Here is a 57,671-nt window from a genome sequence, read left to right on the forward strand (position 1 = left end):
ACATCACTATTAGAACGAAAGCTTAATTAGGCATTACTTATATTTAATAATTGTTAAATATTATGTCTTTTCAAGAAAGCAAAAAAAATTACAGAAAAATTAACATGTGACTTTAATTCATATATGAGTCAGTTTATAGTCGATTACATTGTTGAGATAATTATAATAAAAATAAAACGTTGGCTATATGATCAAATTTGACCCTATAACAAATCGTATTTATAACGACGATCGTTCTATTAAGATTGGATACAGAGAGAGCCGTGTTTTAGAACTACTACTTAAACACGCACCTGATATTGTGAGTAAGGTGGACATTATTAACTACGCTTGGGGTAGCGAGTTCATAGGAGACACCTCTCTTGCGAAAAGTATCAGTTTGCTGCGCCAAAAGTTCGTCAAGTTAGGTACTAAAGACTCACCAATAGTGACAGTTCCAAAGGTAGGTTACCGCCTCATCGACCATTGCATTTGCATCGAATCGACTGGGGACGGTACGAGCATCACTGCGCCTGAAGATACCACTACAACGCAAGCTGACAACGAGCTTAAAACGCCCTCAGGCGAAGAGCACAGTGAAACGCAAATACTTCCCATCTATCGCAAAATTGCGTGTTATAAGAACTTCGCCTGCTATTCCATCGCTGCCGCCCTAGTCACAGCATCAATCGTGCTTGCATTCAGTAAATTTCACGACAAGAGCCTCCATGAAGTCAAAACTTCTGATCGTCTGACCGAATATTGGATAGGTCAACTACAGATATTTCAAGACCCTCAAATGACGCTAACCCCAGATTTGAAAAGGATTCTTAACAAGTATCAATGTGACTGTATTGCTTACATCAGCGAAGAACCTGGTTATTCTGAACTTGCGATACTCAATAAAGTGACTCGTAAATCAGTAAATATTTTTTACAACCCATCACAACTGGACAAAGCCAGTAAAGAGATTGAGCTATTCCTAGAAAAGGGGTCATTATGATGCCATTTATTGCCGTCTTCTCCGCACTAATCTTGTTTGCAAGCGTCTGGAGTATTCCGGATTCTCACAAACTTGAAGATCACAGTTACCAGCATAGTATGATCGATTTGCTCTCTGAAGATAACGTATTACGAAGCGATGGATTCACTAAAATTAGGGATAACAAAGTTCTGCATATCGTCTCCATTCAAGACGATAAAATACCAACCCCTATCGTTCTTCGCTTTCAAGGAAATGCGGGATACTCTACATCATTCAATTTTGTCATTGCTGGCACTTTAGACCTACTGTCGGTACAAAAAATAAACGAGGCAATGAACGACGATTTGTTATCACCATACCTTTTGTTGAACAATGATCCACTAACGTTGAATATTGATATTTTGAGCGCGAATGAAGCATTTGCCATTATTCGGAGTTGTAATACAGGTCGTACTCAGCTGTTAGCTAAACGCTAAATTACCTCCTTAACGAGTAATAAACTCCCTTCAAAGTTATATTATTTAAGATGGATTTCGACTCAATTCGAAATCCATCTCTTTCCTTTCATCAATTATTTATCTAAGTTTCATTCTCAAAACTAATGAGTCTCATAATTGAAACACCCTATCTCCCCTTATCTATTCCATATATCGTCACTTCATAATAAGAACTAACGAAACAATTGAAGTAAGATCTCATTCTTAGTTCCAAATAACCTCATAAGTACGAAGTAATACTATTCACAAGTGATTTTTTTGAAAATAATAATCGATTAAATAGAGCTTATCGTTAAATCTCAGATCCCAGCCAGACATTGCCAACAACAGTAATTACTTGGTTATCCACGCTAAACCAAAGAAGCATTTTCAACCTCAAATCCACATTGACGTAAGTCGAATCCTAAGAAATCTTCATTTTTCTAAATTCAGTTTGAAGTGAGCCGAAAAAATTTATATTCGTTGCATCAATTTTTCATCAATAGATAACATTAATAATTTAATCCATTGATTTTATTATTAAAAAATATTCAAGCATTTTCAGTATCGTTATTTTTGTCAGTATGAAAAAGTCAAATGGTCCTGCACAAGCAAGACATAAACAGCGTTACCAATATAAAAATGAAAATGAGGGGATTGTTTGTGATCAGTAAAAATAAAAGTATCTTGGCAGCAGCAGTGTTGTCTGTTCTATCAACCAGTGTAAACGCAAAGATTTACCCAGACCAAATAGTGTTTGACCAACTTGGTGAGGATGCATGTCGCTCTGGTTATCGCCCTATAGACCGTTATGAAGCCGAAGAACACAAAAGTGCTTTACTCGCTCGTATGGGCACTTGGCAGATTACGGGATTGAAAGGAAACTGGGTAATTATGGGATCGGGTTATCACGGTTTGATTAAACAGGATGTTCCGAACGGTAAAACCTTCTGCTACCCAAACAATGATCAATCTGAAATCCCGAACTACCCTGCTAAGTCAATCGCTGAGGGCAGTGAAATTGATGTTGAATATGGCCTCGTCACTGATCGCAAGGACTTTGTTCGCCCGCTAAGTTACTTAGCTCACTATCTGGGTTACGCCTGGGTTGGTGGTAATAATAGCCCTTATGTTGGCAAAGATATGACGATTAACCGTTCTGGCGACCGCTGGGTTATTCAAGGAAACAACAACGGTTCTTGTAGTGGTTACCGCTGTGGCGAAAAGACAAAAATAATCGTAGATAACTTTACCTACACTGTTAACGACGATAATTTCTGGCATGGTGATGTAACAGAGTCAGACCGCGAACTAGTAAAAACTGTATACGCAACGGCAAAGAATTACAGCAATGTTCCTCAGCAAGTGGTGGTTGATTTAAAAGTCGACGAATCAACAAACTGGTCAAAAACAAACAGCTATGGTTTTTCAGAAAGCGTTCAAACAGAGAATACGTTTAAGTGGCCTTTAGTTGGCGATACCAAGCTCACTATTAAGTTTGAAGCGAACCAAAGCTTCTCAAACTCTAACGGTGGCTCGACTAGCGAACAAGTTACGCTTCAAGCACGCCCTATGGTTCCAGCGAATTCAGAACTGCCAATTCGCGTAGAACTGTACCGTTCAAGCATCGCTTACCCATACCGATTCAACGCTGACATTAGTTACGATGTTGAATTCAAAGGATTCCTTCGTTGGAGTGGTAATGCATGGCACACTCACCCAGATAATCGCCCAACTAAGCCACACACCTTTACTATGGGCCGTACTAGCGATAAATCCGCTGATATTCGCTATCAATGGGATCACCGCTACATTCCTGGCGAATCAAAATGGTGGGACTGGGGTTGGGCTATTAAAGAAGCTGGCCTGTCAAACATGCAGTACGCAACAGGCGGAAGCTTACGTCCTTTCCACTCTTTCGTCTCTGGTGATTTTTACGCAGAATCACAATACGCAGGTACGATCGAAATTGGCCAAGCCAAACCATTAAATTCAGGCGGTCTACGTTCTCGTAGCGCTATTGAAGGCGAGAACCAAACCACTGAACAGATTGGTGATATTGATGTGACCACGAACTTTGATGCTCAAGAACTGAGTGACTTAGGCTTTGAAGGCGCTGAGTTCAATGTTCGTTTAGCTGACTAATATAGTCATCTACATTCACGGTAATAGGACACCAGCCGTGTATGAGGACAAAGCCCACGCTAAAATGGTAACAAGAACCTGGCGTGGGCTTTCTTTTTTGCATAAAGAGACAGAAACTAAGCTGGCTTTTCCATCAGAAGCTTAACGCCCAACCCAAACAATATCATACCGGTTACGCCTTCCATCCACTTCATGAAGCTTGCATTCTTTAGTAAATTTTTAGCTGAATTTAAAGCTCCAGCCAAACCGCACTGCCAAAGCATAGCGATGATAAAATGAACCGAAGCCATTAGCATAGACTGCAATAGCGGCGAGCCTTCAGGATTAACAAATTGAGGTAAAAATGCCAAATAGAAGACTGCAGTCTTGGGATTTAAAACGTTAGATAAAAAGCCCTCCCGTAGCGATCGTTTGGCACTATAGGCTTGTTGAGTTTGCTCGCCTACTTTCAACCCACCGCCTTTTTTCATCAATGCACGTAAGCTACTTAAACCAAGCCATATTAAGTAAACAGCACCCACTATTTTTACGGCTTGAAATAGCTCTGCCGATTGAGCAAGAATCGCAGAAATACCGACTGCAGAGAAAAAGGCGTGTACATATAACCCAGCACAGATACCGAGGCTCGTCATACAGCCGTCAGCTAAGCCAGAGCGACTGGTATTACGAATCACCAATGCTGTATCCAAGCCAGGCGTTAACGTTAAAATAGTGATGGCAATCAGAAATGCCTCAAAGTTCAAAATATCCATATCATTATCATCTTTGTTCAGCGATCTACCATCAATACCGCTTATCTGCGCACTTCGCAAGCAACAATTACCACCAGCTATACAAGTCACTGATTTTGTGCACAATGGTACAGTTTAATTTGTTAAAAAATAGTAAATTTGAGCCACCGTATCGCTTGATACTATTATTGCTATATCTTCGACTGAGAAGTACAGCATTAGTCAAAGCGAAGCCGTAATAAAGCACATGAGAAATGAACCTTATCGATCTTCCGTTTTAAGGACATTCAACGAAACCAAATTAAGAGTAGTCAAATGAGCGCATTCAAAAAACTAGTCGAACACTCTCAAAAATGTTCACGTTTTCAACATCTAGCTTCAATTTGTGGTTGGGACCAAGCGTCAATGATGCCAGCAGGTGGTAACAAAGCGCGTAGCGAAGCGATGGCAGAACTTTCCGTTCATATTCATGGATTAATGACTCAGCCACAGCTGGCCGATTGGATCTCTGACGCTGAAAACGAAGGCCTGAATAACGAACAACAATCATCGCTTCGTGAAATCAAACGTCAATGGCAGCAAGCTAACCTACTTCCTGAGAAACTGGTTGAAGCTAAGTCGCTAGCGGGTTCAAAATGTGAGCATGCATGGCGTAGTCAACGTGGAAACAACGACTGGGTTGATTTCGAAAAAAACTGGCGTGAAGTGGTAGAGTTATCTCGAGAAGAAGCTCAAATTCGTGCAGAAGCAGCTAACCTAACACCTTACGATGCAATGCTAGATATCTACGAACCAGGTACTAGCTCAGCATCATTAGACACCTTGTTTGCGGATGTTAAAACTTGGCTTCCAGGTCTCATTGATGAGGTCATTGAAAAGCAATCAAGCGAGCAATTTAGTGCTCCCAACGGCTTTTATGCCGCTGAAAAGCAAAAAGCACTAGGCTTAGAAGTCATGAAGTTACTTCAATTTGACTTCAATCACGGCCGATTAGATGAAAGTGTTCACCCATTCTGTGGTGGTGTGCCTTCAGATGTCCGTATCACAACTCGCTACGATGAAGCCGAATTCGTTCAAAGCTTAATGGGCATCGTCCATGAAACAGGACACGCGCGTTATGAGCAAGGCTTACCAAAACATCTAGCAGGCCAGCCTGCAGGTCAAGCTCGTTCTATGGGTATCCATGAATCTCAATCGCTGTTCTTTGAGATGCAAGTTGGACGTAGCGACCCATTCATCGGTCACTTGGCTTATCTAGCGGGACAACAATTCTCTGGCTCGGAATTTGAGAAAGATAACTTCCAGAAGATCTATACTCGCGTTAAGAAAGACTTCATTCGTGTCGATGCTGATGAGCTAACCTACCCTGCACACGTTATCTTGCGCTATGAAATTGAACGTGACCTGATCAACGGTAAAATCAAGCACACTGATGTGCCTGAGTTATGGAACAGCAAGATGCAGTCTTACCTGGGTTTAAGCACGGAAGGTAACTTCACCAATGGCTGTATGCAAGATATCCATTGGACAGATGGCGCATTCGGCTACTTTCCATCTTACACACTAGGTGCGATGTACGCGGCTCAGTTCATGGCTTCAATGAAAAAGACTATCGATGTGAACTCAGTAATTGAAAGCGGCGACCTATCCCCTATCTTCACTTGGTTAGAGTCGAATATTTGGAGCAAAGGCAGCCTACTCACCACCGATGATTTAGTAAAAGGTGCAACAGGTGAAACCTTGAATGCGCAATACTTCAAAGATCATTTGAGAAACCGATACCTTTAATTATCCCATCAACACAAGCTGTATATAACAATAAATGAAAAGGCTGATCAGGTTCCTGACTCAGCCTTTTTATAGAAAAATGGTTCTATAATATCCAATAAACACAGAGTTTTATTTATATTACTTACCTTTCAACATATCGAAAAAGATCTCTCTCGACACTGGTGTATTGTCTCTGTGCGTCTCGTACAAAACGTGTTCCTCAGCGTCTGCAGACTTCGATAACTTGATACTCCACAAGGCTTTTAGTTGGTTAGGTACGATCGAGTAACGAACATCAATAACCCGAAGCGCATCATTTGGATCTTGTGAGATAAAACCATTCGAAAACCAGCGGAAACGCTCAATATCTTTTGCTTGCTGTGAATTAGGGTCGAGCCATGGGAAATCTCTATTAACATTGAGTTTCGCAATAGACTCTCCTGGGTATGTCTTGACGGATGTACCTACTCGCACCGCATCCACGTGATAATGGCCTTCTGTCTCATACACGACTTTCCAAACCAAAATATTGGCAAAGCTTGGCTTAGCATCAAGCCGAATAGGGTCATGCTGCCTTTCTTGCGCTAGCTGCCACCCAATGGCTTCTGCTCTATCACGTTGTATCATCCCCAGGGTTGGAAAAATCAGTGCCCAAGCAAATGCAGTGCGGGCTAGCCATGGAGTTCGTTTCCATGTCGCCAACACCAACAATATTAAGATAGGAATAGTGTAGACAGGATCAATAATCGAAATAGTATTCCAAGCAAACCGCTCATTAGTCAGTGGCCAAAGTAGTTGAGTACCGTAGGTTGTGCAGGAATCTAGCAATGCATGTGTGCCATAGCCCAATGCGCAGTATAACCAGATTTGTTTAAAAGAGAGCCCGCACCTTTTTGCAAAGAGAGGATACAAAGCCAGAGCGCAAATCAAACTGCCCATGGGGATAAATAGGAGCGAATGGGTAAACTGTCGATGAAACTCCAAGGCCAACAATGGATCACTCTCTGAGCGAATAAGCGCATCCAAATCTGGCGCCATTCCAGAGAGCAAACCTAAAGCCCCCGCGGCCACCAAATGTTGCTTTTTACTCGCAGATTGCGACAAAGAAGCACCTAGCACACCCTGTGTTAACGGATCCATAAATCACTCACTTTTAGCAGTCCCTTAACCTGAATACGTACATTTAGCTATAGCAGCGAATCAGGTTAAACAACAAGATTTTATCAATATACTCATACACATAATCGTATAAATGCAGACTGGCAAACAAAAAGAGCAGCCTCAAGACTGCTCTTTGTTCGCCTACATAAACTCAGCAAGTATTCAACTTTGCAAACGGGTTAAGGCCATGAACTGTCTGACACTAACGAGTGACCATGCTAACCGCGATAATCACCAACAAGACAGAGAAGATCTTCTTAATCGTTGGAACGGGTAAAAGGTTTGTCGCCTTTGCTCCGAAAGGAGCGGTGAACCAAGACGTACACACGATACCCAACAAGGCAGGCAAATAGACAAAACCTGCAAAGCCATCACTTAGTGCAAAGTGGCTGCTGCCCGAGGTGATGTAACCGATAGAGCCGAATAGCGCGATGACAATGCCACATGCAGACGCACAGCCAATCGCCTTTTTCATATCAACTGAAAAGAAGGTTAGTAGTGGCACTAATAGCGCACCGCCACCAATGCCTATCATTGCAGACAAGCCGCCCGTAATGGTTGTCAGAACCGTTAATACGCCTTTATTCGGTAGCTTTCGCTCTGAAGGTGCGTCGCTTTTGCTGCTCAGGAACATCTTAACTGCGATAAGTACCACACTGACTGCAAACACAATACGAACAACTTTTTCCGGCAACAAAGCCGCCATAAAACCACTAATCAAGGCACCTAGTGCTACGCCGTACATAATCCAAGGCGCAATATTCCAGGGCACATTTCCATTCTTGTGGTGAGCAAGTGCAGAAGAGGTTGAAGTAAATAGAATCGAGGCCAAAGAAGTCGCAATTGCAGCAACAACCACTTGGTCAGACGGTAAAACATCTAGATACAGTAAAATGCTGCTTAGCACAGGCACAATGATCAGCCCCCCACCAATACCTAACAACCCGGCAAGAAAACCAACACCACTGCCTAACAACGCGCAGTAAAAAATCAACAACAGCAAATCACTCATTTCATCCCTCTTTTAATTGAATAAACCATCTTAAATAACTCGATATAATTGTGGTTATATTTCCATTAAGATAATTAATATAACTGACACCAGCTTTCATTTTCAAATAGATAGATCATGAATATTCCTCATGTTGATTGTGAAGTAATACCATTTTTAATCACAGCTCTGTCCAAGTATAAAAATACTAAGCGAATAACTTAGTACAAACTTTCAAACGAAATAGCCAACACTCTTGATACGATTACAAGCGAAAATAACGCAGTGATACAAAAGAACGAGAGTAAGTCAGACAACGGATTGGGAAGTCAGAATAGTATGAATAACGAATTTAATTTTACGATTAAGAGCATCAGCCTCGACGAAAACTACACACCCGCAGACAGTACGCGTATCACAACGAACTTTGCTAACTTGGCTCGCGGTGAAAGCCGCCAAGCGAACTTACGTAACGCTTTACAGATGATTGATAATAGCTTCAATGCCTTAGCTCATTGGGATAACCCTAACGGTGACCGTTACTCTGTTCAACTAGAAATCATTTCAGTTGACATGGACATCGAAAGCAACGGGGAAGCATTCCCTTCGATTGAAGTGCTTAAAACCAACATCCTTGACCGCCAAACTAACGAGCGTATTGAAGGTATCATTGGTAATAACTTCTCTTCTTATGTCCGAGATTATGATTTCAGCGTTTTACTTTTGGAGCATAATAAAGGCCAAGATAAATTCAGTATTCCAGCGGACTTTGGAGAATTGCATGGCAAACTTTTTAAATATTTCGTCAACTCACAAGCTTATAAACAGAACTTCAAAAAACCACCTGTTATTTGTTTAAGCGTATCAGATAATAAGATCTATCATCGTACCGAAAATCAACACCCAGTATTGGGTTTTGAATATCAGCCGAATGAGTCTTCTTTAACGGAGAAATATTTCAAGAAGATGGGATTAAAAGTTCGTTATTTCATGCCACCAAATAGCGTTGCTCCACTAGCATTCTATTTCTTTAGTGATTTACTCAATGATTACTCAAACTTGGAGTTGATAAGCACCATAAGCACCATGGGAACTTTCCAAAAGATCTACCGACCTGAAATTTACAACGCAAACGCTGTTGCAGGAAAACGCTACAAACCTAACTTGAAAAATTCGGACCACTCACTGACTCAAATTGTGTATGACCGCGAAGAGCGCAGTAAGCTGGCTATCGAACAAGGTAAATTCGCAGAAGAACATTTTATAAAGCCATACCAATCGGTTCTAGAGAGCTGGTCTGCCAATTACGCTCTGTAACGTGCTTTTGGGGACATTCAAACCGATTTGGACAGCAATTAAACGCTTCTAGCAACCTACGGACAGGCAGAATTATTTATGAAAACACTATTACCGACTTCAACTGCAGGCAGCTTGCCCAAACCATCTTGGCTAGCACAACCGGAAACACTCTGGTCTCCATGGAAACTGGAAGGCAACGTACTAACGGATGGCAAACAGGATGCATTGCGTGTATCGCTTCACGAACAACAACAAGCAGGCATTGATATTGTCAGCGATGGTGAGCAAACACGCCAGCACTTTGTAACGACCTTCATTGAACACCTTAACGGTGTTGACTTCGAAAAACGTGAAACAGTGAAAATACGCGATCGTTACGATGCCAGTGTCCCAACCGTCGTTGGCCCGGTTGCACGACAGAAACCGGTATTTGTTGAAGATGCGAAGTTTCTGCGCCAGCATACTGACCAACCTATCAAGTGGGCACTTCCGGGACCAATGACCATGATAGATACACTTTACGACGCGCATTACCAAAGCCGTGAGAAACTAGCGTGGGAGTTTGCCAAAATCCTAAACGAAGAAGCAAAAGAACTAGAGGCTGCCGGTGTAGACATTATTCAGTTCGATGAGCCAGCCTTTAACGTGTTTTTCGATGACGTTAATGATTGGGGTATCGCTTGCTTGGAAAGAGCCATTGAAGGGCTTAAGTGCGAAACCGCAGTCCACATTTGCTATGGCTACGGCATTAAAGCCAACACAGATTGGAAAAAGACATTAGGCACTGAGTGGCGCCAATATGAAGAAGTATTCCCTAAGCTTCAACAATCAAACATCGATATCATCTCGTTAGAGTGCCATAACTCTCACGTACCACTTGAACTGCTTGAGTTGATTCGTGGTAAGAAAGTGATGGTTGGCGCTATTGATGTTGCAACCGATTCCATCGAAACACCGGAAGAAGTGGCTAGTACTCTAAGAGAAACACTTAAGTATGTTGATGCAGACAAGCTCTACCCTTGCACTAACTGCGGTATGGCTCCCCTACCTCGCAACATTGCCTCAGCTAAGTTGAATGCACTCAGCGCTGGTGCAGAGATAGTGCGTAAAGAGCTTTCTGCGTAACGCTGATCAAAACGTATAAAAGCAAATCCTTCAAGCCTAAGTGTCACTCGATACTTAGGCTTGAAGGATTGGTAAATTGCCGATTGAAACTCATTTACCAAGTTTTATCCAAGTCATTTGCGTATAAAGAGATAGCCCGTTGGTACTTTTTAATAGCATCACTATTGGTTCTGGAAACCAATAACTCAATTAACAGAGATGTCGCTTCTTTATGTCGACCTAAATTGTACAGACACATCGCGTAAAACGGCTGAACTTCAAGGGATTCAGGATACTCTGCTATCGTCTGTTCGAAATAGCTTAAAGCCTCAGTATATTGACCTAGACTTCGGTAAGTGCATGCTAAGCCAAACAATGCGTCAAAGCGCTCTACCGAAGAAAGCTTCCCTTGCAGAGACAATACATAATGCTCAATCGCCTGCTGTTCCTTGCCTTGATTATCGTATGACCAGGCTATCTGTAGGTGTGCTTTGGCTTCAAAATTTTCATCACTTAATAGTGTTGCCAACAAGTCTCGCGACTCTTGATATTTCTGTTCTTTACGAAGCGCAATGGCTTGTGAGATAGTTGTTTCCATTCTTAATACCTGATTGCTCTACAGTTGGGATACACGAGCTTCCAATTTGAGTCCATTGAGTTGCCTAGACCGCAAAAAAAATAGTGCGTTAATTAAACGATGCTAGCACACAAGCAGAATTTGCAATATTGGTTTACGTACAACCTAGCCCCCAAAAAATACCAAGTTCGACACGCGAAAAGTGATTCGGCTCTTCTTAAGTTATGGACGCTTTTCTATATTTAGTTATCACAGTGCCACCGTCGCCTCAATCTCGATCCTTAAATCAGAGTGAATCAATTTAGAGACCTCGACTAGAGAGCAAGCCGGAAGATACTCTCCATAAAAGTCGAATAATAATTCTCGAATAATGCCTAGTTCAGACATATCACAGATAAAGATCGTCAGCTTAATAAGATCACTGACTGCTCGCTGTTCATGCTCTAGTATTTGCTTGATCTGACTAAGTATCTCGTTTGTCTGCTCACCAATTCCTTGATCCTGTGAACTTGTGTCGTAAGCAGTTAATCCAGAAACATAAAGTGTGCCGTTGTGCTTTGTCGCGTGAACATAAGGCCCTGCAATTGATGGCAAGCCATGATAATTAATTCGTTCAACCATTTCGTTTCTCTTATAGTCCAACTAGAGGTCGTTCCATTTCAACGAGCCCTTTCACTTCAGAAATCTTAATAAACCCTTTTGATTGATAAAGCTTAATAGCGGGGTTCTCACTGAACACGCGCAGCACTAACTGAGTCGATGCCTGACTGTTCGCATGTTCAATCACTAAATCTAAGCACCTAGAACCAAAGCCCCTGCCTTGGTGCTCGGTTAATATCTGTAAATCTCGAAGGAAGGTTGTCTCACTGGTGTAACTAAAGCGGACAACGCCAATACGATTATTACCTACATAAACTTCATAATTATCTAGCTCATCCCAACTGCGTAAAAACTGTTCATGACCCCAAACGATTCCACGCGAATCTTAGTAAGGCGCCATATTCGTTTTGGTTATTAGCTCTGCGAATTTTGGGTCTGAACCTTTGACCAATTCTACGTCCATATTGTGTCCTTTGTTTTCAAATTGCTTCCTAATACTCCATCCAAAAGTGCCATAAGTATTGAATCAAAGACATTAGGAAGATTTAAGAGGTATATCCTTATCTAAAGCCTTTTCCAACCACATTGAACTGATGTATTTGCCATTTTTCTTTGCATATTCATTGAACACACCAACTTCTCGAAAACCAAAATGCTTATGCAGTGCGATCGATGCCTCATTGGGTAATGCCACACCGGAAAGAACTCGATGAACACCGAAATCAATGATTGATGCGAACAGCTGAGAATACAACTTAGAGCCTATTCCTTTACCTTTTGCATCTTCAGCTAAATAAATTGTAACTTCAGCTGTATCTTCAAATGCTGATGTTGCCCTGTACGGTTGAGAACATGCAAAACCAAGTAGCGAGTCGTTTTCGGTTGCGACATAAAGTTGATATTTACTATCACTCGAGAATTGAGAGAACCATTGCTGCCGATTTTCCAACGTAAACTTGCCTTCTTCAAAGCGCGCGTTAGTGTGCTCAATATAGAAATTGAAGATGCAAGTAATAGCGGCTATATCGGACAACTCTGCAGTTCTGATTTTCATTTTATACCCTTTTGGTTCGCACTAATTTACGATTAAGACTTAGCATCGACCTTTTCTATAAACCAACTCCCTTGGCACGGGCCATTGGCTAAATGCCAACGACCATCAAATCGCTTGCCGCAGCCAGTTACTGAAAAGTGATAGTCCCACTGTCGATGTTTGGCATATAACCATAATGTACCGATTTCAGAAACCCAACCCTCTAATGCTGTTCCGTTGCAGGTAAGCCTCAAAGTCGCTTTACCTTCACGAATGATTCCTATGATAGCTGTTCGCTCACACATATTATTGCCATTGGTGTTAACTCGGTGACCTAGCCACTCACCGTCAAAGTCAGTAAATGGTACAAATTGGGGACTATCAGGAAGCTTAGGAAACGACTCGGAGTTACTAGAGCCTTCAACACACCAGAGATAAAGCGTGCAATCTCACTCATTTTAAAATCCTACCGATTCTATTTTGCATGCGGGTTTCCCCTAAATGCTGGGCGTTGTGGTTAAAATCTCAGAAGAGCCCACTGATGTTATTAGAGATTTATTCTGATTGATAACCAAATCGAACCAAGTAATGCCAGACCTTCTTTACGTCTTGTTGGTCATAACCTTGCTCTGTCACAGCTAGCCCCAGTATTCTCGCGTTGATCTTTCCGTTTACTGCTAACTTTTTTGCGAGTTCGATAAACGACTGGCCACGATAATCTGGGTAGCGACTCATCTCTTCTATGCTCAGCTCGAAGCCATTGTGCCACTTTATCGGAACGCCCAATTTAACCGCGCGTTCTTCAATAATCGTCGAGCGGTAGATAGGGTCTAATACAAGGCATTCAATATCGTCTTTCAGAGAGATAACACCATGAACATGCGCTTCAATATAATCATCAAGTAAGTCAACATCGGATGACAATGCTGTATCAACTAATGCCTGCACACGGCTATCAACAGCGAAATCCTCTGGCTCAAAGAAGCTGTCTGGATAGCAGAACGTAGTTCGTTCCGAGGTCTCTGCTTTCAGTTGGAAATAACAAGATCCGAAACGAGGTGCAGCGCCAGTCTCATAGTTACGGTAGTTCAGTGCCCCATATTTAGGCCTAAGCCCATTTGGGGCATCATCATACGCGCCGTCGAACACTCGCTTTTCCCATAACCAACGGTCACCACCTGGGTAAGCCGTCATACCACCGTTACTGGTACCTGTTTCAAATTGAGACTTCAAACATCCATCTTCAGCAATTACTTCGAGCAAAGGTTTATTGTCGAACGTATAACGATCAGGGTGGAAGTTGATCGTCACCGCGCAACTCGTTAAACAGTCCGTGCCTTGTGATTTCAATCGGATATTTTCGATTGCTTGCTCAACTGCGTTGTCAGCCATGAAATCTCCTGTGTTCAAAAAATTAAATCATTAAATTACAGCCAAAAAGTTCAATCTGACTATGATAAACATCTGTTGAGAAATAACTTATCTTACCTTATCTTGATCAAGCTTTTCTAAATTGGTGGGGATCCACATCGAATAAGGGAAATCGAGTGTATCAATAAGAACTAATCCCTTTGTAGTCTCTAACGCATAAGACGAAACCCACCGGTCTCCAACGTAATATACGTTATCGAACATTTGGAAAGGCTCCACATCGCCATTTTTAATTGATATTTCCTGAACATTTTTAGATGCGATTACACTGGTCGAAACCAGTAAAAATAAGCCAATAAATAGCTTTTTCATTTCCCTTCCTAGGTTGCTTACATTGCATAACTTAAGCTGCAACATAGTAATTAAATTCACTTTTCTAACAAACGACACTGATACTCTGCGACACATTTTAGCTCTGCTGCATGTTCAGGGAATCTTTCGCGAAGAAAACACAATGCATCCGCTAGGGTTATCTGATGTAAGTTGGATGTATACCCAAAAACCAATCGGTGGACATTGTCATAGAACTCATCTGAATTATCTGAGCTTTGACACTGCGCTAAGATAGCTTGATCAATCTCATCGTCTGGATCTTCCAATGGACTATTAGCCTGTCGATAGAGATTAAAAAGCATTGCGTCATAGTGCTCTTTCGACAGCTCTTCCTTGCAACGCAATATCCACGTAAGCGTAATGAGGTTGTGCCCAAAGAAACCAAACTGTTTTAAGCATGCAAGTACTACGCTCTTCAGTCCTACGACTTCACTAGTATCAATGCTTTGGTCGCCATCAGAACGGGTCGATGTGACAAATTCAGTGAAGCGGTTAAGGAATGCTGGAATTTGAGACGGCTCTAACTCACGGTAAACACGATGTAACGCCAATAAGATAGTCACATTGTGGGATAGGTATTCGCTTGTTCGAGAAGCCTGCGAAACGTAATGCGCGAAAATGTCTTGAAAACCCCGATTCTCATACCACTGCATTAAAGCAGCATACGCAGCTGGGTATACTCCACTTTTCAATATCCTATGAACACGAAAATCTGAGAACTTGGGTGCTTGCACTGTTACAGAATACTCGCCTAAAACTTCAATCTCAGTTTGGTTTATTAGCTTACTCGTTTTAAGCCAGACGTTCTCTGATTTCGTGAAATACCCATTTAGATAATTCGCAGACATATAAGCTTTTAGAGAATGAGGTTGATGGATGCTGGCACTGCTATAAAGTGCCTTTTCTAATAGCTGGTCACTTGTCATGTTTCCTCCATGAGACTGACATTCGGTGAGAGAATCATCAAGAGTGCTCCATACCAAACGTCCAAATACACATCATATGCTATATCGTAATCTACGGAAAAATACCATGCATTACGATTCAACCAAAAGAAATTTATATCGGCGACTTAATTCGTCAGCTTACCTGAGAGCAAATCGATTTTTACTTCATACGAGCAAATAGCCGATTAGAGGTCGTATTCAGGGGCTTCAGTTAACAGCGACTCGATACCGGTTCTAGCTGTGATCCAGAAATTAATCACTCGCTGCTATGCTCTTCCGTAAAAGGAGTCAGCTTTTCAATTAGAAAATGTTGCTTATTTTGAGCTTCTGCCATGCCAATTTGCACTCCAAGTTTTGCAAGCTCAGGCGACTGTTGAATAATTTTGAAAATCAGATCTTTATATTTTTGACAATAGCGTTTTAGCGCAAAGCACTAAAACGCACATTAGGATTGAATTATATATTGAAGAAACCTGATAGCACATCCGCTGCTAGCGTTATTGCCTTCAGTTTGTAGTAAATATTGGCTATCGTTTATGGCTTTGTGGTTAAACAGAGTACATCACTGTCGCTTCACCATCGACCGCGACTTCACCATTGGCGTTCAATACTTGGGTAGATATCACAGCGATAGGTTTGTCTTCACGCACACTGGTCACTTCCACCTTGGCTATGACAGTTTCGCCAACAAAAATAGGGCGAAGAAACTTCAAAGATTGCCCCAAGTAAATGCTGCCTGCCCCCGGCACTTTAGAAGCCAACAAGCCAGAAATAAGGCTCGATGCCAACATACCATGCACGATTGGACGCTCAAATTGCGTGGTTTTAGCGAAATCTTCATCTAAATGGATTGGGTTATAGTCTTCCGAGACGCTGGCAAAAGCTACCACCACTTGCTTATCTAACGTCTTTTCTATGGTGGCAGTCTGGCCGATTTCTGGCTTCATTATGCGGACTCCTTTTCCATTTCATTTTCTTGCGCGATGACATCTTGAATACGCTGCTTCACGTATTCACCTGGCGCATCCAGTTCCCCTTCTAGCTCGCGAGCTTCAGTCATTTCGGAGAAATTGCGCTCATCAACCCAGTCTTGCCAATGCGACCACCACGAGCCATGGTGCTTGTCGGCACTGGCAAGCCACTGAGACGGTGCATGAACGTTATCATCATTGGTCCAAAAACCATATTTATTGGAATCGGCATGGTTCATCGGCCCTGCAATATGACCGCTCTCAGTAAGTACAAATTTATTGTCTCCACCTAGCAGTTTTGTGCCTTCAAAGTTACCGTCCCATAGCGCGATATGATCATCAATAGCAGAGAGGAAATAAGCTGGCGACTTTACTTTACCTAAATCAATCGCCACACCATCGATCACCAATTTACCTTTAGCTAGTCGATTCTCAAGATAGCACTGACGTAGTAACTGGTTATGGGTCGCAGCAGTCACGTTGGTGTTGTCACAGTTCCAATAAAGGAGATCGAATGCCATTGGGCTCTCCCCTTTCAAATAATTGGAAATGTAGTAATTCCAATACAGGCTGTTCTCACGAAGTAAGCTGAATGACACGGCCATTTGGCGGCCATCCATATAACCACGTTGGTTGTTTTGCGCTTCAATACTGCTGATAATCGGATCATTGATGAAGACCCCTAACTCACCTGGCTTTTTAAAGTCGAGGATTGTCGTCAGCAGAGTGACCGATTTAATTCTCTGTTTACGACGTTTGCCAGAAAGGTAAGCCATGGCTGTGACTAAGGTGGTACCGCCGATGCAGTAACCAATACCGTTAACTTCTCGCTCGCCAGTCGCATTTTCAATGGCATCAAGTGCAGGCAGCACGCCTTGAGTCACGTAGTTACCAAAATCGACCTCTCGCATTTGAGCATTAGGGTTCACCCAAGAGATCATAAATACTGTGTGGCCTTGGCTGACCAACCACTTCACGTAGGAGGTCTCTGGATTGACATCCATAATGTAATATTTGTTCACGAACGGCGGTACGATCAGCGTCGGACGTTTATAGACTTGCTCTGTGGTCGGCTTGTATTGAATCAGCTCGAACATCTCGTTTTGAAAGACGATTTTTCCGGGTGTTGAAGCAATATTCTCACCCAAAGTAAACTGGTTTTTGTCCGTCATTCGAATATTGAGTATGTCGGCACTTTGCTCTAAGTCCTGACGGAACTGCTTCATCCCTTGAATTAGGTTTTCACCCTTGCTCTCCATGGTCAGCTTGAGTATCTCTGGGTTGGTCGAAACGAAGTTACTTGGCGACATCGCATTCAGATACTGCCGAGTGAAAAATGAAAGTCGAGCTTTGCTCTCATCATCCAGTCCATTTTCGTTCTCAACTGATTGTTGAATGTTGTCACAAGCAAGTTTGTAGCTCTCTTTGATGTAACGATACAGTGGTGTTTCATTCCATGAAGGGTCACGAAAACGGCGATCCGTTTCTTTGGTTTGCTCCTGAGTGCCAAGGATACAATCGTTGAGTAGAGTAACTTGCTGCGCCCACCAATTCATCTGCTGCTCAACCATGTTGGTTGGGTTCTGAGTCATTGAGCCAACCCACTTAGTAAAATCTTCCGATTGGGTTTTCATCAATGTTGATTGTGTTGGCTGCCCTAGATTGTCCATCCAGGCTTGTCCGTATTGGGACATGAGGTTCATCATACCTTCAAAGGGCGATTTGTTTTCCATTCTGACATCCTTGTTAGAAGTGATGTTGATAGATGGCGATGCTAGACATTACGCTCCGCCATCAACCGACAAACAATAAACTAAGCACTTTTCACGGTCTTTACCGCAGAGGCAGTAAGCTCGTCAGCGGCAGATTTAAAATCTTGACTAAGTTGGGTCAGCTTTTGACTATCTTCCATGAGTTGTTGTGAGATCTTACTCGCCACTTCCATCTGTTTTGAACCATAAGCTGGAAGATCTTGTGGCTGTTTTAACGAGGCTAGGCTCTGCAAAGACTCATTACCTAGCGCGCTGTAAGCTTGTAGGCTATCAAGCTGAATCTTGGTCAGTGTCTCTATATTCTTAGTCACTAGCTGATTGAAGTTGTAAAACGGGTTTGTTACAGACTCTAGCTGCGATGTGAAAGCCTTAAATGTTTCCTGAGTAGACATAATTTCATTCCTTGTACTGAGCAGATCGAAGAAGTAAATGTGCGCTGCCAATACGAATTTGGTTTAGTATTTTTGCGCAACAGTTAACATATTGATCAAGTTCAAAGTGAAAGTCATCCCGTAAAATGCCCGAAAAATCGTTCCATAAACGGTCTAGTTTAAACATTTGTTTGAATTTTCTGCTCGGATGCTCATCCCCCCCTGATTAGGTAAGTGGGTTCGCAGCGAGATCAATATGATCTGCGTTTAATACAGTTCACTCGATTCAGGAGATGAATTGACAGAAATGTGAAGCTCATCAACTTGTTGCGTAATGTTAAATGAGTTTTTTAGGACAGAACAAACCAAATTGGCTGCTGAAAATGGACACTCAGGCTGGACTTTATAATCAGAGCGAGAGAGTCCATATTCAGAATGAAATGGGCTTTTCACCCAAGGAAGAGCTCAATGTTATCGACACGAATTCACTTTAGATGCCTGCCGCCATCAAGGTGCAATGTTCTTCCTGTCATGTAACGACTGGCCAATACGTACTTAATGCCATCAACCACTTCTTCAAAACCCGCTTCGGCCGGAATCAAAGCCTTTTGCAAAGCTTTAGCCCTATACGCCTCGTCGTCATGCTCATTAAATTTGATCATGGCTGGAGAGACAGTATTTACTTTCACTTTGGGAGCCAGCATCGCCGAAAATGAAAGCGTTAAGTTATTAAGCGCAGCTTTGCTTGCCGCGTAAGCGATATGTTTTTTACTGCCTTTTTCTGCAACATAGTCACTGATGTGGATGATATCGGCCGTTTGCTCGCCAGACATCAGTAGGTCTTTGAGTGACAAGTTGATGAGGTATGGTACGCCGACGTGAACTGCCATCATCTGATTCATAATTTCTGAGGCGTTCTCACTTGGGTCTTTCTTATTTTCCGGTTTCCAGTCAGAGGCATTATGAACGATGGCTCGAAGTGCTCTGTACTCTTGCCCTACATAATGCAGAAAGTCTTCTACACTGCTTTGCTGGTAAAAGTCGACGTACTGTAGATCAGCCCCCTTATCACGCAGCTGTTGCAACTGAGGGTATTCGCTGCGAAAGGTACCAATCACTTGATACCGATCAGCCAGAAGTTGCTGAGCCAGTGCGAACCCTAAGCGCTTCCCTACTCCAGTTATCAGAATAGTCTCACTCATCGTAAAAACTCAGCTCTAGTTTGAGGGTTAGTTTTGAAAATACCACCCAGCGCCGTTGTAGTCGTTTCAGAGTTGGCATCCATAACGCCTCGAGACTTAACGCAGTAATGTGTCGCTTTAATGGTCACCGCTACATTTTCTGTTTCAACGAGAGTCTGTATGGCAATCAAAATCTGCTGGGTTAAGCGTTCTTGAACTTGAGGTCGTTGTGCGAAGAATCGGACGATTCTATTTATTTTCGACAGACCAAGTATCTTCGATTCTGGGATGTAGGCCACTTGCGCTAAACCGTCGATGGTGATGAAGTGATGCTCGCACGTGGAAGTTAAATCGATGTCCGACACCTTTACCATTTCGTCGACCGACATCTTATTCTCTATAACGCTCATTTTAGGAAAGTTGTTGTAATCAAGACCGGAGAATATCTCGTGTACATACATCTTTGCGATGCGGTGCGGCGTTTCTGCAAGACTGTCATCCGTTAGATCCAAACCCAACGTACTGACAACTTCAGTGAGTAGTCCCTTAATGCGATTGTATTTCTGGTTGCTGTTCATTTCACTCGCGGTCATCGGGGTTTCAAGCCCTCTCGCCAGAAGAGCTGCTCTTACTTGTTTTGCTTCTGTGCTCAACATTGGAACTCTCCTTAGAAGTTATTATTTTGGTCTGCTTCATAGCTCAGCGTGAGCGAAACGGAGTCGGCAAAACGCAGTGCATGAGGTTTGTCGATTCTCACTTGAGCGTACCGAACCCATGAATGATCAATGCAAATTCCAAGTACGTCGCTGGTTAGCTTTTCTAAAAGCAGGAATCTTCCAGATTCGACATGATGGATGATCTTCTTGCAGATGTTTTTGTAGTTGAGGGCATTGTCGACGTCATCAGAGAGGCAAAGATTGTTAGCTGGATAATGAATCTCTGCGTTTATAACAATGTCTTGCTGCTTGGTTTTCTCTTCTTCATTGAAGCCGATGAAGGTTCGCAGTCTGAGATTTGTGATAGTAATAATCGCGTTGTGGTTCATAACAGTTTCCATTCCGTACAAAGTGTTATCAGTTACGTGCTTGTTTCAAGAAAAGATCAAATAAAGCTCTGATATTAAGAATCTGCGGTTTTTGACAGCTCTAACATCATTAGGTGAGAGTGAGCTTGAAAGGGATTGAATTGGTTTTCTGACTCGACTGATCAAAGTTATTCCAAAGTTGTTGGTACGAGGTGTTTAGGACGGGATGATGAGCATTCGCGGCAAGATCGACTAATGGCCGAAGCACAAAGGCATACTCTGTGATTTCACCTCTGGGTAACTCCACCCCATCGATAATGCCCACTTGATCACCGTAAAGAAGAATGTCGATATCCATGGTTCGCGCTGCATACTCTTTAGTCTCACGTTGGCGACCGTTATCGAGTTCGATTTGATGAAGAACTTTAGATAATTCTGCTATAGGAAGGTCGCATTCAAAACCTACAACGAGATTGAGGAAATTGTCTCCTTCAAAACCGACTGGCTCACAATCGTAAAACTGAGAAACCTGAAGTGGAGCAAAGCGATGGATCAGCGCTTTGAGAGATTCTGTGATGTGATGTTCGCGATTAATGTTGCTTCCGATGCTGACATAAACGATGGCCATAGTATTTCTTCCTTTTTAAGCAGCTTATACGTCTTACTCGTTATAAAGATCAGCTATATGTCCTTTTAATGTCAGGTAGATATTTAAATAGGTTTTATCGAAGGTTTGCCGACATACTTTACCGCAATAGCATCGTCGCCCGTTTGAGGGCGACGACACGCCAAGCAACAAGTGTTAACCACTTAGTTGCTTGACTGATGCCCAGTCTCCTTGGCTAGCTTTTGCATAGCCTCGGCGAACGTTGTTGTTCCACCTTTCGCCTTAACTTGCACAACCTTGTGACCAATGTTTTCTAGCGCTTGGCGCTCTGCCAATACTGCTTGGTCATCTTGTTGGCTACCTTGAGCTGGCTGATGAATGTAACACCCTTCTAGTTGACCATCTTCGACCAATTGGTGGTGTTTCAGTGCTTGGATATCAAAATTCATAAGTCAGTCTTTTCATTTAAATTGGAAGTCTATGTGGCAAAGCCACCAGCATTGCTCATGTTGTCATTTGTACCATAAGGTACTTTATACATGAAGATGCGAGTCGAATGACCAAAACGCTTACTCATACAACTAGGCGTTGTCTTTTATTTTAGAACTCAAGGTTAAAACTTCGCTGGTAAACAACTCTCTTAGCCATTGATTGACGATGTCATCATTACGATTGCTATGTTAATAAACACTGAGTGAAGGTTGGTGTATTCAAAAGGAAGTTCTAGAAGCTTAATTTTATCTTTACAGAAGTCGGCACTACCGTGAAGTTCATGATAGCAGTATAACCGCGCCCTTGGTTTAATACTTCAAACAATTAACTTCGTTCCACCGGAATAACCTTGACATTAACAGTGGATCAGTAAGTTTAAGTGCCTGATCAAAGTAATAGATTTGCTCAGCTAAAATCCCTTTAGGACTATCGTTTTTATGTAGGAAGTGTTTGACGCGAGGAAGACGCCGTGACGTTGTTCAGTGAGGAGTAAATTGCTCTTAAAAATAATGTAATGCGCAGAACATCGCGCTAGTGATTAAAGGAATCGAATTATACCAAAAGATATCTCTTCCGAAATACGGTCGAGACTATATTAGATATAGCAAAATCCGATATCGCTTTTAGGCAATAATAATTGCCTTTATACATAATATACACCCACAAAGTTACTATATAAGCAAACGAGTAGGCTTTCTTTTTCTTTGCTTATCTAAAGCGAACCCCACAGCAATAGTTAATAATGTTGTAATTCAGCTATTGATTGGTTTATGAAAACATAAATATCAAGCCTATATTTAATAAATTCTATAAGAATCAATAAAAATTAGATCTTGCGCTAGAAATTAAAAAAAATCAGTGACTAAGTTTTGAACATATTCACCTTGTTGATAGGTTAATCCTTGTAGGGCAAATGCTCTATTAGTGATAAAAATTAAAATAAGGATTATTTATGAGACCATCTTTTTCGATCAGTATGGTGCTTGCAACGACAGTAGTTGGCTTCCAGTCTTATGCAAACAATATCGACACAACTCACTCTATTACTGACCCTCTTGCTGTTGCAAAGAATGTCGCTGCGCAAAAGCAATCATTGGCGTTGCAAATAAGTTCTCGCTATGACGATCTTGAGTCTTCTTTGAAAGCACAAATTACTGAAAAAAGCCTATCGGCTCCTTTAGACGAACTTAATTCGGCTCAATCCTACTCCGCCTTTTCAAGCAAAATGCACAAAGCCGATCTCAGCTACCGCAAGATGAAAGGGATCAACGACTTCAGTGACTCTGTCTTAGAAATTAGGATGGCTGATGAAGCCATGGTGGAATCTTGGAAAAATGGTGAAAGCCCGCTGTTTGCTTACGAACCATCGGGGGATGATTCTAATTGGCAATACATCGAAGCTTACGATGTGTATGGGCAAGTTCATGAGTTAGATGTGTACCAAATGCCCGATGTCCCGGTGTTTGTGATTGATAGCAACGGTGCAGAAGAGCTTAAGGCAGGGTTAATGGCCATGCAAGCTGAAATGCAAAAACAAGGCACAGATACGCTACTTAAATCTGACAGCAGTGAGAGCACTAGCAGCCAGAAAAAAGAACCTCAAAAACAGACACTATTTAGCGGTGCCGCACGTTCTTTGGCTGAATCAGAACCTGAAGAGTTAAACACGACTCAGTTAACCAAGATTCGTTTAGCCATCGATAGAGAACCTTGGATCTCAGGAAAAGCAGAGATCTACGCTATCGTTACTGGCGTAGATTCAAGCCGTATAGCTCCACAAATCGACTTAATTGAAATGCCTTACTTGGACTACGACAAACAGACGTACTATCCAAGCCAAAGTATCATCTTCTGGCCACGTTACCGCTGGGGTGCTGCAGATATGATCTTGATGGAACATGATGACGGGACCAACTACAAAGAGTTAGCCAAACTACTGGTGCAAGCCGCTGAACAGATCTTGAAAATGATTCCAGACCCAGAAGTGCAGGGTTATGCCATCATCCCTCAAATTACCAGTAAGATCATCGAGCTTATCCCAAATTCTTTGTTGGTGAATGACGATGACTTCGTGGATGTGTACTACACCTTAATGCAAAACACTCCTTATGTTGACCGTCCTGGAGCAGGTGGTAATGCTGTAGCTTCTTTCACACCTGTCACGATATTGCCAACAGAATAACAAGTAATTTTCGCCACATGGAATTTTGACTAAAAATAAAGCGCACTGGCCAATACCTGTGCGCTTTCTATATCACTCATTTTGATAGTTTGAAATTCAGCCGAGGCGGCTACTAGACTCTTGGTTGCTATTGCTATAGAGAGTAATCAAACACGATGATGTCATCCAATAGTGGGCGAAATACCTCTTCAAGGCATCGTGCTCTGGATGCGGTAGATAATTTTGTGGCCCAGCTTCATCAGCAAACGTCATTAAGACAGAATGACTGTTACCTTGGTTCTTGTTCTCAGGACTGTCATTTAGCCCCCACTCTACTGAAGTTACACCTTGAACCTTACTTAGCATTGCTTCAAACAGCGCCGCACGCGGACTATTCGTTTGTAAGGTGGGGAAGTAACGCCAGAAGCCAACTCATTGACGGCGAAGAGGCGATAGCGGTGCACTACTTTGATGAAACCTTACAGCAGTCGATTTCTCAAATGGAATTCGGAAAGGAAAAGTGGTGTTCTTTTTAAGAGAGAACCACCCTGAAAACTTAAAGATAGATGTGAGCTATGTGATGAGCTGCCGCCGTTCTCAAAAAGACGCACCGTTGAATCAGTGGTTATTTCAAATACTGAAGGCAACCCTGAAGAATAAGCAAACCTAGACCGAATCAAACCACCTCAGGTGACCAATAGCAGTTGTCTCAACTCCAGAACTTCACACCAAAAAGAAAAGGCTCCAAAGGAGCCTTTAATTATGGTTCTGATGACTATTCGCTTATTTTATTATTTTAAAATGCTTCTTCGAGAGTTGTTTCACTCTTTTTTTCAGCTGGGTTCTCAAGGGTTTCAACCTCTTTCAAACGTGCAGTGAAGTGCCTTAGTACAGGTGGTTCGTAAACAAAATCGAGCCCTTTCACTTTGCTCGCGTTCTCTTTTACTTTTTCGAACGCTTCAATAATGAAGTCCATATGCGTTTGAGTGTAAGTCGCACGTGGAATGGTTAGGCGCAATAGCTCAGCAGGACATGGGTGCTGCTCACCTGTTGCAGGATCTCGCCCTTGCAGCAATGAACCAATCTCAACGGCTCGGATTCCCGCGACTTTGTATAGTTCACAAGCTAAAGCATGGGCTGGGAACTGACCCGCCGGAATATGTGGGAGTAACTTACCAGCATCAACAAACGCAGCATGACCACCCGCTTGTTGGCACACAACACCAATCGCTTCCAAGCCATCAACCAGGTATTGTACCTGACCGATGCGGTACTCCAACCAATCTTGGCGCATTCCGTCGTATAGCCCAACCGCAAGACGCTCCATGGCACCGCCCTCTAAGCCGCCATAAGTCGGGAAGCCCTCTTGAACGACACACAAGGTGCGACACTCTGTGTACACATCCATGAAGGAGCTATCTTTAAAGCACAACAAACCGCCCATTTGCACCATCGCATCTTTCTTAGCGGACATGGCTAAGCCGTCTGCATATTTGTAGGACTCACGAGTAATTTGCTCGATCGTCCAATCTTGATAACCCAGTTCACGCTGCTGAATAAAGTAAGCATTTTCAGCGTAGCGAGCCGAATCCATGATGACGGGGATATCGTACTTCTGCGCGATTTCGTACACAGCTTTGAGGTTAGCGATAGAAACAGGCTGTCCACCAGCCGAGTTACAGGTAATGGTACTCACAATGTAAGGAACATTGGCAGCCCCCGCTTCTATGATCGCCTCTTCCAATTTGACGATATCGAAGTTGCCTTTGAAGTCGGTATTCACTGAGGTATCAAACGCTTCTTTGGTGTAAACGTTCTTCGCAACGCAGCAATTCACTTGCGTATGGCCCTGTGTTGTATCGAAAAAGTAATTCGACAAAGCAACCATTTTGCTGCGGTCTAGCCCCTTTTCCATCTCACGCTTTTTGATCAGCACCGGAATGTAGATCTGCTCTGCGCCACGTCCTTGATGAGTCGGAATAGTTAGTTCATAGCCGAAGATATCTTTCACCGCATTCGACAGTGCGTAGTAACTACGACTGCCACTGTACGCTTCATCGCCCATTAGCATCGCCGCTTGCATACGTTGAGTAATTGAACCCGTGCCGCTGTCAGTCAACAAGTCAATAAACACATCATCGCTATCGAGTAGAAATGGGTTCATACCCGCTTCGACGATGGCTTGCTCACGATATGCGTAGGTCGTTCTTTTTACCGGTTCTACAACGCGAATACGAAACGGTTCAGGTAGATGTTTGAAGTTTTCCATAATAGTACCTTTCAACGAACTCAGTATTCCCTAATGAAGAAATATTAAAAGAAGACCCTAAGTTCATTATTTTTAGATGTCACATTTCATCACTACTCATTTATTTATCTAACAATCACATTCGTGATAATTACGATAAAAACTAATAGCGAGAAATAAATGATTGAATCAATAAGATATTGATTATGATCCTATTAATAACGACCAAGATATAAATAAAGATCAGCAAGAAATACAGTTAACGAACTGATTATTCCATTGCTTATCGAATATCTTAAAGACACAATTAACAGGATTGGCAAAGCACAAAGGCTCTACTGGGCGTGTGACGCCAAGAGTGCACTACTCTGAAGAAAGGTGGAACGAGAGCTGATGATCTAAGGTGTACCAAGCTAACAGGGTTAGCCATGTTGTTGATTGCCATTTCAGATACATGTTCACAATATATCCCTACGTTGAAACCAAAGTGATCCGAAATTTAACTATAGTGCAATTATTTTATAAATAAAGACGATTCAATCATAAATGTGATCAACATTTAGAATCACAGCGCTGTTCTTTATAACCCTATATCACATTTAAATAACAGCGAATTAATAAACTATTACACTAGTTCATTAATTTAATGATAACTTCAGGATTAAAGGCTCAGAAATATAAAATAATTTGTTTTATCGCCATCTCAGCCAGCTTAGGCGTCGCGGCTTTCAATTCACCCAGAGCAACTTTCTTACCCGCTTAACCAATTTCTTTTAGGTCTTCATCGGGGTCATAATCCGCTTCACCTAAACCACGAGTATCAAGAAAGCGTATCACAGGTTTGTCTTGAGGAAACGCATAAGACATTGCTGTCATGGTACATGGTGCAAATCCGTTGCCGACTTCCACCGAGGAATCTCCCGTGACAGCTTGAATAAACGATGATTTACCTGCACCCGTTTTTCCGAGCAGCCACAAGGTTGGCAAATGTTTTCGTTGATATTCGTGTGCCAGAGTCAGGTCAGGATTCTTGCTCGGGTTGGTGACAAGTTGCGATAACCTATATAATCTCGATATCGCATTCAACTTACATTTGTTCATCTACGACGATTTGTAATGCTTAGGCGTTTGTTTTTACGAGCTTATTTTAGTAAATGCGCGTCAATCGCGTATTGATATAGGCTCCAATCTACTGTTACGTTTTAAGCGATGAATCAAAACCATCGAACAAAAACTCAGAGAGCTTAAAAAGAAGTATGGAACAAATTTATTTAGCGGGTGGTTGCTTGTGGGGCGTACAGGAGTTCATCAAGTATGTTCCCGGCGTGATAAGCACAGAAGCAGGTCGTGCTAATGGACGTTCTCAAATAAAGGATAAACAAAGCAAACCAAGCGAATACGATGGCTACGCAGAGTGTGTACAAATTGAATTTGACCCAAACCTCACCTCAGTGTCGGCGCTAGTGGGTCACCTTTTTGAGATCATTGACCCTTACAGCATCAACAAACAAGGTGTTGATGTAGGCGAAAAGTATCGCACTGGCGTGTACAGCATCGAAGCCAAACACTTAGGTGAAGCGGAGCGCTATATCGCATCACGTGAAGACGCCGAGCGCATCGCTGTAGAGGTGTTGCCATTGACCCATTATGTTGCCAGCGACGATATCCACCAGCATCATTTGAGTCACTTCCCAGAAGATCATCACTTATGCCACATCCCTTGGGATCTTCTTCATAAATACAAATCATAGTGCAAAACTCAATCTTAAGGCCTGTCTTAATCCACCATCTGTCCGGAACCTCTTCGTAACTCAGTAGGTGAACGGAATCAATTCCAGACGAGCCCCTACGTCAAAATTCACTTCAAAAAGTTCCGTTCACGTTGCCTTCAATAATGAAAACTTGAAACCCAGTATTAGATACTGACAGTAGTTACGAGAAGTGAAATGCTGTTAACACATTGGTTACACTTTCCTCCCGTCCAATAAAAAGGTGTCATTATGAAGAAATACATCCCAATATTGATTGCTCTTAGTACGATGTCCTCAATGAGTTACGCAGCGACTCCACGTGAAGATGCTGTAGACTATTTACAGATGCGTAAAGGCGTGGCTTATCAAGTAAACCACTCAAAACCCTTTACCGGTCAATTTGAAGAAAAGTTCGATAACGGTCAGATCGCTACTCAAGCTCAGTTTTCCGATGGTCTGGAGCTTGGCTTAGAAACCAATTGGTATCCAAATGGACAGATCGCTTCCAAAGTGAATTACGTCAAAGGTCAATTGCAAGGTAAAGCAGAGACTTGGTATCCAAATGGGCAGAAAAAAGCAGAGCTAAACTACAAAGACAACGAACTTTCGGGCGTCGCAACTCGATGGTATCCAAATGGCGAAAAGAGCCTCACTGCAGAGTACAGTGAAGGGCTAAAAGATGGCTTGGTGACCGACTACTACACGAATGGCAATAAAGCGACAGAAGCAAAATTCGATGGTGGCGAAATAGCTAACGGCAAATTGACCCGCTGGAACCTCAACGGGGATAAAGTAGAAGAAGTGACCTTTAAAGATCACCTGGTCACGTCTAAACAAGTTTGGATGCCTACACAAAGCTAACTCCTGTCATTGTTAAGAGGATATAACAACGCTCACTGCGTTAGCGTATACAACTTAACCTGAAACCAACGAGCATTCGTTTGATAACTTTTGAATGCTCGTATTGCCTTCCTATTTCATACTTTCACGTTTTGTCTGCTCACACCAAATATCAGAACTTCGCTAAAAATATAAAACGTGACTTACCATACAAGACAGCGCACTCTCCTAGAAGCCGTACCTGACCTACTCTTATAATTAAGTACTTTATTTAATAATCAGGGGTTTGCTTAGTCTGAAGCAAACCCACCGCTATAGTGGGAACTAATTTATGACAACCTTGAATGAACAGTTAGCAAACCTGAAAGTAATCCCTGTAATCGCCATCAACCGTGCTGAAGATGCCATCCCCTTAGGCAAGGCACTAGTTGAAAACGGAATGCCATGTGCGGAGATCACGCTAAGAACAGAATGTGCTATCGAAGCGATTTCTATCATGCGTAAATCGTATCCGGACATGTTGATCGGTGCGGGTACTGTACTGACTACAGAGCAAGTAGACGCATCTATTAATGCGGGTGTTGATTTCATCGTTAGCCCAGGCTTCAACCCTCGAACCGTGCAATACTGTATCGACAAAGGTGTTGCGATCGTGCCAGGAGTGAACAATCCAAGCCTTGTTGAACAAGCAATGGAAATGGGTCTTCGCACGCTAAAATTTTTCCCGGCTGAGCCCTCAGGTGGCACAGCAATGCTCAAAGCCTTAACGGCCGTGTATCCGGTTAAGTTCATGCCTACTGGCGGTGTCAGCTTGAAAAATGTAGACGCGTACCTTTCTATTCCTTCAGTATTAGCATGTGGCGGTACTTGGATGGTGCCAACGAACCTTATCGACGAAGGTAAGTGGGACGAGCTTGGTAAACTAGTGCGGGATGCTGTGGACCACGTTAATGCTTAGTCGGTTTTGGCCTTTATGTTAAGCCCTTCTGTTGTAGGGCTTTTTATTTAAATTTTTAAATCAGTTCTAAACGGGCAAAACAACACATTTACGGATGACTCATCACAAAAAACTCACTTAAGTCTAATCCTATTTCTACCATTTTTAATGGTTTGATCTTTCTCTAAGATTGTTTCTGTTTCTTTGATTGCTACTACAAACATAACTGATAATTACAATGACAAAAACATCACTATTGCTTGATTCTATGGCACTTAAATTGTCCGGTTCAGCATAAGCTGACCAACTCGAAGACATTCAAAAATCAGGTACGCTTCATGTTGGTACTACGGGCGACTACATGCCGTTTTCTTACTTCGATGGTAAAAACTACTCAGGCTATGACATCGACGTCGCACAGCACATCGCAGTACGCAAGCTTAACACGCTACGAGAACAATTTAGATGTGGCGGAAGCCGTTGCGAAAGGCAAAGTTGATGTGATGGTAACCGAAACCCTGGAATGCCTATCCTACCAAGTGACCGACGAGCGCCTTGAAGCTGCTCGCTGTGAAACAACGTTTACCGACAGCCAGTTCGATTATCCGATTTCTAAAGGTGAGCAACGTTTGTTGAACACTGTGAATTTCATTATGGATGAGATGAAACTGAAAGACATTGAAGAAGAGTTCCTAGTTCACAACTCTCTTAAATAGTCTTCTAGTCTTCTAGATAAAAAATAGGGCAGCATTGCTGGCCTGTTTCATTATTTTAATCCGCTCTCACTATCGAACTTTAAGAGCGAAAAACTACCCATGAGTAATCACATTCTGCTGCAGGAGTGCATCCAGGATATCTGAAGGCATGGTGCCGCTTAACGTCAACTGAGGCGCGAGGCCTTCAACCAAAATCACTTGCTCTGTTGTACCCAAGCCATCAGGGTTAATAGTTAACTCAACATCATTCCCTTCTAACTTGGCATCAACATGCTGAAGCAGTGTCGCCATATTCACATTCGCGTCTTTCAGTTCAGGTAATACCTCACGTAGGTCAATCTGGTCACCCTCGGCTAAGTTGAAGTCAGTGATCGTATCTTCGACACCATCCTCAATGTTCAGCCAAACAAACGAGTCCATACCATCACCACCGGTCAAGATATCCGAACCACCGCCGCCAATGAGCGTATCGTTGCCATCACCGCCGATAAGGGTGTCATCACCTGCTCCGCCTTCAAGACGGTCATTACCTGAGCCCGCAGTTAGATCTGTTGCATTAGCCCCAGCCAGTAACTGCACATCATCGGTCTCACTAGCCAAATTTATATCGACCGCATTCGACACAATGTTCACATTTAGGTCTATTGCCGAAGATGTGGCTGTATCGTTGTTATCTAGCTCTTCAGAAACCGCCTCAACTTTAAGCGTGTAGCTACCAGGTGTTTGAGAAAGCCCAACCATCTGCAAACTTTCAATTGCATCAGCGGTCGCCATCCATACTCCACCACCGAGGTCCGTTACGGAGCCAACGTCACTGGTGATTTGAGCGCCCGCAGGCACATCACTGATGTGCAACGTTAGCTCTTCTGTAACGTCTGTTAGAGCTGCGATAACGCCAACCAAAGGAACACCACTATTGCTCACCGACTGGCTCGCAGTGATATTTCTTACGTAGTTAGACGCCGGATCAATCGTTAGGCTTGGCGCGTTCGCTACTGGAGTCACCGCAATGTTATAAACAACAGGTGCAGTTTCAATGACGATACCAGAAGGATTACCGCTGTCTTTGGCGGTGACCTCTAAGCCAATGTTGTTGGTTGGAGCCAAGCTTGTATCAAGGTAAACACCACTCGGGCTGGTCGGTGTGTCAATCAAGTTATTCAGATCGCTCAGCGTCCCTACTAACGTCACCGAACCACTATGATCACCATTAACGGTCACACTAGTACCAGCAGGTAGTGATACTGAAAGCGTTCCGTAATCAACGGTCAGCGTTACTGTCATCAAGTCATTAGCAAAGCTATCGACATAATCAGGGTCACTGACATTAATACCACTAAGCAGTTGTCCTGCATCTTCATCAACCAGCGTAGTGACACTGTCACCATTAACAACAGGAGTATCGTTCATACCTTGCACCACGGCAGTAATTTCAGCGGTATCTGTTAGGAAGTCATCCACGCCATTGGTTGTGCCATCATCGATAATGGAGTAATTGAATTTAACATCGCCGTTAAAATCGTTGTCAGCGACAAATAGCCAGAATGGACCGGTAATCTCTGCGTTATCAGCGCCACCAGCATTTTCAAAACGCGTTAACTGCCCTTGTCCTTGAGTCAGGGTGACACCTGTTACCGTGAGGTTGTGGTTTTCAGGGTCAGAACTTACTGTAATTAAATCGCCTTCAACAATGACTATCTGACCATCCTCAGCTATCGAGCCTAAATCAACGTCTGTCGCGATAGGCGCGTCGTTTAATTCCGTCACCTTAATCGTGAAAGTCGTCTTATTAGTCTGTGCAGTGTTCGGATCAGCTGGAACGATAAGACCATTGTTACCGCCGTCATCGAGCGTTGCGTTGATTGTCACCAACCCATTCTGGTTGAGGTAGTTCTGGTCAGGTTCCGGCTTGAAGGTCACCGCACCATTAGCCAACGCCGTATTGATATCAGCTTCTTTACCCGTGATGACCAGTGAACCGTCAGGTTGCAAGGCAAACGTCACATCTGGAGAGCTTGTAAACTCAAAGACGCCCTTTACTCCTGGCTGTGTTTGGTCAATCTCCAACGTCACCGTATACGGTGCATCTGGGTTTTCAAAGCTTGCGTCTACGTCGTAGATACTGAAATTATTAATCGCCACACCAGCTGAATCTTCTTGCGTTTCAATATTGGTAACGTTGACGAACGTTGGTTGATCGTTGATAGGATCAATCACTAAATCAACATCGAAGCTGGTTGGAGTACCCAGGTATTCGGTGTTGTCAGCATCAGTGTCCACAGAGCGAACCGAGATTTGCAATGGACCTGTAATACCCAACGCATTAGCTGTATCGCTATTGTGTTGACCAGAGTTGAATACGATCTTATCAAGCAACTGAGCAGGCACATCCAGCGTCCAAATCTGTGTCACCGGATCGTAGCTCGCCAAAGTCGTGCCGTCTGGATAGTAGATAGAGGCATCTTGAGGTACCCCAGCCACCTCAACACGAAGTGTCTCTGGCGCATTTTCGGTATACGTGCCGCTGCCTGTTGCAGATAGCTCTTTATCCAAAATAGTCGCGTTGATTTCGATATCAATGTTTTGGCCTTCATTGCCAGTAACAGAATCGGTTGGGTTGGTATCAACATCATCACCCACCGGCACCACATGCAGCTTAAAGCTTGGTAGGTTCGAAGCTGCAGTAGGCACGCCTAACAAGGATTCTTGAGTAAAGACAGCAACGCCCAATTCAGCCGTACCACTGAAGTTTTTAGGCGGTAGGATCGAAATCTCACTCAAATCAAATGACAACCCTGATGCTTGAGGAAGTTGAACACTCCACTCTCCACCACCATTGTTCTTCACTATATATGCAGAACCCGGATCTGCACTCATTAAGAAGCCATCAGGTACACCAGTGAACTTAATCGAAACGAACTGCTCTGAGCCGTCCAGATCAGTGATCGCAATGGAGACAGGGCCTGTTCCCGATAGAGAAATAGCTTGATCTTCATTGCCCGTGATCTCAATGACATCAGGATCACTACCCGGCCCTGTTACAAGCACATCATCAACCACAGGGACAACTTCAAAGTTAACACTGATGTTGAACGTATCAGTATCAGTTTCCATACCAACTGAAGACGAGGCGTCATTGTGAGCAGCGGTATCGGTTATCGTACCGCTGACATTAACTTGTACTTGGTTAATGTCGTTACCTGTTGGGGAATTTGGAGCAGGACGGAACAATACATTGTCCAGAGCACCGGCATTAATTTCCGCTTCATTGAAGGTCACGGACGTGCCAAGCGATACACCCGCGCTTGTGTAAAACGCACCGACACTTGTGTCATCCAAAGTCAGCGTAATAGACGTGAATTTTTCGTCACCACCCTCAACCCCACTGACTTGGTCAGTAATGTTTGTGCTGAAATCAAGCTGAATGTAAGTATCTTCGTAACCCACCGGGTCTTGTCCCGGTTGACCATCAGTATCGACAGGATTAAATGAATCATCGAGCGAACCAACAATCGTAACATCAATGTCTGGATTACCTTCAACGTCAGGAGCAACTTTAATAACGACATCGGTCACCAAGGTTTTCTCATCACCAGACAGTGTATCTTTGGTTACTATTGTGATTGGCAATCTGAAATCACCTGAGTAGTCCGCAGGTAGGTTAAGTAGCAAGCCTGAAAAATCCGTTGGAACGCCCTGATCGACGGTTGTTTCAAATACATACTTCCCGTTTACGAAGTCAACATCACTGCCTCCTTCTAAACTGATTGGGAAAGTTACTCCTGGAGGGATGGTCACAGAGTCATCAATAATGATAGTCACTTGGTCTGTTGAAGCGTCTTCACCAGAGAAGGTGATCAGACTATTTAGTGCAGTTCCCAAGTCTAACTGTGTATCCTCTACAGCATCGACAACGCTATCTGGTATCATCGTAATATCTGCAGCCACCTCGTTCCCGCCAACAAGCACTTCTGGGAATGACAAATTCACTTCACCTTCCCTTTGAACCACAACTGATGACTCAGTTTCAGCGCCATCACCTCGATCAATCACGGTACTATAGATGGTCATCTTGATGTCATTGAAAACGCCTGGAAGGCCAGAAACTGGCGGAAACGCCAGGCCGTTTGGTGCACTAATACTAAACAGGTCTTCATTGGTTACCACCCAACGACCATTGCCTTGATAAGCGACACCCATTACAAGTAACTGATTGAGGACAGCATCTGATAACGCCGAGTCGTCCACATTAGTCAGTTGAATAACTAGCTGGTCAACCTCTTCGATAGCAGACGAAGCATCAGTTTCTTGGTATCGAATAACAAACTCATCCGTAACCGATGTGTTATCACTGTTGGTTGTGAATTTAAGAACACCAGTTAGAGCATCCGCGACCACTGTACTCAAGTCCGTAAGACCCGAGACTTCATCGACCACCAGTTTGTTGCTCGCATCTTCAGGCTCAACCACTGGTCGCACACGAACCTCAATCGAACCCGTGATTGTTGCTGTCGCAATATGTTGAACAGGGTTAGTTGCATCAACATATTCGTGATCGCGCTCTTCAATCATGACAACCGTATTAAGCGTAAAGTCGGTACTCGAATCTTGTTCCGGTGTGATCTGAATAAAATTATTGTTCAGTGCTATCTGAGTGAACGCTTCTGGAGTCTGCCCAGTCTTAGGTGTAATGGTTAGCGTTCCGGCCACGGCATCGTAGTTCCAAATCACATCACCGTTTACAACCACACTTGCAACACCACTTGGAATACTACTGATGACGATTGAAGTGAAGTGCTCATCACCGTCAATGTAATCAGTGCCCTCTGGGTGCCAATCAATGTTGATCGCCGTATCTTCGTCCCCACGAGTTACCGTGTTGTAGGTTGCTGAGGTATCAATCCTAGGCTCAACTAATACGCGAATTTCCTGATCAAAAGAAAGCGTATGGCCATCATTCTCAGTCACGACCAATTTACCTTGGATGTGGATGTTCTCCGTCGACGAATCAACAGGTCTAATACGGATACCTGAAGTTTTCCCCGCTTCAGTGATGTTCGCTTCGTAGATAGGTTTAGATAGATCAGGTCTCCCACCCGGTCCCGTTTCGTAACCAACAAAGTTCAAGTCAATCGCGGTACCATCGCCATCTTCTAGAATAACGCCGTCAGGGATACCTGAAAGAATAACCGTTATCGACTCTGAGCCATCGTCCGGTGATGGTGTAGTGCCGCTATCTGGTCTTCTCTCGCCCGACAATACAGTGAAATCGAACTCAGCAAAGCTATCGCCATTTTGACTCTCTTGAATTGTGGTTTGAACACCTGATGTTGTACCATCGGTGATCGCAGTCCAAGCCGTACCGTTTGTAGCGCTATAAGGAATATCGGCAACACCTTTAACCTCAACGTTTACCGTTTTAGTTCCTAAGATTTCTTCATCGACCTGAGGCCCTGAAGACAGGTTAGCGGTATCTTTGACAACACCGGTAACCTCAAACTTGAAATCAATATTGCTATGTTTAGCCGGAACGATCTCTACATTGGCTAAATCGGAATACGCGACTTCCTGATAATCGACACCGTTGATTGTGATTGTAGGAACTGGAGTAGTGGTTCCGAGGAAATAAAGCACCGCACCTTCGGTTATATTGCTGATGCGAACAAACAACTCTTCGGAGCCATCAGTGTCCACCGAGGCATTCATGGTGATCACTTCATCCAAGGTGAAGGCATCTTTGTTCTCCAGAGGACCTAGGTATTCTGGATCATCAATATTGTCTTCATTAATACGAATCCGGTTAACGCTGAACCAGCCAGGGTCCGCATCGGCTGTCACATCAATGATAATATTTTGCTCTACAGAGCGAGCGGTTGTCTTATCCTTTGCCCCTCCGTTGGCTGCGTCATCGTATGGATTGAGCGTCTCTTCGGTAATTGCGGTTGCTTTGAACTCAATTTGCCCAGAAAAGTTATCCATTGGATTAACCACGGTGCTATTGATATCTGCGGCAGCAATCGTGTAGACACCATTGACCGGCGTTAACACATTGCCATTTTGATCCAACAGCTCAAAATTCCCATCCCCCTGAATCGCTTCAAGCTCATAGGTAATCGTCTCAGTATTACTGTTATCTTGCGACTCTGCATTCAGCTGAAGCGTCAAATTGTCTTCATCCTCATTCAGTTGATATAGATACGTACTATTCACATCATCCCAAGTGGCAATATCCGCTACCGCTTCAATCTCAATTCTAAAGTTTGAATTTACTTTATGGTCAAGCGTACCGTTGTTATGAATTTCGAGCTCGTAGTTGATTAGCACACCATTGTCATTTGAACCGTAGTTTTGGTCTGGAACAAAGAACAAGTTATCGATTGTCGCGATGATGTCTAATGGTTGGTTCGTACTTGGAGCAAAGCTCTGCTGCATTTGAGGCGGACCAAACAAGAAATCACCGTTTGGTTCAGCGACTAACTTGTGATACTCCACGCCATCAAAGTAATAGAACGTCCCTCTGTGATTACCACTTTGAATCGTCAGTTGCCCGATAGTCTCGTTGTTATCTTGGTCCTTTAAGTTAACCTGCAGCGCAATTTGTGCTGGTGCATCAGGTAAACCGCTTTGATTATCTTGAATATTCTCTAGGCTTGGAGCATCACTCGTTGCGAAAGCTATTGTCGAATCTCTACCCGCATCCTCAAAGGTAGTCACCTTGAGCAATACTGCTGATGACTCTTCATCGGTGATCGTGATGTTCAAAGGCGTTGATGACATATCCAAATCACCGTCTGTCGCAATCACGTTGATCGAGAAGTCGATGGTGTCTCCATCAAGATAATTGGTCGCTCTAAACTCCACCTCACCATTGGAATTTATGCGCAGTCTACCAAGCTCACGAGTATCTATACCGCCACTACCGTCATCGGTTTGTTCATACACTCGTACCTGCTGGACACCACTGTTTAAATCAAAGCTACTGCTGTATGACCCATTGTTTCCTGTTCGGAACACGATGTCGGCGCCATTGCTGGTAATGCCCTCTATGCGAGTCAGCGCTGCATCATCCGCACCCACATCCGTCGCATTGGCAAACATGTTAACTTTGGAGTTGCCATAACCTTGACCCTCAACTCGCGTGATCGATTGAGTGGTCACCAATGGAACATCATCAGTTACCGTAATAGTCAGGTCGATCGCGTTCGATTTGTCTTGGTCAAAATCTTCAGCTACGACAGAGAAATCAAGCTCTATGGTGTTTTCATTCGCGCCATCAGGGTGCTTAAGTGGTTTAAACAGCTCAAATTGATAGCTGTTGTTTGAGGTATCAAAAATGATTTCAAACACAGGCTGATTGCTGGTTACCGTCTGTGCAACATAAGTGAAGGTTGTACCGCTTTGTGAAACAGGCAGCCACTCTAGACTTTCTCCATCAGAAGTTAAGCCTGCAATCACTAAGTTTTCATCAACCAATTCGTACTTAACAACACCATCAGCACCCTCATCAACGGTGAATAGTCCGTTAATAATGGTATCTTCGGATTGATCCGAACCAATCCCAGCAAGATCATCTTCACCAACCACCGTCTCACCTGTTGGCGCACTCATCACTGGCACATCATCGAGCACTTCGATCGGCAATACATACTGATTAGAGTCATCACCGTCACCATCAACTGCAACGACATCAAATGGAATCGTTAAGGTATTGGAATTCGGGCTTGTTGGATGGTTTAGAGGACCTAGCAACGTAAATGTATAAGAGCCGTCATTCGCTAGTGCGAGCGTGAAGATAGGAGTTCCGCTTGTCGTCGTACCTTGATAGGTCGTTGTATTCGCAGCCCCTGTGACTTCTGTAATAGAAATCGCTTCGGTTCCAGAGGTCAATGTAGCTTCAAGCGCAGATATATTACGCAGTTCGTAAACCTCTACTTGGTCAGCACCTTCTGTGGTAACAAATGCGCCTGTTGCTTGAGAAACCACAGATCCAAGATCATCTTCATCAACCACAAATGTGCTAGTCACTGTCGTGTCAGTAATGACAGGCACATCATCGGTGATCTTAACAGTCAAAAGTTTCATCACAGAATCTGTATTGTCTTGGTCGACCGCGATCACTGGCAGAGTAAATACTTGATCGTTGTTGCCTTGCACAGGCAGGTGATCGAGCTCTTCCAACAAAGTGAATGTGTATTCGCCTAGCACCAGACTACTAAAAGTGATGGTAAAGATATCAGTTTGAACACCTCCACTTTCAACGAAGCCAACATAGGTTCCGCTGTTGGCTGGATCTTCTTTGAGCTGAACCACTGAGCCATCCGATTTCAAAACCCCCGAAGTATTGAACTGAGCAGGGTCAATTCTGAAATGACTAACATCATCACTACCTTCGGTATAGGTAATCACTTGAGTCATCGATACTGGATTGCCCGTTGGCGCAGAACCATCAGCCAGATCGACTTCAGAAAGACTCACGCTAGGGATGACTTTGATGATTGGTAGATTACCATCGGTAATGGTTAGTGTTACTGTCGAAGTCACCACATCACTATCAGAGTCACTTGAACTGACCACTATCGACTTAACAATATCCCCGCCCGAGTGATTAAGATCGCGGTTTGGTTCAAAGCGCACATCGCCTTGAAGCGTGATATAGAGCGAGCCTTCAGCAACGACAAACTTTTGCTCACCCGTATCACTCTGGTCAAGCGTAAACACTGTGCCAGTGTCGTAATTGATTTGGGTAATCGTCGTGCCATCAGCCCCTTTTTGATCAAGAATATTGACGGTCGTTGTTTGTTGTCGGCGTGCCTGTGGCTAAGTCAGCCACTGTTGGCTCTTCAATGCTGAGAGCACCATCCACCATGACTTGAATATCATCGGTAATCGTTACAGCCAAAGGCGACATCAGAGAGTCATCGCCATCACTATCGACCGCATACACAGGCAAGTTGAATGTTAGGTCGTTATTACCTTGAATTGGTGTATGGTCAATCGCTTCTAAAAGCGTGAAGGTGTATTCACCTAACGTCGTACTGCTAAATACAAGTGTGAAGACCGTCGTTTCTACATTTGAAATGTCCGTAGTGAATCCGATGTAGTTACCCGAACCCGTTGGTTCTTCTCGGATCTCAACCTCTAGGCCATCAGACTTCAGAATACCGCCAGTATTAAACTCACTCGGCTCTAAGCGGAATGTTACAACATCATCACTTTGGTTGGTAAAAGTGATGGTTTCTGTTTGGCTAACCGCACTGCCACTTGGTGACGAACCATCAGCCAGATCCGCTTCTTCAAGTGCAACACTCGGCACCGCATCGATAGTCGGGTTGTCGCCATCAGTTATGGTCAGAGTAACGGTCGCAGTCACCGGATCGTTATCAAAGCCATTGGATGTCACGACTATCGACTTAACAATGTCTTCGCTCGCGGAATGGTCTAGGTTACGGTTGGGCTCAAAGCGCATCTCACCTTGAAGGGTGATGTACAACTCACCTTCTGTGAAACTGAATTGCTGCTCGCCTGCGATGCTCTGATCCAACGTCTTAACGATGCCACCAAAAGAAAACTCAGTAACCGTTGCACGATCAGCACTTTGGTTTGGCATTACATCAATGATATTGGTTGTTACCGTATCATCAGCCAGATTTGGCTCAACGATATCTAACGTACCGTCTTGCATGATTTGAACATCATCGCCGATGGTTACATTTAGTTGAGACACCAAAGAGTCATCGCCATCACTGTCGACCGCATAGACCGGAAGATCAAAGCTCAGTTCATTGTTTGCTAGACCATCTGTATGGTCTAACGCTTCCAATAAAGTAAAGGTGTATTCACCAAGAGTCGTGGTCGAGAAGCTAACCGTGAATACTGGAATTTCAGTATTTGAGCCATCAGTAATGAAGCCGATATAAGTGCCCGGATTCGCTGAATCTTCTTTTATCTCGACTGCAAAACCATTCGATTTCAGTGCGCCACCAACATTGAATTCGGTAGGTTCAATACGGAAACGGGTCACATCATCACTTTGATTAGTAAAAGTGATCGTCTCAGTTTGACTTACAGCACCGCTACTTGGCGCTGAGCCATCAGCAAGATTGGTTTCAGACAGAGTAACACTTGGCACCGTATCAATGGTCGGGATATCACCATCGGTAATCGTCAGGGTGACTGTCGAGGTCACTGTGTCCTTATCGAAGTCGCTTGAGGTGACCTCGATCTGTTTAACGATATCTCCACCAGTATGATCGAGATTACGGTTCGGCTCGAAGCGAACGTCACCTTGAATAGTGATATACAGTGAGCCTTCAGCAACAATGAACTTCTGATCGCCAGTATTATTCTGGTCAAGCGTTAATACAGCACCGCCATCATAAGTAAATTGCGTGATGGTCGCGCCGTCTGCTCCTTCTTGATCAAATACATTAACGGTAGTTATCGTAGGTGTACCAGCCGCCAAATCAACAACTCTTGGCTCGACAATATTTAGAGCTCCATCTTGCATGATTTGGATATCATCACCGATGGTCACATTCAACTGTGACACCAATGAATCATCGCCGTCGGTGTCTACCACATAAACAGGGAGATCAAAGCTAAGATCGTTGTTCGCTAAACCATCCACATGGTCTAATGCTTCCAACAACGTGAAAGTGTATTGGCCGAGGGTAGTACTAGAGAAACTGATCGTGAACACGTTAGTTTCAACGTTCGAACCACCCGTCACAAAACCGATGTAACCACCTGGTGTGCTTGGGTCTGCTTTTAGCTCAACCAACAGCCCATTTGATTTGAGCGCCCCACCAACATTGAATTCTGTCGGTTCAATACGGAAACTCGCCACATCATCACTTTGATTCGTAAAGGTAATCGTCTCTGTTTGACTTACTGCGGCACCGCTTGGCGTAGAACCATCACTCAAATTAGTTTCAGATAAAGTAACACTCGGTACATTGTCGATCGTTGGAATGTCACCATCGGTAATAGTCAAAGTGACTGTAGAAGTAACAACATCACTATCTGAGTCGCTTGAAGTCACGACTATCGACTTAACAATGTCTCCACTTGTGTGGTCGAGGTTACGATTTGGTTCAAAGCGCACATCACCTTGCAGCGTGACATAAAGCGAACCTTCAGCAACCACAAATTTCTGCTCTCCTTTATTGCTCTGGTCAAGCGTAAACACTGTGCCGTTGTCATAATTGATTTGGGTGATGGTCGTGCCGTCTGCCCCCTCTTCATCAAGAACATTCACAGTCGTGGTTGTCGGCGTACCCGCTGCTAAATCAGCGACAGTCGGCTCTTCAATCGTAAACGTGCCATCTACAATGACTTGGATATCATCGGTGATCGTCACAGCAAGTGGCGACATTAGAGAATCATCGCCATCGCTATCAACCGCGTACACTGGCAAGTTAAAGGTTAGGTCGTTATTACCTTGAATTGATGTATGATCAATCGCTTGTATAAGCGTGAAGGTGTATTCACCTAAAGTCGTGCTGCTGAATGCAAGTGTGAAGACTGTGGTCTCGACATTTGAAGTGTCCGTGGTGAAGCCGATGTAGTTACCCGAACCCGCGGGCTCTTCTCGAATCTCAATCACCAAGCCATCAGATTTCAAAGTACCGCCAGTATTAAACTCACTCGGCTCCAAACGGAATTTTTCAACATCATCACTTTGGTTGGTAAAAGTGATGGTTTCTGTTTGGCTAACCGCACTGCCACTTGGTGATGAGCCATCAGCGAGATCCGCTTCTTTAAGTGATACGCTCGGTACCGCATCGATAGTCGGGTTATCGCCATCGGTAATGGTCAGAGTAACCGTTGACGTTACTGGATCTTTATCGAAATCACTTGAGGTGAACTCTATCAACTTCACGATGTCTTCACTCAAGGAGTGGTCTAGGTTACGGTTTGGTTCAAATCGCACCTCACCTTGCAGCGTAATAAACAGCTCCCCCTCTGTGAAGCTGAATTGCTGCTCACCCGTGTCATTTTGATCAAGCGTTCTAAGTTGGCCGTCATAGGTGAACTGAGTAATCGTCGCACCATCAGCACTTTGGTTTGGCATCACATCAATGGTGTTAGTGGTCACCGTGCCATCAGCTAGATTAGGCTTAACAATATCTAATGTGCCATCTTGCATGATTTGAACATCATCCCCGATGGTTACATTCAGTTGGGACACAACAGAATCATCGCCATCGCTGTCTACCGCATACACCGGAAGATCAAAGCTCAGATCATTGTTCGCGAGGCCATCTGCATGGTCCAACGCTTCTAATAGGGTAAAGGTGTATTCACCAAGCGTGGTGGACGAGAAGCTAATCTTAAACACTGGAATTTCAGTGTTTGAACCATCAGTAATGAAACCGATGTAAGTACCTGGATTTGCCGATTCTTCTTTTATCCCGACCACAAAACCATTCGATTTCAGAGCGCCGCCGACATTGAACTCAGTAGGCTCAATGCGGAAATTCGCTACATCATCACTACCAGCGGTAAAGGTGATCGTATTGGTTGCGCTTACTGCACTTTCACTTGGTGCAGAGCCATCAGCTAGATTGGTTTCAGATAAAGTAACAGGTGGAATCAGATTGATTGCCGGTTTTTGACCGTCGGTAATACTTAATTCAAGCGTTGATGTATCAGTGTCACCATCACCATCTTCTGCTAAGAATGAAAACTGTTTGATGATCGTTTCGCTACTTGAGTGGTCGATATCACGAGCAACCTCAAAACTGAAATCACCGTTAAGCGAGATAGTGACCACGCCCTCAGTGAAACTGAAGGTTTGAGGAGCATCAGGCAGTAAGCTTTGCTCTAATGAATAATCAACACCATCGTAGTTGAATGATTGAATTGTCGAACCATCCGCACCTTCGAAATTGAACAGGTTATACGAGACAACAGTATCGCCAGCTAAAGTTGGTTCAGTAACAGATTCAACCTTATCAACCAGTTCAACGACATCATCTTTAACGTTGATCAGAATCTGCGCAGCTTCTGGAGTACTTGAACCACTAGATAACGCCGATCTATCGCCATCGGCATCTACTGCATAGATAGGCAGTGCAAAGGTTAAAAGTGCGTCTTCAGCACCTTGATGCGACAATTCTTCATAGAGGTTAAATTCATAGTTACCCAAAGATGGGCTATCAATTTTTACATCAAAAACCGTAATTCTTGCGCCATTAACCTCGACATAGCCTTCGTACGTTCGCACACCATTGGTTTCATCAACCAGTTCGAGTAACACAACCTCACCGTTAGATATCAGTGTGCCGGCGGTATTAAACTCTGCAGGTTCAAGTTCATGATGATCGATAATGTCACTATCAAAAATTTCTGAAGCGACACTACCACTTCCTGAGACCGTTGCCGTTCCCTCTTGAGAACCGCCAACAATACCAGCTTCATCAACATCAATACTGTCGACGTTGGTAATGACTGGTTTATCGCCATCAGAAATAGCGAGGTTGATGGTATTGGTTACGACATCTTGGTCAAAATCGGTAACCGTGATTGGCAAAGAGAAAGAAAGCGAATCAGTGCCGACTTGCTCTATTGGTCTCAATTGCTCAAATCGATAGGTACCGTCAGTATCTAAGCTAACGTTTAAAATAACATCGCTGCTACCTTGGATTGACAGTGTGATGGTACTTCCATCAGCAGACAAAGATGCAACGGTCGCCTGATTGTCACTGAGCACAACATCAAATTGAGCAAGTGCGCTTGAGTCAAAAACAGCTGACTGTAGATTATCACTACCAATATTTGAAAAGGTGCCTTCAATTGCAGCACTGCTTGTTTCAACGTTATCGATAGACACGCTTTCGGCAGACGGTTCTACCCCATCAAGGACGGTTACTTGCGCATTAATTGATGTGATGAGCTCATTACCTGCGGTGTCTTGGCCTTGTATGTCAAAGGCGATGTTAATTTGGTCACCCGTAAAGGAAACCTGTCCGCCACCAATCGACGGAACATGATCTATCGGCTGAGAAATGGTTGTGGTCAGCGATAATTCAATGTCATTTCCAACACTTACTGCTTCAATATCGATGCGCAGCACTTTATCTGTACCTTGAACACCAATAATCGAATTAGAGGCTGAATCATACGTAAAAGTAACCGGTTGGCCACTAGAGGTAATGTCGCTGTTGAGTTCACTAAGGAGCGAGGCGAGAGAAAGTGTTTCTGGAGCAAACGAATCTGGGTCAAGCGCTAAACTACCCGCAACAACGGTATCTGTAACTGTCACCGATTGAGGGTAAGTGTTGCCGGAAATGGAACCTTCAGTCAGTGTTTCAACGATGGATTGACCACCCGATGAGAGCGTGAACGATCTAAGCTCTTCCCTATCTTCATCAACAGATTGCTCTTCTATGCCTGAAGTTTCAAAGAAGGTCGAAGGACGAGTTTCTGTATAGTTGTAATCAATGGTGACAAAGCCCGCATTTGCAGAACCTAGAGCGCCACCAGCTGCGGTCGCTTCTAAAATTTGAGTTGGATCGGCACCACCTAAAATGGCTTCTTGAATCGCCGCAAGATCATCATCAGTGAATGAATCATCAGCTGCTTGCGCCAAATCGATATTCACCTCTCCGGCGATAGGCGCATCTGCCCAAGCCAAGTCTTGATCGACACACCCAACACAATTGCCCTCAACCTCAACAGGGCCGCTAGGCAAACCTATTAGGAGTTCAGCATCATGCGCGGTAATAACAATCTCATTTTCACGGATGATATCGCCAACCGAAACTTTTCTGGCACTGCCGTCAGGCTTAACTACAACCACATCTCCACTGGTAGCTTCGACTACCACAGTCTGACGCGAAACTTCGATATCCATACATCCCCCGATGTCACAAACCGCTTCTAAAGAGCGGTGAACATTGTTTGTAAAAGCAACCTCAGATTTTCAGTAACTTATATCTCGCTCTTCGGAACACATTCAAACGGTTCATCGAAGAGGTACAAAAAGAGAATAAATTTCACCTGTTTTTTTATAGTTTACTTACCTTTAAGCCTAGTCTTCCCCATATAAAATGCCATATCTCCGTGAGTAGAACTCTTCTCGCAAACCTGTCATTTCTTTCTTAATACCCGCTTTTCCGTTGTTGGTTCCACTTAACCAAATTGCCAGTTCATTGCACAAAAAATAAACTTTTCCCGTCCATATCTTGTATTCGGTCCTAACTTCTTGTAATTTAAACTGACCAACCAATCGGTCAGCATTCTAATGTAGGGGATGCTATGAGCCATAATCTAGACCTTGAACCAAACACGTCGAGCACCAACATCATGGATCAAATATTCAACCGACAACAAGATCACTACCGGAACAACGTTAATCCAACACTTGAACAGAGACGAAATGATCTCTCAGTCTTGAAAAAACTATTAATGCGCTACCAAGAGCAGTTAATTGAAGCGGTATCAGAAGATTATGGCCATCGAGCAAAGCACGACAGCTTAATTGCTGACATCACCCCCTCCCTACACCAGATCAATTACAGTGATAAAAATCTTAAGAAGTGGTTGAAGCCTTCACGTCGTAAAACCGGCTTGATGCTAACACCAGCCAAAATTACTGTGCATTATCAGCCAGTAGGTGTGGTTGGCATCATCGTGCCTTGGAACTTCCCAGTAATGCTCTCTTTGGGCCCTCTCATCACAGCATTGGCTGCAGGTAACACTGCGATGCTCAAGATGTCTGAGTTTACCCCTGCAACAAACCGTATTTTGAAAGCAATGTTGGCCGAAGGTTTCAGTGAAGAGCAAGTCGCAGTCATCGAAGGTGAAGCCGACGTGTCTGCTAAGTTTAGCCAGCTGCCGTTTGACCATATCCTATTCACAGGCTCAACCTCTGTTGGTAAACACGTAATGAAAGCCGCAGCCGCTAACCTAACGCCAGTGACACTTGAACTTGGCGGTAAGTCTCCAACCATCATCGCACCAGATTTCGATGTCGCAGACGCGGTTGAACGTATCCTGTTTGCCAAGAGCTTAAACGCGGGGCAAATCTGTGTAGCACCCGATTACATCTTGCTGCCACGAGACAAGGTCGATGTATTTATCACCGCTTACAAGCGATACTTCAAGAAGCTCTATAAAACGGGAATTGAGAGTAAAGACTTAACCTCAGTGGTTAACATGCGCCAGTACAACCGATTAAAAGGTGTAGTTGAAGATGCGAAGTCAAAAGGTGCTGTGATACATACCGTTACCGAGCAGGCACAAGACGACGTGAACCACAGAATGACACCGCACCTTCTCACCGAAGTGAATGATGACATGGTGGCAATGCAAGAAGAGTTGTTTGGCCCTGTGCTACCTATCGTGTCTTATGATTCAATTGAAGAAGCGATAAGCTACATCACCACCAGAGAACGTCCACTTGCCCTGTACCTAATGAGTCACGATAAGAGAACCCAAAACAGATTCCTATCGGATACACACTCAGGCGGTGTTTGTATCAATGACTCTTTGGTGCATGTGGCAGCGGAAGACGCACCGTTTGGTGGTATTGGCCCTTCAGGCATGGGACACTACCACGGCATTGAAGGCTTCAAGACCTTTAGCCATGCAAAAACCGTGTTGACTCGAGGCAAAATCAACTTCACTAAGTTGATGCACCCTCCATACAACAACCCAATCAAGAAAATGATGTTCAAAGTACTGAATCGATGATTACAAAAAGGCAAAAAATCCTAGATGCTGCGCTCCTACTCTTCTCCCAACAAGGGTTAGAGGGCACATCTACAGGGCAAATAGCGAAGACCGCTGGTGTAGCAAAAGCGACACTGTTTCATCACTTTGAGAACAAATCTCTACTGATTGATGAGCTGTTTCGTGAATTGAAAGTAGAGCTATTTTCTACTCTGACTCAACATACAGAAATCGCTGAACAAAATCGCTATCAAGCCTTTAAATTCATGTGGATGACCGGAATTGAGTGGGCATTGGAAAACCCAGTCGCCATGAAGTTTTTCACCAATGTGCATTTTGACCCAACGACCCAAACTCGCGAAGTCATTGTCTCGCAGATGTTTGCGTCACTCGACGACATCATTTTGAAAGGACAGCAAGCCGAAGAATTGATGGTGTTAGACATTAATCTCGTTAGACACTTCATCCATAGCCACTTTTTGATCTGTGCGAACTGGCTTGTTGACCAACAAGAGCCGCAGCCTGAACAATCGGAAAAGTACATCAACGACAGTTTTGATATGTGCTGGCGTGCTATTGGTGGTCAAGCTCAGTCGTCCTGTTAGCTAGATTACCAGCAAGCTATAAGCTAAATACCCTGCCATTAAGTAGCGCCAGATTTCATCGAATCAATAAAAGCGTCTCATTGGCGCTTTTATTATTTGGGTACGTTTTAATCACTTCACCCTGTTGACTTTTTAAGCCCATACTCAGTACCATTGCACCATCATTTCAAAAGAGAATAACGCCATAATGAAGTACTAACATCCTGACATCCGATTTATTTTTTTAAAATCATTTGGACACTCGGGGTTAGTGGGCGTTACTTCGTCATCTATTTTCGCGATAAATTAAGCTCTAAAAGATCCGCCGATTAACGGCCTGTATCTTCCAGAGCGCACCTAAAAGATAGAAACCATCTCAATACCGCTTTCTCTCTTTCATTGGTCATCTATCTCAGTAACGCCTATGGCGATCTGTCGTTAGCATCCAGCAGGATCTTGTACAGAAAAACGCCTCGCCCCTTTTACTCGTTTATACGTAAAGGGAGGTATTTTCTGCCTACTATTTTAGCCAATAATCTCTCATTCCAGCTCGATACTGGTGAGTGGCTATTTAAAGACATCACCTTCAATTTGAACTCGCGACTGACTGGCTTAGTTGGAAGAAACGGAGTCGGAAAATCGTTGTTACTTTCATTGCTCACTGGGCAAGCGCAGCCGACATCTGGGAGTGTGTCTAGACAAGGCTCGATTGGTTTCTACTCACAGTTGCCTTCAGAACTTTTGGATAGCACGATCAGCATTGCTGATTCTTTAGGTATAACAAATAAACTCAATGCCTTGCGAGCTATCGAAAAAGGCAGCTGCGATCTTCAACATTTTGACACCGTTGGTGACGATTGGGATTTGTAAGAAAACACTCAGAGGCTGTTGGCCAATCTAAAAATCATCAGCGAGTTGGCCACGCCATGCCACACATTAAGCGGTGGGCAGCTTGCCCTTTTACAGCTTCATCAACTGTTTACTTCAGACCACAACATACTGATTCTCGATGAGCCGTCGAATCATTTAGACAGTGATGGGCGCAGCTGGTTGATAGAACAGTGCCAACAATTTGAAGGCAAAATACTGATGGTTAGCCATGACCGAAGCCTGTTGAGACACATGGAAGGTATCTACAATCTCAACAGTTTGGGGTTACGTTTCTATAAAGGAAACTACGATGACTACTTCAAACAAATGTCGAATCAGTCCGATGCACTAGATAAACAGATCGCTCATCATCAATCAGAAAAGAGACGACTTGAACGCCAAGCTCAAGCCAATAGAGAAAAAGCGCAACAGCGAGAGGCGCAAGGAAACCGACTGCGAAAATCAGGCAGCCAGCCCAAGATCTTAATGGATGCGATGAAAGATAAAGCCGGACGAACACAAGCAGCATCAGCTACTAGCCAAAATAACTTAAAGGAGCAAAATCAAGATAAGCTTCAATCTCTTAAAGAACAAAAAGGGCAACTGAAACCGCAGGCCTTGTATCTACAACAGAGTAATAGCAAGAAAAAGAACGCGCTGTTAACGATTGAAGATTGCCGACTTGAATATGGGTCTGGTACTGCTATCAATTTTTCTCTATCACAAGGTGAACGCTGTTATCTAAGCGGCGCAAACGGCTGTGGTAAATCGACACTGTTGAAAGCGATTCACAGCGAGGACTCGCACTACACCGGTACCATCAAACGCTTAGGATCCACGGTATACCTTGACCAACACTTTGGTTTATTAGATACCCATAACACCATGTTCGATAGCCTCATGACACATAGTGACGGGCTCACAGAGAGTGATGCTCGCATATTGTTGGCAGGCATCGGCTTTAGGCGTGATTCTGTGTACCGCAAAATCGCTCACCTAAGTGGCGGAGAGAAAATGAAACTGGCGATGTTGATTGTCAGCCATAAGCACGACTCCCCATTACTGCTGCTTGATGAGCCAGATAATCATTTAGATATCGACTCAAAGCAGATACTAGCGTCAGCTTTGCGTGAATACCGAGGCGCTTTTATCTTAGTTAGTCATGACTTGGATTTTGTTGAGGGGGTCGGCGTCAGCCAAAATCGTATTCAGCTTTAACCTTGATACTAACGACCGCTGAGCTTAGATAGGCGAGTATTGTTGCGGATACTCGCCTTTCTCGATTGAGACAAGTACACTACGCGCCTCGAACATCTAATCATAAGGCTAAGGTTTGCATACTCTAGAACAATTAAAATCAGGGCAACTTAAAGGTATTAAGCGCTTAAAACTATCAGAAGGTCTCACTGAGTTTCCATTAGAAATCTTGGATCTCGCCGATTCACTAGAGATTCTGGATCTTTCCGGAAATCAGCTATCAGACTTACCTGAAGAGTTATCACAGCTTACTCACCTGCGTATTATCTTTGCGTCGAATAACCTGTTCACGCATCTTCCTGATGTTCTTGGGTCACTTCCTAAGCTTGAAATGATCGGTTTCAAGACCAACCAAATCAAAATCGTAAGCGAAGCGTCTCTGCCACCTCAATTGCGCTGGTTGATCCTGACCGACAACGACATCGAAGTTCTACCGAACTCACTAGGTGAAAGACCACGAATGCAAAAGCTGGCACTCGCAGGCAACCAGATTCGCGCTTTACCTGAGAGTATGAAAAAGTTAGCCAACCTCGAACTGGTCCGCTTGTCTGCAAACCAACTAACGGAATTCCCAGAGTTCCTTATCAAGCTACCAAAACTGGCTTGGCTAGCGTTTGCAGGTAACCCATTTTGCAAACACCCTAGCAGCTTAGATAGCGTGCCTGCGGTTAGCTCTCAAAGCTACTCGCTGAATCAAGTACTTGGTCAAGGCGCATCTGGCGTGATCTCTCATGCAAGCTGGCTAAACAGCGACTTCGATTTCCCACAGGAAGTGGCGGTTAAAGTGTTTAAAGGCGAAGTCACCAGTGACGGCTACCCACATGATGAACTTGAAGCGTGCCTGCAAGCTGGTCACCATAACAACTTGGTAAAATCTATCGCCCAAGTAGAGGAACAAGATTACCTAGCATTGGTGATGGAACTCATTCCAAGCAGCTACTACAACCTAGGGCTACCACCAACACTAGAGACTTGCACTCGCGATACTTTCCCTGAAGGTTTCGAACTTCCTATCTCGCAAATCGACAACATCGTTACTCAGATGATCGATGTATTTAATCACCTGCATGACAACAAGGTTTGTCACGGTGATTTGTACGCGCATAACACTCTAGTCAATGAACAAGGCCAAATGATCTTTGGTGATTTTGGAGCAGCGACCATCTACGGTTACCTAACTGAAGAGCAGCAGCAAGGCATTCGACGCATCGAAGCTCGATCTCTCAAGTACTTTATTGATGACCTACTAACGGTTTGTGCCAAGCAAGATGTTGGAAGTGAACTTTACTCACGTCTAACAAATTTTGAAGCATAAACGCAGCAGATAAACCGAGTTGATAGAATGCTAACGCTCGGTTAGCTTCGCACAAATAACAAAGCCAACAATGATGTTGGCTTTTTGTTTTTTTAGAGGCTCGCTCACTTAATCAAGCTCGTAAGAAACAACGTAAAGCTGAGAAATACCTGGGTAGATATCTTGAATCACATCTTTCAACACTTGCAGTGTCATGTTCTCTTGTTGTGCATGGAACTCACCCAGCTCATCAAACAGAATCGGTTCTACGCTAATAATTTTAAGATTACAGAATACGCGCCCTTCTTCTAACGTTGATACTTCAACAACGCTACCCGGTTGGTAATCACGCTCTGATTCATCGCGAATGGTAATGGTCTTTTTGCCAGAAAGGATGTCAGCTTCAAAACGTTCGAAGAACGTCATAGTGGTTGGTGCGGTCATTTATTCAGTCGCTCAACATTAAAGGTTAGGCAGATGTTATATACCAGAATGCCTATTCAAGCGAATAAAAATTAGATGCGAGATGCGAGATGCGAGATGCGAGATGCGAGATGCGAGATGCGAGAGAATATGGCAAAGATAAATTACAGGCAATAAAAAAGGAGAACCGAAGTTCTCCTTTTCTTAAACCTTAAAGCTAACTCTAAATTATAGAGATGCTTTCGCTTTTTCAACTAGAACAGCGAATGCTGCTTTGTCGAATACTGCGATGTCAGCAAGAATCTTACGATCGATCTCGATAGATGCTTTCTTAAGACCGTTGATGAAACGGCTGTAAGATAGACCATTTTGACGAGATGCCGCGTTGATACGTGCAATCCAAAGTTGACGGAATTGACGTTTCTTGTTACGACGGTCACGGTAAGCGTATTGACCAGCTTTGGTAACTGCTTGGAAAGCTACGCGGTAAACACGTGAACGTGCACCGTAGTAACCTTTAGCTTGTTTTAGAACTTTCTTATGACGTGCACGAGCTTGTACACCACGTTTTACGCGAGGCATTATGCTTCTCCTAAACTAAACGAATTTATAAACTAAAAAGAATTAAGCGTATGGCATCATACGTAGAACTTGAGCAACTTCACACTTAGGAAGGATCGAGTTCGGACGTAGCTGACGCTTGTTCTTAGTAGTACGCTTAGTCAGGATGTGACGTTTACCAGCGTGCTTAAACTTAATACCACCAGCAGTTTTCTGGAAACGCTTAGCAGCACCTTTGTTGGTTTTCATCTTAGGCATGATGAATAACTCCGCATTGTTGAGTTGTTAATAACATAGTAATTAGGGCGAATAAAACCCCGCAACCAGAGGCTGCAGGGTTTAATTACTTGCAAAGCCGTTAATTACTTCTTTTTAGGGGCCAATACCATGATCATCTGGCGACCTTCAATTCTCGTTGGGAAAGATTCGACTACTGCAAATTCTTCAGTATCCACTTTCAAACGATTAAGAACGTCAACACCGATGTCTTGGTGAGCCATTTCGCGGCCACGGAAGCGAATTGTTACCTTCACTTTGTTGCCGTCTTCAAGGAAACCAGTCAGGTTGCGTAGTTTTACCTGATAGTCTCCAATATCAGTTCCAGGACGGAATTTAACTTCCTTAATCTGAACCTGCTTTTGCTTTTTCTTCTGCTCTTTCGCAGCTTTGCTCTTCTCGAAGAGGAACTTACCGTAGTCCATCACACGACAAACTGGCGGCTCGGCGTTAGGGCTGATCTCTACTAGATCCATACCAGCTTCATTTGCAGCTTCCATCGCTTCTGCGATTGATACTACACCAACAGCTTCGCCATCTGCGCCAGTTAGACGCACTTCACGAACGCCACGAATGTCACCGTTTAAACGGTGCTGGTTTTGTTTGGCCGGTTGTTGGCCACGTCTTCCGCCTTTAATAGCTATTCCTCCAGATTGAGCTTACGGCTTGAAACCTCAGCTTGGATGTATGAAATAAAGTCATCCACTTTAAACTTGCCAAGGTCTTTACCTTTACGTGTACGTACTGCAATTTCGCCGGCTTCCATTTCTTGGTCACCACACACAAGCATGAACGGTACACGTTTCAAAGTATGTTCGCGGATTTTAAAGCCAATCTTCTCATTTCTCAAGTCTGCTTTGACTCTAAATCCACTTTTTTGCAGTTTTTTCGTAATTTCTTGTACATATTCAGACTGTTTGTCTGTAATGCCCATTACAACTGCTTGTTCTGGCGCCAACCACGTTGGGAAGAAGCCAGCATATTCTTCAATAAGAATACCGATGAAACGCTCTAGTGAACCTAAAATCGCGCGGTGAATCATAACTGGCGTGTGACGCTCGTTATCTTCACCTACGTAAGTTGCACCTAAACGCTCTGGTAATGCAAAATCGAGTTGCACTGTACCACATTGCCATGCACGGTCCAAACAATCATGCAAAGTAAATTCAATCTTAGGTCCGTAGAACGCACCCTCGCCTTCTTGAATCTCGTATGCAATCTCCATTGATTCTAGTGCAAGCTTAAGGTCAGCCTCAGCACGGTCCCACATTTCATCAGAACCTACACGTTGCTCTGGACGAGTAGACAGCTTAACAACAATGTTTTCGAAACCGAAAGTTGTGTAAGTGTCGTAAACCATTTCAATACAAGCTTTAACTTCTTGTTGAACTTGGTCTTCAGTACAGAATACGTGAGCGTCATCTTGAGTAAAACCACGAACACGCATGATGCCGTGAAGCGCGCCAGACGGCTCGTTACGGTGACATGAGCCAAACTCAGCCATACGTAGCGGTAGATCACGGTAAGACTTAAGACCTTGGTTGAAGATCTGTACGTGACCCGGGCAGTTCATTGGTTTGATAGCGTATTCACGGTTCTCTGAAGACGTTGTGAACATCGCTTCTGCGTATTTGTCCCAGTGACCAGAACGTTCCCACAGTACACGGTCCATCATTAGTGGGCCTTTTACTTCTTGGTAATCGTATTCAGTCAGTTTTTGACGTACAAACACTTCTAGTTCACGGAAAATAGTCCAACCGTTGTGGTGCCAGAACACCATGCCTGGTGCTTCTTGCTGCATGTGGAATAGATCCAATGCTTTACCAATCTTGCGGTGGTCACGCTTAGCCGCTTCTTCTAGACGAACTAGGTGAGCTTTGAGCGCTTTTTTATCATGGAATGCAGTACCGTAGATACGTTGAAGCATCTTGTTGTCACTGTTACCACGCCAGTAAGCACCCGCTACGTTTAGTAGTGTGAAGTGCTGACAGAAACCCATATGTGGTACATGTGGACCACGACACATATCGATGTATTCTTCATGGTGGTATAGGCCTGGACGGTCGTCTTTAGAAACGTTCTCGTCTAGGATTTCCATTTTGTATGTTTCGCCGCGAGCTTCGAAAGCATCACGCGCTTCCTGCCAGCTAACTTTCTTCTTAACAACCTGGTACTTGGTCTTCGCTAGCTCTTTCATGCGCTTTTCGATCTTTTCTAGATCTTCTTGCGTTAGAGAGTGCTCAAGGTCGATATCGTAGTAGAAACCGTTATCGATAGTAGGACCGATCGCCATTTTAGCTTCTGGGAAAAGCTGCTTAACCGCGTGGCCTAATAGGTGAGCACAAGAGTGACGAACGATCTCAAGACCATCAACTTCATCTTTAGCTGTGATGATTTCTAGGCTTGCATCGTTTTCGATAAGATCACAAGCATCAACACGTTCGCCATCAACACGACCAGCAATGGTTGCTTTCGCAAGACCAGGACCGATTGATAGGGCAACATCTAGAGTTGATACAGGGTTGTCAAATTGACGCTGACTACCGTCAGGAAGAGTAATAATTGGCATTATTTGTCCTTTACAGTGGTGTTGCACACCAAGCAACACATGAAAGTTATTTAATATATTTAATTCAACAAGTTAGGAAACTTGGTGGGGATATATGTAAGAATTGGTACAAATTCAGGTACAAATACAGATGCACTTTCATTTATTCCAAGCACATTGTAACGAATTAACATGAAATGACAATAACGTACTGAGCAAGAGGTTTAGGAAACATCTGACCTTCACTGACCGAATACGGTTATTCTGCTGCTTTGATTTAAAATCTCAACACTTCTAATATGAATTCATCATGCGCTTGACATGGTGTACATGGAAGAGGAAACATCAGTTTGAGCACAAATCGGCATGTCTGCTGATGATAAGCCTCTTGATTGCAACGGCGTTGAATTGAAGAAAGATGACGACGTAACAGTCATAAAAGACCTTCCAGTTAAAGGTACTAACCAAGTTACCAAACAAAGCACGGGGATACGTAGCATAAGCCTTGATGACGATCCTAAGCTTGTTTCTGGTAAGGCAAACGGTGGTCAGTCAATGTATGTAATCGCTGAATACTGTCGTAAGAAATAGTTACTGTTTACAGCTCTAACTTTAAAAAGTTGTTCATATTTGTTGAGCGCCTTTTTTGTATCGGTGGAATATATTGCCTGTTCCACCCTTCAAATTGTCCCCAAGATAATAACTGGTTTCGCCCGATGATACCAACATCGGGGTTTAACCGTTTCTGATCCCTCAAAAAGCCATCACCTCTACCCGACTAAATCCCCCTTAGCTCCCACAACTGATCTGTAAACTGAATCTTTTCAATGTTGATTAATACGTTCATCCCATCACGATCGGTGCTCATGTCATTCAATTGAATCTTGCCTTCTCCTAAATCATGGATTAGATACTCACTTCGCGCACCGTGAACAATCACAGTATTGATTCCTGTATTGCCCGTTACACGGTTGTCATGACCATTGAGTTCTATGTTCGTGTCCTTACTTCCGCTCAAAGATAGTTTGGTGAGATATTGTGAGTGATGAGTATATGGCACTGTAGAGTCATAGCGCATTTTAAAAGTACCAGTGAAGGTATCTGCAATGTATGCGTCATAGGTTAATGTTGGCGAGAAAATCTGTTCGGTTATGTAAAGAGCGCTAGGATCTTCAGTAGAGAAATCACTGCGAGTTTTTACACTGTACAGGTCCCACATACCGTTACCACTATATGCTCCCCAAAGGCCATAGTAGCTATCGATGATGGCAGCAAAGTACTCCTGGTCAACGCTGACTTCTTGTTTCCACTCTCTCAGAATATCTTCAGGTGGCGTGTAAGATTGATTTAACGCTTGCTTCTGAATGGTATTCAATTCTCGTTGGAATTCAGGCAGTGCCGTCCCATTCCCTTCTGGAGTATTGAGCACACCAATACCATAGTCATGCACTAAATGAAGAATCTCTTCATAGGAAGCATCTCTATGTTCTTCATAGTCTTGTCGAACATACCAATCACCGCCTTCGACCTGAATTTCATCTTCAAAGAGTGGCTGTCCATCTAGATCATCATTATATTTAGGTTCATCGTGATAGTTCATCAACTTCAAAACTGCACCATTATTCGCCATAGCATTAGCGATATCACGCTTAGAATACTTATCGCCATATTTTGTACCGGCAACTGGGGTTAGATAATGATTCAGCACATTAAATGCCTTGACGATTTGATACTCACTCAGGCGGTCCATGATTATGATATGAATTGACTTACCATTCGGAGCTTTCACTGAAACGTATCGGTTATAACCCGCTTTAGCGTAATCGGCGAACTGTAAAGGTACAGCCTCAATCGATATGCCGTGAACTCGAGATGCTGTGCCAGTTGTTGGCAAGGATGTTGGCTTACTATGACTTGAACTATTACAGCCGGAAAATAAAACAGCCGTGGTCACGGCTGCCAAAGATAGAATTTTCATTACATCCTCTCTTACGCTCAACTCAACGAGCTGCCATTGTACGAGAAAAGGGGTCACTTAAACGTGATGATAATAACTACAAGACGTTCGCATACAATCTCTTACAATAAGCATTCCTTACAATACCCACCACTTCGGCAAACACGGCTCTGCCCCAAAACTTTTTAGATCAAATGCTCTACACATTTTAGGGGCGTGCGTTTTACCTACCAAATCTAATCAGACGAAAGAAGATAAGACCATGCTCATATGGAGTGCAATCAGGGTGAAAATCGTATTGCTCGGAATCCGCCGGAGTTATTCGGAAACTTTCGGTAATTTCTGAAATCCACATGCAAGACGCTAGGCAATACGGGCTGAGATTGAACGTGAGTATAATTAGCGTTACCATTAGTTGCATATAATTGCGGAAAAAATCCGTCTAATAAGCGTTATATACTTCAAGGATGATGATGAAAAAAGTAGTACTTTCAATATATTGCTTAATGGCGTTTAGTCAGGCTAATGCTGACGTCAAGCTAGACTTTCCCTTCCAGAAAAAGTTTGAAGTGTATGAGATTAGCGGGAATA

The 57,671-nt window shown here is 43.6% G+C and carries 50 protein-coding genes (1 of these 50 running past the window's edge); 19 read left to right on the forward strand and 31 right to left on the reverse strand.

Annotated features, from left to right (window positions below):
* The first annotated feature begins 187 nt into the window (after positions 1 to 187).
* The 3 genes from ACTRWI_RS06530 (at position 188) to ACTRWI_RS06540 (ending at position 3,585) form a co-directional block, all read left to right on the forward strand.
* Positions 188 to 982, forward strand: coding sequence for a winged helix-turn-helix domain-containing protein (locus ACTRWI_RS06530; protein ID WP_499129961.1), 795 nt, complete (start codon positions 188 to 190; stop codon positions 980 to 982).
* Complete coding sequence (locus ACTRWI_RS06535; RefSeq protein ID WP_499129962.1) at positions 979 to 1,440, forward strand: hypothetical protein; 462 nt, start codon at positions 979 to 981, stop codon at positions 1,438 to 1,440. Before ACTRWI_RS06530 ends, ACTRWI_RS06535 begins: the two co-directional genes overlap by 4 nt.
* A gap of 663 nt (positions 1,441 to 2,103) precedes the next feature.
* Complete coding sequence (locus ACTRWI_RS06540; RefSeq protein WP_499129963.1) at positions 2,104 to 3,585, forward strand: aerolysin family beta-barrel pore-forming toxin; 1,482 nt, start codon at positions 2,104 to 2,106, stop codon at positions 3,583 to 3,585.
* Positions 3,586 to 3,701: 116 nt separating this feature from the next.
* On the opposite strand, the gene ACTRWI_RS06545 is transcribed toward ACTRWI_RS06540, so the two are convergent.
* A complete protein-coding gene (locus ACTRWI_RS06545; protein WP_499129964.1) occupies positions 3,702 to 4,337 on the reverse strand; it encodes a LysE family translocator in 636 nt (211 codons plus the stop codon).
* A gap of 294 nt (positions 4,338 to 4,631) precedes the next feature.
* Here ACTRWI_RS06545 and ACTRWI_RS06550 point away from each other — a divergent pair, with 294 nt between their 5' ends.
* On the forward strand, positions 4,632 to 6,104 hold the full coding sequence (locus ACTRWI_RS06550; RefSeq protein WP_499129965.1) for a carboxypeptidase M32: 1,473 nt from the start codon (positions 4,632 to 4,634) through the stop codon (positions 6,102 to 6,104).
* 120 nt (positions 6,105 to 6,224) lie between these two features.
* Here ACTRWI_RS06550 and ACTRWI_RS06555 read toward each other — a convergent pair whose 3' ends face one another.
* Positions 6,225 to 7,226, reverse strand: a complete 1,002-nt coding sequence (locus tag ACTRWI_RS06555; protein WP_499129966.1) for a metal-dependent hydrolase — start codon at positions 7,224 to 7,226, stop codon at positions 6,225 to 6,227.
* 223 nt (positions 7,227 to 7,449) lie between these two features.
* Positions 7,450 to 8,259 carry a sulfite exporter TauE/SafE family protein gene (locus ACTRWI_RS06560; RefSeq protein ID WP_499129967.1) on the reverse strand — a complete coding sequence of 270 codons (810 nt, stop codon included), beginning with the start codon at positions 8,257 to 8,259 and terminating at the stop codon, positions 7,450 to 7,452.
* A 318-nt stretch (positions 8,260 to 8,577) separates the two neighbouring features.
* Here ACTRWI_RS06560 and ACTRWI_RS06565 point away from each other — a divergent pair, with 318 nt between their 5' ends.
* Positions 8,578 to 9,555, forward strand: a complete 978-nt coding sequence (locus ACTRWI_RS06565; protein WP_499129968.1) for a DUF1852 domain-containing protein — start codon at positions 8,578 to 8,580, stop codon at positions 9,553 to 9,555.
* A gap of 78 nt (positions 9,556 to 9,633) precedes the next feature.
* Positions 9,634 to 10,662: a methionine synthase gene (locus ACTRWI_RS06570; RefSeq protein ID WP_499129969.1), complete on the forward strand. Its 1,029-nt coding sequence runs from the start codon at positions 9,634 to 9,636 to the stop codon at positions 10,660 to 10,662.
* A 94-nt stretch (positions 10,663 to 10,756) separates the two neighbouring features.
* On the opposite strand, the gene ACTRWI_RS06575 is transcribed toward ACTRWI_RS06570, so the two are convergent.
* The 17 genes from ACTRWI_RS06575 to ACTRWI_RS06655 all read right to left on the reverse strand — a co-directional run bounded on the left by ACTRWI_RS06575 (position 10,757) and on the right by ACTRWI_RS06655 (position 21,937).
* Positions 10,757 to 11,239, reverse strand: a complete 483-nt coding sequence (locus tag ACTRWI_RS06575) for a tetratricopeptide repeat protein (RefSeq protein ID WP_499129970.1) — start codon at positions 11,237 to 11,239, stop codon at positions 10,757 to 10,759.
* A 228-nt stretch (positions 11,240 to 11,467) separates the two neighbouring features.
* Positions 11,468 to 11,839: a RidA family protein gene (locus ACTRWI_RS06580; RefSeq protein ID WP_499129971.1), complete on the reverse strand. Its 372-nt coding sequence runs from the start codon at positions 11,837 to 11,839 to the stop codon at positions 11,468 to 11,470.
* Between the two features lie 10 nt (positions 11,840 to 11,849).
* Positions 11,850 to 12,191, reverse strand: coding sequence for a GNAT family N-acetyltransferase (locus tag ACTRWI_RS06585; protein WP_499130039.1), 342 nt, complete (start codon positions 12,189 to 12,191; stop codon positions 11,850 to 11,852).
* 162 nt (positions 12,192 to 12,353) lie between these two features.
* Positions 12,354 to 12,872: a GNAT family N-acetyltransferase gene (locus ACTRWI_RS06590; protein WP_499129972.1), complete on the reverse strand. Its 519-nt coding sequence runs from the start codon at positions 12,870 to 12,872 to the stop codon at positions 12,354 to 12,356.
* A 32-nt stretch (positions 12,873 to 12,904) separates the two neighbouring features.
* Positions 12,905 to 13,156, reverse strand: a complete 252-nt coding sequence (locus ACTRWI_RS06595) for a hypothetical protein (protein ID WP_499129973.1) — start codon at positions 13,154 to 13,156, stop codon at positions 12,905 to 12,907.
* A gap of 29 nt (positions 13,157 to 13,185) precedes the next feature.
* Complete coding sequence (locus ACTRWI_RS06600) at positions 13,186 to 13,308, reverse strand: hypothetical protein (RefSeq protein ID WP_499129974.1); 123 nt, start codon at positions 13,306 to 13,308, stop codon at positions 13,186 to 13,188.
* Between the two features lie 98 nt (positions 13,309 to 13,406).
* On the reverse strand, positions 13,407 to 14,243 hold the full coding sequence (locus ACTRWI_RS06605) for a DUF3626 domain-containing protein (RefSeq protein ID WP_499129975.1): 837 nt from the start codon (positions 14,241 to 14,243) through the stop codon (positions 13,407 to 13,409).
* 87 nt (positions 14,244 to 14,330) lie between these two features.
* Positions 14,331 to 14,594 (reverse strand): hypothetical protein, encoded by a 264-nt coding sequence (locus ACTRWI_RS06610; RefSeq protein ID WP_499129976.1) that lies wholly within the window; start codon positions 14,592 to 14,594, stop codon positions 14,331 to 14,333.
* 56 nt (positions 14,595 to 14,650) lie between these two features.
* A complete protein-coding gene (locus tag ACTRWI_RS06615; protein WP_499129977.1) occupies positions 14,651 to 15,541 on the reverse strand; it encodes a hypothetical protein in 891 nt (296 codons plus the stop codon).
* Positions 15,542 to 16,110: 569 nt separating this feature from the next.
* Positions 16,111 to 16,509: a MaoC family dehydratase gene (locus tag ACTRWI_RS06620; protein WP_499129978.1), complete on the reverse strand. Its 399-nt coding sequence runs from the start codon at positions 16,507 to 16,509 to the stop codon at positions 16,111 to 16,113.
* On the reverse strand, positions 16,509 to 18,266 hold the full coding sequence (phaC, locus tag ACTRWI_RS06625) for a class I poly(R)-hydroxyalkanoic acid synthase (RefSeq protein ID WP_499129979.1): 1,758 nt from the start codon (positions 18,264 to 18,266) through the stop codon (positions 16,509 to 16,511). Before phaC ends, ACTRWI_RS06620 begins: the two co-directional genes overlap by 1 nt.
* 80 nt (positions 18,267 to 18,346) lie before the next feature.
* Positions 18,347 to 18,697 (reverse strand): phasin family protein, encoded by a 351-nt coding sequence (locus ACTRWI_RS06630; protein ID WP_499129981.1) that lies wholly within the window; start codon positions 18,695 to 18,697, stop codon positions 18,347 to 18,349.
* Between the two features lie 464 nt (positions 18,698 to 19,161).
* A complete protein-coding gene (folM, locus tag ACTRWI_RS06635) occupies positions 19,162 to 19,878 on the reverse strand; it encodes a dihydromonapterin reductase (RefSeq protein WP_499129983.1) in 717 nt (238 codons plus the stop codon).
* Positions 19,875 to 20,513 (reverse strand): GTP cyclohydrolase I FolE, encoded by a 639-nt coding sequence (folE, locus tag ACTRWI_RS06640; RefSeq protein ID WP_063522228.1) that lies wholly within the window; start codon positions 20,511 to 20,513, stop codon positions 19,875 to 19,877. The genes folM and folE overlap by 4 nt, the downstream gene beginning before the upstream one ends.
* Before the next feature lie 11 nt (positions 20,514 to 20,524).
* Positions 20,525 to 20,902 carry a dihydroneopterin triphosphate 2'-epimerase gene (folX, locus tag ACTRWI_RS06645; RefSeq protein ID WP_499129985.1) on the reverse strand — a complete coding sequence of 126 codons (378 nt, stop codon included), beginning with the start codon at positions 20,900 to 20,902 and terminating at the stop codon, positions 20,525 to 20,527.
* 109 nt (positions 20,903 to 21,011) lie between these two features.
* Positions 21,012 to 21,509, reverse strand: a complete 498-nt coding sequence (gene folK, locus ACTRWI_RS06650; protein ID WP_499129987.1) for a 2-amino-4-hydroxy-6-hydroxymethyldihydropteridine diphosphokinase — start codon at positions 21,507 to 21,509, stop codon at positions 21,012 to 21,014.
* Between the two features lie 182 nt (positions 21,510 to 21,691).
* Positions 21,692 to 21,937, reverse strand: coding sequence for a hypothetical protein (locus ACTRWI_RS06655; protein WP_499129988.1), 246 nt, complete (start codon positions 21,935 to 21,937; stop codon positions 21,692 to 21,694).
* Between the two features lie 995 nt (positions 21,938 to 22,932).
* On the opposite strand from ACTRWI_RS06655, the gene ACTRWI_RS06660 reads away from it, so the two are divergent.
* Positions 22,933 to 24,162 (forward strand): DUF3103 domain-containing protein, encoded by a 1,230-nt coding sequence (locus tag ACTRWI_RS06660; protein WP_499129989.1) that lies wholly within the window; start codon positions 22,933 to 22,935, stop codon positions 24,160 to 24,162.
* A 96-nt stretch (positions 24,163 to 24,258) separates the two neighbouring features.
* Here ACTRWI_RS06660 and ACTRWI_RS06665 read toward each other — a convergent pair whose 3' ends face one another.
* The 3 genes from ACTRWI_RS06665 to ACTRWI_RS06675 all read right to left on the reverse strand — a co-directional run bounded on the left by ACTRWI_RS06665 (position 24,259) and on the right by ACTRWI_RS06675 (position 27,490).
* On the reverse strand, positions 24,259 to 24,507 hold the full coding sequence (locus ACTRWI_RS06665) for a Dabb family protein (RefSeq protein ID WP_499129991.1): 249 nt from the start codon (positions 24,505 to 24,507) through the stop codon (positions 24,259 to 24,261).
* A 430-nt stretch (positions 24,508 to 24,937) separates the two neighbouring features.
* On the reverse strand, positions 24,938 to 26,410 hold the full coding sequence (gene tnaA, locus ACTRWI_RS06670; RefSeq protein WP_499129992.1) for a tryptophanase: 1,473 nt from the start codon (positions 26,408 to 26,410) through the stop codon (positions 24,938 to 24,940).
* Positions 26,411 to 27,148: 738 nt separating this feature from the next.
* A complete protein-coding gene (locus tag ACTRWI_RS06675; protein ID WP_499129993.1) occupies positions 27,149 to 27,490 on the reverse strand; it encodes a GTPase in 342 nt (113 codons plus the stop codon).
* Positions 27,491 to 27,645: 155 nt separating this feature from the next.
* On the opposite strand from ACTRWI_RS06675, the gene ACTRWI_RS06680 reads away from it, so the two are divergent.
* The 5 genes from ACTRWI_RS06680 to ACTRWI_RS06700 all read left to right on the forward strand — a co-directional run bounded on the left by ACTRWI_RS06680 (position 27,646) and on the right by ACTRWI_RS06700 (position 30,633).
* The gene (locus tag ACTRWI_RS06680; protein WP_499129994.1) at positions 27,646 to 28,140 is read left to right on the forward strand and encodes a peptide-methionine (S)-S-oxide reductase; all 495 of its coding nucleotides are present in this window, start codon (positions 27,646 to 27,648) and stop codon (positions 28,138 to 28,140) included.
* Between the two features lie 249 nt (positions 28,141 to 28,389).
* Positions 28,390 to 29,001 carry a toxin-antitoxin system YwqK family antitoxin gene (locus ACTRWI_RS06685; protein WP_499129995.1) on the forward strand — a complete coding sequence of 204 codons (612 nt, stop codon included), beginning with the start codon at positions 28,390 to 28,392 and terminating at the stop codon, positions 28,999 to 29,001.
* Positions 29,002 to 29,311: 310 nt separating this feature from the next.
* Positions 29,312 to 29,938: a bifunctional 4-hydroxy-2-oxoglutarate aldolase/2-dehydro-3-deoxy-phosphogluconate aldolase gene (locus ACTRWI_RS06690; RefSeq protein ID WP_499129997.1), complete on the forward strand. Its 627-nt coding sequence runs from the start codon at positions 29,312 to 29,314 to the stop codon at positions 29,936 to 29,938.
* A 340-nt stretch (positions 29,939 to 30,278) separates the two neighbouring features.
* Entirely contained in the window at positions 30,279 to 30,416 is a 138-nt protein-coding gene (locus tag ACTRWI_RS06695) for a hypothetical protein (protein WP_499129998.1), read from the forward strand.
* Entirely contained in the window at positions 30,385 to 30,633 is a 249-nt protein-coding gene (locus ACTRWI_RS06700) for a hypothetical protein (protein ID WP_499130000.1), read from the forward strand. The genes ACTRWI_RS06695 and ACTRWI_RS06700 overlap by 32 nt, the downstream gene beginning before the upstream one ends.
* Before the next feature lie 93 nt (positions 30,634 to 30,726).
* On the opposite strand, the gene ACTRWI_RS06705 is transcribed toward ACTRWI_RS06700, so the two are convergent.
* Complete coding sequence (locus ACTRWI_RS06705; RefSeq protein ID WP_499130001.1) at positions 30,727 to 39,351, reverse strand: T1SS-143 repeat domain-containing protein; 8,625 nt, start codon at positions 39,349 to 39,351, stop codon at positions 30,727 to 30,729.
* 55 nt (positions 39,352 to 39,406) lie between these two features.
* The gene (locus tag ACTRWI_RS06710; protein WP_499130002.1) at positions 39,407 to 45,490 is read right to left on the reverse strand and encodes a retention module-containing protein; all 6,084 of its coding nucleotides are present in this window, start codon (positions 45,488 to 45,490) and stop codon (positions 39,407 to 39,409) included.
* Between the two features lie 404 nt (positions 45,491 to 45,894).
* On the opposite strand from ACTRWI_RS06710, the gene ACTRWI_RS06715 reads away from it, so the two are divergent.
* From ACTRWI_RS06715 to ACTRWI_RS06735, 5 genes are all read left to right on the forward strand, one after another.
* On the forward strand, positions 45,895 to 47,331 hold the full coding sequence (locus ACTRWI_RS06715; protein WP_499130003.1) for a coniferyl aldehyde dehydrogenase: 1,437 nt from the start codon (positions 45,895 to 45,897) through the stop codon (positions 47,329 to 47,331).
* Entirely contained in the window at positions 47,328 to 47,915 is a 588-nt protein-coding gene (locus ACTRWI_RS06720; RefSeq protein ID WP_499130004.1) for a TetR/AcrR family transcriptional regulator, read from the forward strand. Before ACTRWI_RS06715 ends, ACTRWI_RS06720 begins: the two co-directional genes overlap by 4 nt.
* 435 nt (positions 47,916 to 48,350) lie before the next feature.
* A complete protein-coding gene (locus tag ACTRWI_RS06725) occupies positions 48,351 to 48,764 on the forward strand; it encodes an ATP-binding cassette domain-containing protein (protein WP_499130005.1) in 414 nt (137 codons plus the stop codon).
* Between the two features lie 18 nt (positions 48,765 to 48,782).
* Positions 48,783 to 49,982 (forward strand): ATP-binding cassette domain-containing protein, encoded by a 1,200-nt coding sequence (locus tag ACTRWI_RS06730; RefSeq protein WP_499130007.1) that lies wholly within the window; start codon positions 48,783 to 48,785, stop codon positions 49,980 to 49,982.
* 115 nt (positions 49,983 to 50,097) lie between these two features.
* Complete coding sequence (locus ACTRWI_RS06735) at positions 50,098 to 51,336, forward strand: leucine-rich repeat-containing protein kinase family protein (RefSeq protein WP_499130009.1); 1,239 nt, start codon at positions 50,098 to 50,100, stop codon at positions 51,334 to 51,336.
* Between the two features lie 108 nt (positions 51,337 to 51,444).
* Here the strand turns inward: ACTRWI_RS06735 and yqfB are convergent, their stop codons facing one another.
* From yqfB to thrS, 5 genes are all read right to left on the reverse strand, one after another.
* Positions 51,445 to 51,759: a N(4)-acetylcytidine aminohydrolase gene (yqfB, locus tag ACTRWI_RS06740; RefSeq protein WP_198778111.1), complete on the reverse strand. Its 315-nt coding sequence runs from the start codon at positions 51,757 to 51,759 to the stop codon at positions 51,445 to 51,447.
* 207 nt (positions 51,760 to 51,966) lie between these two features.
* The gene (gene rplT, locus ACTRWI_RS06745) at positions 51,967 to 52,320 is read right to left on the reverse strand and encodes a 50S ribosomal protein L20 (RefSeq protein ID WP_004733517.1); all 354 of its coding nucleotides are present in this window, start codon (positions 52,318 to 52,320) and stop codon (positions 51,967 to 51,969) included.
* Between the two features lie 42 nt (positions 52,321 to 52,362).
* On the reverse strand, positions 52,363 to 52,557 hold the full coding sequence (gene rpmI / locus ACTRWI_RS06750; protein ID WP_004738430.1) for a 50S ribosomal protein L35: 195 nt from the start codon (positions 52,555 to 52,557) through the stop codon (positions 52,363 to 52,365).
* Positions 52,558 to 52,661: 104 nt separating this feature from the next.
* A complete protein-coding gene (infC, locus tag ACTRWI_RS06755; protein ID WP_198778129.1) occupies positions 52,662 to 53,213 on the reverse strand; it encodes a translation initiation factor IF-3 in 552 nt (183 codons plus the stop codon).
* A 2-nt stretch (positions 53,214 to 53,215) separates the two neighbouring features.
* Positions 53,216 to 55,144, reverse strand: a complete 1,929-nt coding sequence (gene thrS, locus ACTRWI_RS06760) for a threonine--tRNA ligase (RefSeq protein WP_032549211.1) — start codon at positions 55,142 to 55,144, stop codon at positions 53,216 to 53,218.
* Between the two features lie 345 nt (positions 55,145 to 55,489).
* On the opposite strand from thrS, the gene ACTRWI_RS06765 reads away from it, so the two are divergent.
* Entirely contained in the window at positions 55,490 to 55,714 is a 225-nt protein-coding gene (locus ACTRWI_RS06765) for a PhnA domain-containing protein (protein WP_499130017.1), read from the forward strand.
* Positions 55,715 to 55,901: 187 nt separating this feature from the next.
* On the opposite strand, the gene ACTRWI_RS06770 is transcribed toward ACTRWI_RS06765, so the two are convergent.
* Entirely contained in the window at positions 55,902 to 57,101 is a 1,200-nt protein-coding gene (locus ACTRWI_RS06770) for a hypothetical protein (protein WP_499130019.1), read from the reverse strand.
* A gap of 452 nt (positions 57,102 to 57,553) precedes the next feature.
* Between ACTRWI_RS06770 and ACTRWI_RS06775 the strand changes: the two genes are divergently transcribed.
* A protein-coding gene (locus tag ACTRWI_RS06775) for a DUF922 domain-containing protein (RefSeq protein ID WP_499130021.1) crosses the window boundary here: on the forward strand, positions 57,554 to 57,671 show its start. It continues 485 nt past the right edge of the window; only the first 118 of its 603 coding nucleotides appear in the window; the start codon lies at positions 57,554 to 57,556; its stop codon lies off the right edge, out of view.

The organism is Pseudoalteromonas sp. G5_S1_14_S5 (assembly GCF_054968605.1).

Coding starts and splice junctions, on each gene's coding strand:
- ACTRWI_RS06580 (WP_499129971.1), bottom strand. CDS start 11,839: ATGGTTGAACGAATTAATTATCATGGCTTGCCATCAATTGCAGGGCCT.
- phaC (WP_499129979.1), bottom strand. CDS start 18,266: ATGGAAAACAAATCGCCCTTTGAAGGTATGATGAACCTCATGTCCCAA.
- ACTRWI_RS06565 (WP_499129968.1), top strand. CDS start 8,578: ATGAATAACGAATTTAATTTTACGATTAAGAGCATCAGCCTCGACGAA.
- ACTRWI_RS06665 (WP_499129991.1), bottom strand. CDS start 24,507: ATGCTAAGTAAGGTTCAAGGTGTAACTTCAGTAGAGTGGGGGCTAAAT.
- ACTRWI_RS06550 (WP_499129965.1), top strand. CDS start 4,632: ATGAGCGCATTCAAAAAACTAGTCGAACACTCTCAAAAATGTTCACGT.
- ACTRWI_RS06605 (WP_499129975.1), bottom strand. CDS start 14,243: ATGGCTGACAACGCAGTTGAGCAAGCAATCGAAAATATCCGATTGAAA.
- thrS (WP_032549211.1), bottom strand. CDS start 55,144: ATGCCAATTATTACTCTTCCTGACGGTAGTCAGCGTCAATTTGACAAC.
- ACTRWI_RS06560 (WP_499129967.1), bottom strand. CDS start 8,259: ATGAGTGATTTGCTGTTGTTGATTTTTTACTGCGCGTTGTTAGGCAGT.
- ACTRWI_RS06575 (WP_499129970.1), bottom strand. CDS start 11,239: ATGGAAACAACTATCTCACAAGCCATTGCGCTTCGTAAAGAACAGAAA.
- folE (WP_063522228.1), bottom strand. CDS start 20,513: ATGTTGAGCACAGAAGCAAAACAAGTAAGAGCAGCTCTTCTGGCGAGA.
- ACTRWI_RS06690 (WP_499129997.1), top strand. CDS start 29,312: ATGACAACCTTGAATGAACAGTTAGCAAACCTGAAAGTAATCCCTGTA.
- ACTRWI_RS06590 (WP_499129972.1), bottom strand. CDS start 12,872: ATGAAAATCAGAACTGCAGAGTTGTCCGATATAGCCGCTATTACTTGC.
- ACTRWI_RS06715 (WP_499130003.1), top strand. CDS start 45,895: ATGAGCCATAATCTAGACCTTGAACCAAACACGTCGAGCACCAACATC.
- ACTRWI_RS06615 (WP_499129977.1), bottom strand. CDS start 15,541: ATGACAAGTGACCAGCTATTAGAAAAGGCACTTTATAGCAGTGCCAGC.
- ACTRWI_RS06710 (WP_499130002.1), bottom strand. CDS start 45,490: ATGGATATCGAAGTTTCGCGTCAGACTGTGGTAGTCGAAGCTACCAGT.
- ACTRWI_RS06770 (WP_499130019.1), bottom strand. CDS start 57,101: ATGAAAATTCTATCTTTGGCAGCCGTGACCACGGCTGTTTTATTTTCC.
- ACTRWI_RS06555 (WP_499129966.1), bottom strand. CDS start 7,226: ATGGATCCGTTAACACAGGGTGTGCTAGGTGCTTCTTTGTCGCAATCT.
- ACTRWI_RS06535 (WP_499129962.1), top strand. CDS start 979: ATGATGCCATTTATTGCCGTCTTCTCCGCACTAATCTTGTTTGCAAGC.
- ACTRWI_RS06600 (WP_499129974.1), bottom strand. CDS start 13,308: ATGAGTGAGATTGCACGCTTTATCTCTGGTGTGTTGAAGGCTCTAGTA.
- ACTRWI_RS06595 (WP_499129973.1), bottom strand. CDS start 13,156: ATGTGTGAGCGAACAGCTATCATAGGAATCATTCGTGAAGGTAAAGCG.
- ACTRWI_RS06765 (WP_499130017.1), top strand. CDS start 55,490: ATGTCTGCTGATGATAAGCCTCTTGATTGCAACGGCGTTGAATTGAAG.
- folX (WP_499129985.1), bottom strand. CDS start 20,902: ATGAACCACAACGCGATTATTACTATCACAAATCTCAGACTGCGAACC.
- ACTRWI_RS06530 (WP_499129961.1), top strand. CDS start 188: ATGATCAAATTTGACCCTATAACAAATCGTATTTATAACGACGATCGT.
- ACTRWI_RS06610 (WP_499129976.1), bottom strand. CDS start 14,594: ATGAAAAAGCTATTTATTGGCTTATTTTTACTGGTTTCGACCAGTGTA.
- ACTRWI_RS06660 (WP_499129989.1), top strand. CDS start 22,933: ATGAGACCATCTTTTTCGATCAGTATGGTGCTTGCAACGACAGTAGTT.
- ACTRWI_RS06570 (WP_499129969.1), top strand. CDS start 9,634: ATGAAAACACTATTACCGACTTCAACTGCAGGCAGCTTGCCCAAACCA.
- ACTRWI_RS06685 (WP_499129995.1), top strand. CDS start 28,390: ATGAAGAAATACATCCCAATATTGATTGCTCTTAGTACGATGTCCTCA.
- folK (WP_499129987.1), bottom strand. CDS start 21,509: ATGGCCATCGTTTATGTCAGCATCGGAAGCAACATTAATCGCGAACAT.
- rplT (WP_004733517.1), bottom strand. CDS start 52,320: ATGCCTCGCGTAAAACGTGGTGTACAAGCTCGTGCACGTCATAAGAAA.
- rpmI (WP_004738430.1), bottom strand. CDS start 52,557: ATGCCTAAGATGAAAACCAACAAAGGTGCTGCTAAGCGTTTCCAGAAA.
- ACTRWI_RS06680 (WP_499129994.1), top strand. CDS start 27,646: ATGGAACAAATTTATTTAGCGGGTGGTTGCTTGTGGGGCGTACAGGAG.
- ACTRWI_RS06675 (WP_499129993.1), bottom strand. CDS start 27,490: ATGAACAAATGTAAGTTGAATGCGATATCGAGATTATATAGGTTATCG.
- ACTRWI_RS06630 (WP_499129981.1), bottom strand. CDS start 18,697: ATGTCTACTCAGGAAACATTTAAGGCTTTCACATCGCAGCTAGAGTCT.
- ACTRWI_RS06695 (WP_499129998.1), top strand. CDS start 30,279: ATGCCGTTTTCTTACTTCGATGGTAAAAACTACTCAGGCTATGACATC.
- ACTRWI_RS06720 (WP_499130004.1), top strand. CDS start 47,328: ATGATTACAAAAAGGCAAAAAATCCTAGATGCTGCGCTCCTACTCTTC.
- ACTRWI_RS06620 (WP_499129978.1), bottom strand. CDS start 16,509: ATGAAGCCAGAAATCGGCCAGACTGCCACCATAGAAAAGACGTTAGAT.
- yqfB (WP_198778111.1), bottom strand. CDS start 51,759: ATGACCGCACCAACCACTATGACGTTCTTCGAACGTTTTGAAGCTGAC.
- folM (WP_499129983.1), bottom strand. CDS start 19,878: ATGAGTGAGACTATTCTGATAACTGGAGTAGGGAAGCGCTTAGGGTTC.
- ACTRWI_RS06655 (WP_499129988.1), bottom strand. CDS start 21,937: ATGAATTTTGATATCCAAGCACTGAAACACCACCAATTGGTCGAAGAT.
- tnaA (WP_499129992.1), bottom strand. CDS start 26,410: ATGGAAAACTTCAAACATCTACCTGAACCGTTTCGTATTCGCGTTGTA.
- ACTRWI_RS06545 (WP_499129964.1), bottom strand. CDS start 4,337: ATGGATATTTTGAACTTTGAGGCATTTCTGATTGCCATCACTATTTTA.